We start from the raw sequence: 50,132 nt of genomic DNA, 5'->3' as shown, positions 1-50,132 counted from the left end.
GACCCTTCTTGCGACTCATGACCCCATCCTGGGCCACCACCATGTCAACAGCAGTAGTCAACACTTCCCGATCCTGAACTCGCCCTGTCCGGCGGACTTGCTAAGAACCGCTGGCCTCAACTCACCCTGACAGACAGGGCATCCCGGCCGTCGACAGCTCGGGCGTAGTGGCGAGTCGTGACGCTGGCGTTGGAGTGACCCAGCCGGCGGGCGGCGACCAGGACGCCATGAGAACTTTCTGCCAGACGACGAGCGGATCAGCTACGGCATGGGCCGGCACGGCGGACCCGGCGTAGCTCGGACGCTCGCGCTCGGTCGCGCTGAGGGCGAACTCGTCAAGGTGCTCGACGCTGACGACCAACTCACCGAGGGTGCACTCGCACGAGACATCCGCATCCTTGACGAGCACCACGACGTGGACTGGACGACCGCACGCGTACTCGACCTCATGCCGGACGGGTCCACCATCGGTTGGGAACACAGCGACCCAGCCGGCGGCCCAATCGAACGCGGCACCGTCTACCAGCATTGGCGCCAACACCACTGGCTTCCTGTACACCCCGCCACGCTGTGTGCCCGTCGGCAGCTCCTTCTTGCGCTGGGCGGCTGGATGGCGCTGCCCACCTCCGAGGACACCGGCCTACTCTTCGCACTCAGCATCACCAGCTGCGGCTACTTCATCGCCGAACCCGGCCTTCTCTACCGCAAGTGGCCCGGACAGATCACCGGTCAGGACACCCACACGGACGCACGCCAACGCGCCGAGCGGGAACGGATCATCCGGGCACGGGCAGAGGCACTGCTCACGCTGTTCCCCATCGAGCCGGACGTGTGATCCGACAACAGTGGGACCTGCAGTTACCTTATGCTTCGTCCGCCAGATTCGGGCATACCTTCAGCTCGCCGCCGAGCATCTACGATTCGCTGAAGCTCATCGATCGTCGCTTGCTCCGCCCGAGTAGCGCCGTGCGCCAAGACGCTCCGAGCAAGGGCCACAATGTTTAGCGCCGCGTAGATGAACAAGACGCAGAGGGCAACGAACGCGACCTTCTCAACAGGTGGAGGCACCGATTTCGCAGCGGCACGGTAGGCGACGGAGAGGATGACGACGAATACCTGCACTCCGATGTTGATCATAAATGGCGCAAGGAACGCCTTGGTGCCGCTTGGTGATTTCTCTAGGAGGAGAAGGTAACGATCTGAGAGCAGCGCTATCACCAAGGCAAACCCGGCGAAAACAACGCCAACGAGCGCAGACCCGAGAGTGAGAATGTCGCCGGCCGTGCCGACGCGGGCCTCTAAGGAGGCCGTGTGGATAAGAAGAATGCCACCGGTGCAGCCGAGGATCACGGCGAGCAACCCTTCCAAGCCAACCAACTGGCCGACGGATGTCCGTGCGACGTTCCGCCAGAACCCAAATTCTCCACGTCCGAAGGTCATCGCCGCCGCCAATCCCGAATCATGCTGAGCATGATTCCTAGGACTTGCACCCAGTTCGATGGTAGCTCGTCTGTCCGCTCGTGGGCCGATCTCTCGCGCTGGTCGTACCGAGTGTCATGTCGCCCTCGCCGACCATCCGCCACGACGTAGCCGAAGGCATTGGCTCCCATTGCAAGGAAAGCGCGGACCTGGGCGTCCTCCTCCAGCTCCTGGAGGCCGATGTCAGCGTTGGCCGCCTCCATGATCTCCTTCAGAAGGCGAGCCTTTCGCTGCTGCATCCGATCCCACACTGGCTCGAACTCAGGCAACGCGTCTGGGTTCGGCAGCTTGGCTACCATCATAATCTTCTGGACCGAGTCCACTGACCGAAGCCAACTCAGAAAGTCCTGCTCATCGAGAATGGGTTCGACGGACCACTCTGTGGATGCGGCCTCTCGTGCTTCTTCACCTCTGCGAAGAAGATTTTCGAAGACCTTAGCAACCGTTGTCGGAGCGAAAGAAGGATGCTGCAAGACACCCAGGATTCGACTCCCCCCCCATCAATTGCGAAGGGTGCCCGGGCTGACACGTCCCGACCTTCCACGATGTCTTCCCAACGCATCTCGGTCTGGTTGTAATGATCGGCGGCCCGGTAGTCGGTACGAACCCAACCGATCTGACCGAACAATGCGTCCCCATCGGAAGTAATCTCCCGATTGCCGAGCCTCCACTCTCTCTTGTTGCGACGTCCCGTTACCTCCGGGACCCCGAACTGCAGGACTTCAACAAGATGATCCATGAACAACTCGGGCTGATGCGCGAATAGTGATGGCTCCGGGAGAGGCCGGCGGTTGATGCGGTAAAGCAGGACCACACACGGCCTCTCCGCAAACCATGGCTCGGGCAAGTTCTCCCCGGGAGCATCACTCATCGCCACCCTTTCCACTACGCGCCGTAGGGAGACTCTATTAGCTGCCTCCCGTTCGGCATAGACCCCTGCGAGCAGCAACAGCCGAGCGCGCAGCCGTGGCGACCGCCTGAACAGCTGATGCCCGTGCCGGATGGCGGTGCTGGATGGCGGAGACTGCCGAATTGGCCTCTTATGAATCAAGGCGGCCCGCAAGCGGGCCGCGCCGGCCCGGCCCCGGCCTGCTGGCGATCTCCGGCCGGCATCGGCCGGGCCAGCCGGCCACGTTGACGAACGACAGGACCTTGAAGACCTCAGGGCTCCGCCCCGAACCCCGGCCCTCCTCAGAGATCAGGCGCGGATCCCCTCGTCGGGCACCACAAGGGCTACCAGCCTCCCCGGACGGGGCCAAGGTCGTTCGTCCAGTAGGGCGCTCCACCTTGTCCCCGTCCGGGGAGGCTGGAAGGTCTACAACTGCCCGACGAGGAGATCCGCCAGCTACCGGTGGCGGTACCGCCTAAGCAATCTCGTCCGAGGCTTACTGCTACCCCGCCTGTTCAGGCTGGGCTTCTGTCTCCGCAGTCGTTTGCCGCCCGAGCCGGAGATGGCCAAGTAAACCCCGAGGATGCCGAGGGGTGTACCGAGCAAGGTGTCCCACTTCTCCAAGGTCTTCGGGCTATTGGCGTGCGTCGTCCCCACCACGACGGTCATCAGGACAGAGAGTGCGACCAACGCGCCAACCCTCTCGATGGCCCTGGCCGAGGGGTTCAGACGCTGGGCCAGAAGTAGGAAGCACCCGAAGAGGTAGCGGACCAGGACGAGAGCATCTCCGGCCCGTTCGTCACCAGCCTTTGCAGCTGCCTCGGTCTCATCCAGCCACGCAGCGGGATGTTCGACAAGGCCGGAAACCTCCTCTCGGAGGACGTCAGCGATGCCAACGGAGGCGAAAAGATTGGCACTGGCTGCAAGGTGCTCCCAGACCCCGGAGTCGACCTGCTTCAGGCTGAGCCGGTGTGCCTGGGCCAAGGTCTTCAGAGCAGGGATCATCTGCCCCGCGAACCCGGCACTCATGGCCTCCGACGCCCGAGCCGCCTCAGCCAGCGTCGTCAACGCCGGGGTCATCTGCGCGACGAACCCCGCCCTCATGGCCTCCGACGCCCGAGCCGCCTCAGCCAGCGTCGTCAACGCCGGGGTCATCTGCGCGACGAACCCCGCCCTCATGGCCTCCGACGCCCAAGCCACCTCAGCCAGCGTCCCCTCAGGCTGGCTCACCGGATCGCCACTCAGGGTTTCCGCCACAGCAAACTCCTCGCATGCGTGCCCCTTACGTGCCCGATCAGGCAGTCGATCAGGGGCAACGGCGGTCAACAACAGCCGGAAGCGACGAAGGCCCCTGAACCACGTTTCCGCAGGTCAGAGGCCTCGTCGTTCCCTGGTGGCGGGTAGAGGATTCGAACCTCTGAAGCTTTCGCGACGGATTTACAGTCCGCTCCCATTGGCCGCTCGGGCAACCCGCCAGGGCACCCCACCGCGTCGCAACGCGGCGGCGGAAGCAAGGATAGCGGCTCACCCCGGCACCGGCGCAACCGGGTACGGTCAGGGGGTCGTGCCGCCGGTCGGCGGCCGACGGCAGGGCCCAGACCGCCGGACAGCAGGAGCAGAAGCATGCCAGCGAACCCGTCTTTCGACATCGTGAGCAAGGTCGACCGCCAGGAGGTCGACAACGCCCTCCGGCAGGCGGAGAAGGAGCTCTCGACGCGGTTCGACTTCCGCGGCACCGGCGCGGAGATCTCCTGGTCGGGTGAGGAGGCGATCGGCCTCCAGGCGGAGACCGAGGAGCGGGTACGCGCCGCGCTGGACGTGTTCAAGGAGAAGCTGGTCAAGCGGAACATCTCGCTCAAGTCGCTGGACGCCGGCGACCCGCGCCCGTCCGGCAAGGTCTTCAAGATCGACTGCAAGGTGATCCAGGGCATCGAGACGGACAAGGCCAAGGCGATCAGCAAGAAGATCCGCGACGAGGGCCCCAAGGGCGTCCAGGCCCAGATCCAGGGCGACCAGCTCCGGGTCACCGGCAAGAAGAGGGACGACCTCCAGGCGGTCATCTCGCTGCTCAAGGGCGAGGACTTCGGCGTCGCGCTCCAGTTCACCAACTACAGGTAAGGCACAGCCACCCTTCCAGGTTGGCAGCTGAGACACGCCCAGTTACCTGGGCAAACGTCGTCCCCAGAGGTCGTCGTTGGTCGTGGTTGTCCAGCGCTTGACGGCCTGGCGACGGCCTGAGCACCCTTCGTTCGGCAATGCGTGGCGTGAGGATCCCTACGTTGATTCCAGATAACCCGGCGAGCCGGTATCACGATCTGCTGGCAGAGGTACTTAAGGCCAATCCAAGCGGTCCATTCAGAAGTGCATGGGCCAAGACCTTGGGAACCGACAACGACCATGACCTGGTCATGACGATGGCTGCGGTCGCCAGCCTGCTGCCCGACATCAAGAGCCACGTCGAGGCGTTGCCGTCCGCCATCCGGGGGCGGTATGAGCGCAACTACCTCGCCTGGGCGCGTCCGGTCATCGTCTTCGACGTTGCTGGTCACGGCGCATGGAGGCCGGAGAGCATCATTACCGGGGAGGCGCTTGACGCTCTAGGCATGCTCGGTGACCTCCTGAGCGCGCGCCAGGCTGAAGCCCCTATCGAACGGGTAGCGGTGGAGCGCTTGCTTGCCCGAGTCGAAGACATGATCTCGGAGGTCACCGCAGCCGACGACCTCGACGCTGACTCGCGAGCCTTCATGGTGCAACACCTCAGTCGCGTAGCAGACCGACTGCGCAACATTCGAATCTATGGCAGGGGTGGCGTCGAAGAAGCCCTTGGGCGGGCCTGTCTCGCTACGGTGGCAGTGGAAGACGCAGCGGTGCAGCAAGGTCCAACGTCGCGTTTTGCGCGTTTCGTCAACTCCGAACGTTACGTGGCTTTTCGCACCTTGTTGCAAGACGCGGCCAACATCATCGGGATTGCGGCAGGTGGCTTCGCATTGACGGCAGGCGGCACACAAGCCGCCCTCCCACCGGCCCCCCCTCACAGTAGGTCCCTTGCCCTCCTGATGCACCTACGGGTGTCAAGCTCCGCCGCTCTCCTCCTAGCGGAGCTTGACCCTCCGTCTTGGTCACCTAGAACGCGTGTCAGATGTTGAAGCGGAACTCAGGGCCGGCGTCCCATGACCTGCGGTGATCCAGGCGGAACCTGGTCACGCCCCGTCTTTGGCTCACGTCATTCGTCGCTGGTTGCCGACGTTTCACGCTGTCTTGTGCCCCGTGTGTGCCCCGGACGGCTCAATTTCCTTGAACGGCTTTCGAAGTATGGCGGGCAGGTCGCCCAGGGTAGCGAAAGCCGGCCCGCCCCAGCTGGGGTCGGTGTCGTTGTGTTCCGTGGTCCGGAAGACGGTCATACCGACCGCTGCCGCCCCGGCCAGCTCACCGTCTGCGCCGTCGCCAATAAAGATGCACTCCGTCGGCCCAACGCCCAGGCGCTCAGCAGCGAGGTGGTAGATCGCCGGGTCTGGCTTGGATAGCCCGACATCGCAGGAGAAGACCGCGGTGTCGAATCGGTGGGCGAGCGGACTCTGCGGCCATGCCTCGGCAGTGTCCGAAGTGGCGTTGCTGATGAGGGCCAGCGGATGCCCGTCATCGCGTAGCGCGTCGAGCACGTCCAGGGTGGCGGTCGAGACACCGTCCAGCACCCGGCGCCCGAGGGCTCGCCGATGCTCACCGGCCCGTGTCACCTGTTTGTTAGTTGGTGTGCCGCCGAGGCGTCCGGCGAGGATGCGGACGGTCTCCTCCACGTCCCACTGGACTAGCCGGTTCCGCCAGGTGGCGTGGTACGCGGCCACCAGCTCGGCCGGAGCCACCCCGACCATGACCGCCATCTCGCCGACTACCCGGTCGCGCTCCTCGTCGGCACCCTGGATCAGGGTATGGAAGAGATCGAAGATCATTGGCCGGGACATGCAGGCATCCTACCGGGATCGTCATGGTTACCTCCTCGCCTACCGTCCACGATTGCCCTGGTCAAGAAGCGTGGAGGGAGGGGACTGGAACCCCTAACCCGAGGCGTGACGGAGAAGCCGGCCAAGACGGACGTAACGGTGCTCTGACCTGGCTTGCAACCCTTGGCAAATCTCAACGTCTCGCATGGGTTCTGGCTATCGAGTGTGCCGGATCTGTGCCCGATGATCTTCAATCATGGCGACTCTCCTTAGGCGAGATGCAGAGGACATGGCGTACTCACCTCGTTGACCGCAACCCCTATCGTTGGTTACCAGCGAGGGTCGAAGCCACAGATTAGGGCATAGATCTTGCTCAGGCCGAGAGATGAGAAGGGCGACCCAGTGGCAGTAGAACCAAACACTAAGCGCAGCAATCGTCCACTGTCGCCGTTGCCGCAACGATTCCAGGCGGCCTTTTCCAAGGAGGAAATGAGCGAGGAAGCCCTCCTTCATTTCCTGGTAACGATACAGGCGAACAAAAATAGCCACGAGAAGCAGGTTGGAAGAAACAGTCTTGCATTGCTGCTGGCGGCATGCGTCTTTGAACTACTTGCGCGAGGCATGGTCGCAGAGTTTTCGTTGCTAGGAGTCAAAGTAGAGTCCCTGTTCGTAGCAACAATGCTCATTCCCCTTGTCGCAGCGTACATCTTCGACCGCATTTCCATGCACTTTGTTGAGGCGATAGCCTTGCAGGATGCGTTGGACTGGATAATAGGTCACCGCTTTCCTTCTCTAAGCGATAAAGAGCTGCTCAACGTGGCGACGTCAGGTGATACATGGTCGTCGTCCGGGTCACTTGACTTTACCTTGAATACCAAATGGCTCGACAGAATGAACTACTCGATCGCTCTCACCCACGCCACCGTAGTGATAGTCGGGGCGATTGCCTTCCTCATCTACGCCAACGTCAGGCTATTCTTCTTGCCAGATAACGCCCCCTATCTTCTGGCAGCATCGATCGCCGTAACGTCTTTCTTTATGCTGACGGCAATTGCCAGGTGCGGCTTGTTCATATCTGAGTGGCCTCGTTCTACCGACCAGCGGCCGTTCCGCTCCGACGAGCTGCTCGGGTAAGTACATCTCGCTGCTCTCATCGGTGCGTCCGGCACATTGGGCCAAACCCGGCGGCCTCCTCTCGACTCGTGTCGTCCTGTCTGCTGCCAACCCGCCCTTCGCGGAGCGCCTGGTACCCGACCCGCCGGGGTCAAGCCGGCATTGACGGACGCTCGGGCCGGTGGCGGCAGGGTCGGCTCGGCGAGGCCGTGGTGGGGATGCGGCGCGAGCATCACGGGCAGGCCCCCGCCTGCCGGCAACGCCGGCCCGAGGGGTCGCAGAGGCTCCGGGGTCAAGGGCTGCCCGCAGGGCCGTCGCGCAGCGATGCGAAGCACCCTTGAGGTCGGAGGGGCGGCCCCGCATCCTCCGCGCCGCATCCCCACCACGGCCGGCGGTGACTCGCCCTACGGCGCGGCGGTACGACGACCGCCGCGCCCCGGCCGGCTGCCGGCCCAGAAACCGCGACCACACTCGGCGCTACCGTCTACGGCGGCCCCCCGGGCTTCCCGCCCTCCGCGCCAGCCGCCGGGCGTTCTGCGTGGCCGGAGCGGAGCGGCAGCGGAGTGCAGGCCACGCGCCCTGGCGGCGGCGCGTGCGGCCCGTTCAGGGCCGCCTTGAAGACGTACAGAAACTTTGCACAACATCGCCGGCAGCCGGCTGTCGTACTCCGCCTGATCTGTGACAGGTTGGCTTCAGTTGATGGGTGACCCTCCGCCGAGTGCTGGTCGAGTTGACCATGCTGGCTAGGCACGCTGGTACCGGGATGAGGGCCTGGACGGGTTGGCAGATGTCACACGAAGTCATCCGTGATGGCCAGCTGCGGCTGCCGGGTAAGTGTTGAATCCGGATCTGCCGGACGTTGGGCGAACAAGATAGGCCCATGAGGCACATCTTCCGGGCCAGGCCGCCGGTGCCGACCGAGGAAACCCATCGGAGCACGCCGTTCGAGGTGTTCTTCGACCTGGTGTTCGCGTTCGCCTTCATCCGGGTGGCGACGTTCACGGCACAGGCGCCGACGCCAGTCGCGCTGGTGCATAGCCTTGTGCTCCTGCTGCTGCTGTGGTGGCAGTTCACCAACTACGCTTGGTTGACCAACCAGGTCCGCGCCGACGTGGGCCTGGTCCGCGCCGGAAACTCCGTTGTGATGGCCGCGATGTTCGTGGCCGCCCTGGTCCTCCCCGAGGCGTGGCGCAACGGCACCCAGTCCTTGGCCGCGCCCATGACTCTGGTCCTCGTCTACATCGTCGTCCGGGTGGTGTATCTGGCCCTCACCTGGTACATATCCGCTGGTAACGCGCGGCTACGCGCTTCGCTGCGCTTGCGGGTCATCCCGGTCTTGGTTAGCGTTGCTGCGCTGCTGTTCGGCGCGGTGGTCGGTGGCGCCGCGCAGACGCTGTTGTGGGCCGCGGCGTTCGTCATCGACTGCATCGGCGGCCTGCTCATCGCGGTGATTGTCGGACGTGCTTCCTTGCCCAGCCCCAGCCATTTCGCCGAGCGGCACGGCCTGATAGTGATCATTGCTCTGGGCGAGTCGCTGATCTCGGTGGGCGTCGGGGCCGGATCGGCGGGCGCCCGTTGGCCGGTTCTGATCGCTGCGCTGCTCGCCCTGATCATGGCGCTGGCCCTGTGGTGGCTGTACTTCGAAAACGCCGCCGCACCTGCCGGACAAGCCCTGGCGCGGATCCCCATTCAGGACCGGACGAGGACCGGCAGCATCGCCTACAGCTTGGTTCACTTCCTGCTCATCGCCGGGATCATCTACCTGGCCATCGGCATCGAAGTGGTCCTCGCCCACATGACCCACCACCCACTCCAGCAGCCCGCTGGAGCCCCGCTGGGCTGGACTTCGACCACAGCCCTGTTCGGCGGCCCGGCCCTCTACCTCATCGGTCGGGCACTGTTCCTTCGACTCACCGTCCGGCACACCCCACCCGCCCCGATCGCCGTGGCCGGCACCATCCTCGCGCTGCTGCCCGTCGCCCGCCACCTTCCCGCCCTCGCCGCCCTCGCTCTAGTCACCATCATCTTGATCGCCCTGGTCAGCTATGAACGGATCGGCTGGCAGCCAACCGCCGCGGCGAAATGACTACGTATCCAGGCCCGTCGAGCCCACGAAGAGCGGCAATCTGACCAAGCTTCGTTCCAGTCGGGGTGGTCACGCATCATGTGGCGCTGTTATTTCGGGGATCAAATTGAGCCGGACATCGCCGGCAGCCGGCCGCTCGGCGTTGCCGCTCGGGCTGGAGATTTCAGCGGGCGGCGCTGAGGCGGTCCCGCACCTGAGGCCATTCGGAGTCGATCACGCTGTAGAAGACGCTGTCCCGATACTTGCCGGTGCTGAGCAGTCGGTGGTTCCGCCAGACGCCTTCGCGGACTGCCCCTAGCTTGGCGATTGCGCGCTGCGACCGCTCGTTGCCGAGATCAGTCTTGATCGCCACTCGCCCCGCAGAGTGCTCCTCGAAGGCGTGGCGCATCAGCATGAACTTGGCTTCGGTATTCGCTCCGGTGCCCCAATGGCTCGGGGTAATCCAAGTCCAGCCGATCTCCACCGTCCGATCGCACCCGCCGGGCAGTGGACAAGGTGTTCGGATCGACTCCGGACGGCCTGGCGACGGCCTAGCGGCGATCATGGCCCTGTTTCGGCTGCTAGTGGGCGGCGTCTCTCCAGTTCACCAACTACCGGTAGGAACGCTGGCGGTTGCCGCGCCTCCGGGGGCCTGACCCAGGGCGGGACGAGCGCAGCCGTTTCCTTCCAGCGACGCCACACGGCTCAGTAGATGACGCGGTACCAGTGCGCGGCCTCGCCTGGAATCGGCGCCAACCGCACCCTGGTTCCTCCGGGGTGGTCGAACATGCGGACCCCGTCACCGAGCAGCACCGGGGCGAAGAACATCAGGATCTCGTCGAGCAGCCCGGCCTGGATGCACTGTTTGGCGACGTTCGCGCCGAGGACGTTCACGTACCTGTCCCCGGCAGCCTCCTTGGCCTGCGCGACGGCGCTGTGCAGGTCGCCGACGAACGTGACGCCCGTGGCTGGCTCGGCCGGCGGCCGGTGGGTGAGCACGACCACCGGTCCGTGGTACTGACCGCCGAAGGCCCCCTCGCTGTCGGTGCCGCGGTTCGGGTCGTCGCCGCCGAAGGTGCTGTTGCCAGCCAGGATCGCGCCGACGTTGGCCAAGAGGTGTTCCGCCGTCGGGTTCTCGCCGACGAGGTGCTCGGTCAGCCAGGACATGTCACCGCCCGGGCCGGCGATGTAGCCGTCGAGCGACGCCGTCGCGGAGTACAGCAGCTTTGCCATGGGTCTCCTTCCACCGGTCGGTCCGCTGGACCGCCTGGAGCCGGAAGAGTGCGGGCTTGCATCCGGTACCCGGGTACGGGCTTACCGTCGAGTGGTGAGCGACCGACACCCCACGACGGACGATACGTGGGTTCCCGACGCCTGCCGCCTGCCCACCGCCGAGCAACCCGTCCGCCTCGCCGAGTTCGACCGGTTCTTCGCCGATGTCGTCCGACGGCTCGACCGGCCGTCCGCGCAGCTCCTGCGGCTGCACCTGGTCGGCACCGCGGAGGCCGAGCGCACCGCCCGGGACCTGACCGCCCGCGAAGCGGCGTGCTGCTCGTTCTTCACCTTCGACATCACCCGGACCGGCGCGGACGCGGTGACGCTCGACGTACGGGTGCCAGCCTCGCACGTCGGCGTCCTCGACGGCCTCGCGGAGCGGGTGCGGCCCGTCGGCACATCCGGGTCGGGTGGGTCGTGGTTGCGCAGCGGTCAACTGGCCGGGGCGGCCGGGGTGAACCCGCAGACGCTGCGCTACTACGAACGTCGCGGCCTGCTGGTCGCGCCACGGCGCTCGCCCGGCGGGCATCGGCTGTACCCGGCGGAGTCGGTCACCCGGCTGCGGGTGATCAAGACCGCACAGCGTCTCGGCTTCACCCTCGGCGAGGTCGCCGACCTGCTCCACGCCGGCCGGCGCCATCGGCGCCCGAGCACCGGCGGACTGCCGGCTCAGGCCACCGCGAAGCTGGCCGAGGTGGAACGGCGGCTGGCCGACCTCACGGCCGTCCGGGACTCCCTGCGGGCAGCGATCTCGGCGGGCTGCGACGACCTGGTCGCCTGCGCCGGCAGCTCCTGCTGCCCGCTGCCGTTCGATCACACCTGACCGGACGGAGGCACGGACGACCCGAGGCGGGTCAGGCGGCGACGGGTTCGTCGGTGCGTACCGACGAGGCTTCCGCGCGGGCGATCGGCCCGCCGGGCAGCGCGGCGACCGCGGCCCCGACGGCGACCGCCGCACCGGCGAAGAGGAACGCCCACGGCACACCGCCGACGTGGTCCACGATGAGGCCGGCCACGGCGCCGCCGGCGGCGCTCGCCGCCACCGACATGGTGACCACCCAGGTGTACGCCTCGTTCAGCATGCTGGTCGGCGCGATCCGGCCGACCAGGGTGTTCTCCAGGGTCAGCGCGGGCGCGATGGTGGCACCGCCGACGACCAGCGCGATGCCCAGCGCCAGCGGCGTGGGCATCGCCGCGAACACCACGAAGGTGCCGGCGAGCGCGGCGAGCAGCATGGCGAACTGCCGGGTCATGTTCGGTGACGGCCGGCGAACACCGAACCAGAACCCGCCGGCCGCGCTGCCGATCCCCCAGACCGCCAGCAGGATCCCGGCCAGGCTCTCCGGGTCGTCGGCGGTGTAGTTGCCGGCGTACGCCGGGACGATCACGCCGGCGGCGCCGAACGCGACGCCGAGGCTGGCCACGCAGACCAGCAGGGCCGGAAAGCCGCCGACCCGCAGCGGGCCGAGCCCTCGGGCGTGGTGTTCGCGCGGGTGCGGGCGCCAGTCGCGCATCACCCGGCCGAGGGCCACGGCGGCGGTGCCGACCAGGGTGACCACGGCCGCCCCGATCAGCGCGGCCGCGGCGTCGGCGAACAGCACGAAGCCGGCGACGAGCAGCGGGCCGAGCACGAAGACGATCTCGAACAGCGAGGTCTCCGCGGCCAGCGCGGTGTTGCGCAGGTGGTACCGGTTGGAGCCGGGGCCGGTCAGGTCGTTCCACGCGCCACGGATCGCGGCGGTGAGCGGCGGGTAGGTCGCTCCGGCGACACCGGCGGCCAGGTAGATGGCGGGAAGGGCGTCGTCGCCCGACCGGCTGGCCATCAGCAGCCCGATCAGCGCCATCGGGTGGGCCAGGGCGGTGACCAGCAGAACCGGGCTCGGGCCGACCCGGTCGGCGATCCGGCCGGCCACCGGGCTGAGCGCCGCACCGGCGATGGCGTAGATCCCGCCGGCCACGGCGGCGAGCGCGTACCGCCCGGTCACCTGCTCGACCACCAGCAGCAACGCCAGCGGGGTCATGCCGATCCCGAGCCGCCCGATGATGCCGGTGACCAGCAGCATCGGCGCGCCAGGAATCCGCCAGACACCCAGGTACTGGCGCAGTGCGGCCACCGTGAACCTCCCGAGGATGTAATGAGCGTGAGCCCGTTACGACCCTAACGCCCGCGGTGGGCCTGAGGTACCGGATATCGCGGCCGACACAGCACTCCGCCCGCACCCGGTACGGGTGCGGGCGGAGGCGGTGAATCAGCGGGTCAGCGCTGGAACTGCACAGGCCCCGCGTTGGCGGCCATCTGCTCCAGCCGGGCGACCCGGTCCTCCATCTTGGGGTGGGTGGAGAAGAGCGCGGCCACGGCGCCGCCCCGGAACGGGTTGGCGATCATGAGGTGCGCGGTGCTGGTGAGCTGGCCCTGTGCCGGCAACGGCCGGCGTCGTGCCACCGCGTCGATCTTGCGAAGCGCGCTCGCGAGCGCCAGTGGGTCACGACTCAACTCGGCGCCCGAGGCGTCCGCCTGGAACTCGCGGCTCCGGCTGATCGCCAACTGGATGACGGTGGCCGCGATCGGCCCCAGGATCAGGGTCAGCAGCAGCACGGCCGGGTTCGGCCTGTCCTCGTCGTCGCCACCGCCCAGCGGGATGAAGAAGGCGATGTTCGCCAGGAAGGTGATGATGCCGGCCAGCCCGGCCGCCACGCTGGAGATCAGGATGTCCCGGTTGTAGACGTGTGACAGCTCGTGCCCGATCACACCGCGCAGCTCGCGGTAGTCGAGGATCTCGGTGATGCCCTGGGTCACGCAGACCGCCGCGTGCTGCGGGTTACGACCCGTGGCGAACGCGTTGGGCTGCGCGGTCGGGCTGAGGTAGAGCCGCGGCATCGGCTGCCGGGCCTCGGCAGTCAGTTCCCGCACCATCCGGTACAGCTCGGGGAACTCGGCCTCACTGACCGGTTGCGCCCGCATCGAGCGCAGCGCGAGCTTGTCGGAGTAGAAGTAGGAAATGCCGTTCATGACCAGAGACACGAGGACGGCGATGACCAGGCCGCCACTGCCGCCGAACCCGTAGCCGACCGCCAGGATCAGGGCGGTGAGCAGGCCGAGCAGCGCGGCGGTCTTCAGACGGTTGTGGTGCACGATCACTCCTTCGGTGCACGGATCGCCGGGATCCGCTGACCGGTGTAACAACCCGGTACCCGCCAACCATCCGTCTCAACGCTGAGAGTTGGCTGAGATCCGCCTGCCGGGCCGTCGGAGCGGGCCTGGCGGGTCAGCGGCCGGCCAGGTCGAGCACCAGTTGCGGAGCGACACCGAGCACCACGGCAGCCACCGTGGCCACCGCCAGCACCACGGCCACCACAGCCACCAGCGGTACGGCCACCGCGCCACCCGAGAGCGCCGAAGCCGGTGCCGGCGTCGTCGCCGGCGCCCAGAGCGATGCGGTGACGCGCAGGTAGTAGGCCAGCCCGATCACCGCGTTCACCGCCACCACCAGCGCCAGCCAGGCGGCGCCGCCGTCCAGCAGTGCCCGGACCACGGTCACCTTCGCGAACAGCCCGGCCAGCCCGGGCGGCAGACCGGCCAGGCCGACCAGCGCGAGACCGAGCGCCGCACCCCGCCACGGGTGCCGGCGGGCCGCACCGCGCAGGTCGTCCAGCGTGCCGCCGTCCGCACCCGCCGGGCGCAACGCGGTCACCCCGGCGAACGCGGCCAGCTCCAGGACCACGAAGAAGACGGTGTACGCCACCGCGGCGGCGTACGCGGCGTCCCGTGCCTCGCCGGTACGACCGGCGGCCAGCGCCAACGCGCCCAGCGGGGCGAGGATGTACCCGGCCTGCGCGACCGAGGACCAGGCCAGCAGCCGGACGGTGCGCCGCTGGCGCAGGGCGACCAGGTTGCCGACGGTCATGGTGAGCACCGCGAGCAGGGCCAGCACCGGGCCGGTCTGGTCGGCCGGCAGCGCCCGCTGCACCACGGCGAGCAGCGCCACCACGCCGCCGAGCTTCGACGCCGTGGACAGGTACGCGGCCACCGGCAGCGGCGCGCCGTCGTAGGTGGCCGGCGCCCAGGCGTGGAACGGCACCGCCGCCACCTTGAAGGCCAGCCCCAGCACCAGCAACGCCACCGCGGCGGTGGTCAGCGGCAGGTCCCGCAGCTCCGGCCGTTCGGCGAGCAGCGTGCCGAGCCGGTCCAGGTGCAGCCCGCCGGTCACCGCGTACAGCAGCGCCGCGCCGAGCAGGGTCAGCGTGGTGGCCACCACGCTGACCACGAAGAAGGTGACCGCCGCCTCGGCGCTGGCCAGGCTCCCCCGGCGCAGGCCGACCAGCACGTACAGCGGCAGGGTCAGCGTCTCCAGGGCGACGATCAGGGTGATCAGGTCACCGGCCGCGCCGAGCACCACGCCGCCGGTCATCGAGCAGGCGAGCAGGAAGCAGTACTCCCCCACCGGTGACCGCCCGGCCCGCAGCGCCGGCACGGACAACGCGAGCACGCCCAGGGTGAGCAGCGCCACCACCGCGCCGACCAGGGCGGCCCGGCCGCCGAAGATCCAGGAGCAGTCGGGGCCGACGCAGAACGTCCGCCGCTCCCCACCCGCACCGACCAGGGCCGCACCGACGGCGGTGCCGAGCGCGCCGAGCGCGGCCACCACGACCGTGGCCCGCGGCCGGGCCAGCAGCAGGTCGGTGACCAGCACGAGCACGGCGGTACCGGCGGCCAGGTAGGCCGGCAGCAGCGCCACGCTGTCCACGCTCTGCACCACGTTCATCGGACCGCCTCTGTTCGCCACCGCGGGGGCAGAACCGGCGCACTCCTCGCGCTCACGGGAAGACCACCCCCACCAGGGCATCGACCGGGGCCTCGGCGACACCGAGGACCAGCGCCGGGGCCAGCCCGATGGCCAGCGCGAGCAGCACCAGCGGCGCCCACGCGGTCAGCTCCGCCCCCGCCAGGCCGGGACCGACCCGGCCGACGGCGCTGCTCGGTCGGCCATGGGTGACGCGGCGCAGCAGCCGCAGGAAGTACGCGGCGGTCAGTGCGCCGCCGAGCGCGGCCAGCACCCCGAGGGTGGTCCAGAGCGGGCCGCCCACCTGAATCGCCGCGATCACCGCGAACGCCTCCCCCCAGAAGCCGGCCAGCCCGGGCAGACCGAGCGACGCGACAGCCGCGAACGCGAGCAGACCGGCCAGCCGGGGCGCGGTCTCCCGCAGCCCGGACAGCTCGGACAGGCTGCCCGTGCCGGTACGGTCCTTCACCGCGCCAGCCAGGAAGAACAGCAGGCCGGTGATCACGCCGTGCGCGACGTTGCCGATCAGCGCCGCCTGGATGCCGGTGGTGGTCAGCGTGGCGACACCCAGCAGCACGAAGCCCATGTGCCCGACGCTGGAGTACGCGATCAGCCGCTTGACCTCGTCCTGCGCCAGGCAGACCAGCGAACCGATCAGGATCGCGGCGACGGCCAGCACGCCGAGCACCGGCGCCGCCCAGCGGGCACCCTCCGGCGCCACCCCGACCGCCACCCGGATCAGGCCGTAGGTGCCCATCTTGAGCAGCACCCCGGCCAGCACGACACTGCCCACCGTGGGCGCCTGGGTGTGCGCGTCGGGCAGCCAGGAGTGCAACGGCCAGAGCGGGCTCTTCACCGCGAAAGCGAGCGCGAGCAGGGTGAACGCGGCGAGTTGGGTGCCCCGGGACAACCCGCCGCCACCGGTCAGCGCCACCACGTCGGCGGTGCCCGCGGCGGCGACCACGACGTACACGCCGACCAGCAGCAGCACCGAGCCGAGCAGGGTGTAGAGCGCGAACTTCCGAGCCGCCCGACGCCGGTCCGCGCCGCCCCAGCCGGCGATGATCGCGTACATCGGCAGCAGGACGACCTCGAAGAAGAGGAAGAACAGCACCAGATCGAGGGCGAGGAAGGTGCCCAGGATGCCCACCTCGACCACCAGCAGCAGCGCGACCAGCGCCCGGCCACTGCCGCCGGTCGGCACCCGCCACAGTGTGTACGCGCAGCAGAGCAGCGTGAGCAGCGCGGTCAGCACCACCAGCGGCCAGGAGATGCCGTCGACGCCGAGGTGAAAGCGCAGATCCAGGCCGGGCACCCAGGGCAGGTCCAGCTGGTGCCAGGGCCGCACCGACGGTGCCCCGGCCGACCAGGCGACCCAGTTCCGGCCCCCGAGCACCAGCGACACCGCGGCCAGCAGGGTCAGCGCCGCCACGACCGTGCCGACCAGCCGGGCCGCCCGGTCCCGTGGTGTCGCCGCCACCGCGACCGCCCCGAGCGCCGGCAGCGCCAGGACGGCGATCAGCAGCACCTGCCCGAAACTCATCGGGACCCTCCGATCAGCGCGGCGGCCAGCCCGATCAACAGCGCGCCGGCCAGCACCCCGGCGGCGGCCCGCGGCAGTGCCGCCCGGTGCAGCGCGGCGAGCCCGGCGCCCAGGCCGGACGCCGCCCGACCGCTGCCCTCGACCGCACCGTCCACGACCACCTCGTCGCCGGTGCGCGCGGCCCGGGCCAGCGCCCGGACCGGGCGTACCACCAGGGCGTGCTGGACGTCGTCGAGCCGGAACGCTCGGGCGAAGACCGACCGCAGCGGACCCAGCGCGGCCGCCGGGTCGGCGGCCGGATCCCGGCGCCAGCCCAGCAGCACCAGCCCCGCGCCGACCAGCAGCAGCACGAGCGGCAGCAGCAGCCCCGGCCCGAGGTGGACCAGGGCGTCCTCCGCGCCCGCCACCGGCACGGTGGCGAACCGCAGCCGGTCGGCGAACGCCCCGACGAAGCCGGCCAGGCCGAGCAGCGCGGCGGGCACGGCCAGGAGCAGCACCGGCCAGCGCAGCACCGCCGGCGGGTCGTGCGGCCGGACCAGCGGCAGCCGGGGGGCGCCGAAGAAGGCCCGCAGCAGCAGCCGGCCCGCGTACCAGGCGGTGATCGCGACGCCGGCCAGCCCGGCCAGCCAGACCAGCCAGCCCACCCAGGACGGCGCCGGGCCGGTGCCCTCCCGCGCGGCCGCCTCGGCGACCGTCAGCACGCCGTCCTTGCTCCAGAAGCCGGCCAGCGGCGGCACGCCGGCCAGCGCGCCCAGGCCCACCACCGTGCACCAGAAGGTCACCGGCATGCTGCGGCGCAGCCCACCCATCTCCGACATGAGCGTGCTGCCCACCGCGTGGATCACCGCACCGGCGGCCAGGAACAGCAGCGCCTTGAACGCGGCGTGGGTCAACAGGTGGAACAGCGCCGCCGACGGCGAGCCGACCGCCAGCGCCCCGGTCATGTAGCCCAGTTGGGACACGGTCGACCAGGCCAGCACACGCTTGATGTCGTCCTGCGCGGTGGCGGCGAGCGCGCCGAGCAGCAGGGTGATCGACCCGATCACCCCGAGCACGGTCAGCGTCACCGGCGCGGCCGTGAACAGCGGATAGAGGCGGGTCACCGCGTACACCCCGGCGGCGACCATCGTCGCGGCATGGATCAGCGCGGAGATCGGCGTCGGGCCGGCCATCGCGTCGGGCAGCCAGGTGTGCAACGGGAACTGCGCGCTCTTGCCGGCCACCCCGGCCAGCAGCAGCAGACCGGCGGCGGTCAGGGTCGCGGTGGAGTGGTCGTGGGCGAGCACGTCGGCGATCCGGAAGCTGCCCGTCGACACGCCGAGCAGCGCGATGCCGAGCAGGAACCCGACGTCACCGACCCGGGTCACCAGGAACGCCTTCATCGCGGCGGCGGGCGCACCGGGCAGCCGACGGTCATGGGCGATGAGCAGGTACGAGCAGAGGCCCATCACCTCCCAGCCGACCAGCAGCATGATCAGGTCGCCGGAGACCACCACCAGCAGCATCGCGGCGGTGAAGAGACTGATCTGCGCGGCGTACGGCGGGTAGCGGTGGTCGACGTCGACGTCGTCGTGCGGGCCGCGTCGCAGGTAGCCGATCGAGTAGATCTGCACGGCCAGGGCGACCGCCGTGACCGCCACCGCGACCAGCGCGGCGGCGCCGTCCAGCCGGACGCCGAGGGTCACCGTCAGCCCACCGAGGTCGACCCAGGTGGTCGACGTCTCCTCGGGCCGATCGACCGTGACCAGCAGCGCGACGGCCAGCGCCAGTGCGCCAGCCGCGCCGGTCCCCCCGAACGCGACGGCCACGCGCCGGGCCCGGTCACCGCCGGACGCGCCGGTGGCGGGGTGGCGCGGAGCCGGCGGCAGCAGCAGGCCGAGCAGCCCGGCGGCCAACGGTACGGCGGGCAGCAGCGCGCCCAGCACCCCGGTCACCGGCCCGCCTCCGCGTCCCGGCCGGTGGTGCCGACGGCGGCCGGCTCCGGCGCACCGGCCGTCTGCGGCGACCCGGCGGGCTCGGTCAGCGGCACCTCGTCCACCGCCACGCTGGCGCGCAGCCGGTAGAGCTGGAGGACGATCGCCAGCCCGACCCCGATCTCGGCGGCGGCGAGGACGATGACGAAGAGCGCGAAGACCTGACCGGAGTGCGGCAGCACGGAGCGGGCGGTGGTGTCCGCGGTGACCAGGATCAGGTTCACCGCGTTGAGCATCAGCTCCACCGCCATCAGCACCAGCACCGCGTTGCGCCGGCGCAGCACGCCGTAGACGCCGAGGCCGAACAGCAACGCGGCGGTGACGTACGGGATGACCGGCCTCACCGGCGCCCCCCGGAGTCCGCGTCCACCACGTCCTGGCTCGCCACGCCGTCCGCCGCCGGGCCGGGCCGGCCGATGTCCGGCCGGGACAGCACCACCGCGCCCACCAGCGCCGACAGCAGCAGCACGGAGAGCACCTCGAACGGCAGCACCCACGACCGGAAGATCTGCTCCCCCAGCCGCTCCGCGGTGCCCGCGCCGGGCAGCGCGACCGTGCTCCACCGGTACGCGTGGACCAGCAGGACGGTCAGCCCCAGCCCGGCGCCGCCACCGATCAGCGCGGCCGGCCAGCCGGGCCGGTCCAGGTCGTCCGAGGCGCCGATCGGCGCCCGGGTCAGCATCACCGCGAACAGCAGCAGCACCACCACCGCGCCCACGTAGATCAGCACCTGCACCCAGGCCACCAGCTCGGCGCCGAGCACGAGATAGTCGCCGGCCAGCACGCCCAGGCAGACCACCAGGTAGAGCCCGGCCCGCACCAGGTGTTTCGTGGTCACCACCAGCACACCAGCACCGACCGCCACCGCGCCGAGGGCGAGCAGCAGCAGATCCGCGCCGGTCACCGGGCCGCCCTCCCGGCTCGGGCCGCCGACCGTCGGGCGGTCACGACGCGGCACCCGGGTCGGCGCCGGGCTCGGGGCGCACCGCAGGCGGGGCCGGACGGGCGGCGGCCGCCTTGCGCGCGGCGGCGGTCTCCTCCTTGGCCGGCTCGCCGTTCGGGTCGTGCGCGGGCGGCGGCGGGACGGTGGCCATCCACTGACCGAGGTGGTCCTTGTCGTGCAGCAGGTCCTTGATGTCGTACTCGGCGTACTCGAACTCCGGCGACCAGTAGAGCGCGTCGAACGGGCAGACCTCGATGCAGATGCCGCAGTACATGCAGAGCGAGAAGTCGATGTCGAACTTGTCGAGCACGTTGCGCTGGCGGGGGCGGGCGGCGCCGGGCACCGCCACCTCCTCCTTGTGCGAGTCGATGTAGATGCACCAGTCCGGACACTCACGGGCGCAGAGCATGCAGACCGTGCAGTTCTCCTCGGACAGCGCGATCACGCCGCGCGAACGGGGCGGCAGCTCGGGGGCGACATCCGGGTACTGCTGGGTGGTCGAGCGGCTGGTCATCGTCTTGAGGGTGACCGCCAGCCCCTTCACCAGGCCCGCGCCGGGCAGGCCGCGCTCGCTGGTGCCGCCGGCCGCGCCGCCGTGCTCGCTGGGGTCGCTCATGTCGACCATCCTGCCCTGTGGCCCCGGCGCGCGCGACCACCACCCGTGGGTGTGCGGCGATCGACGCACTGAACGGGGTCTACACCGGGACCGGGCGGTGGACGAAGTTCGTCGACACCGGCGAGCCCCTCCCGATCAACCGGATCAGGCCCCGGGCGCGCTGATGCCGCCGGTCGGCGGGAGCATCTCGACGCCGAGCTGCTGAAGCAGCTGGAACAACTCGTTGCAGCTCCACACCTCGACGATCCGGCCCGCCGCGTCGAAGCGCAGGAACGTCGCCCCGGAGTAACTGACCACCTGCCCGGTCGGCGGCACCGGCCCGAACTGCCCGACGTGCGTGCCGGCCGCCCGCCAGTGCACGGCCACCCGCTCGCCGGCCGCCACCACGTCCACGATCTTGTAGCGCAGGTCCGGGAAGGCCGCCCGCCGCTCCCGGTGCCAGGCCAGCGTCGCCTCCGGCCCGGTGCCGCCCAGCCCCGGGCACTCCTCGGCGATCAGCTCGTACGCGGACTCCTCCCGGCGGGCGTTCCACACGTCGGCGATGAAGCGCCGGGCCGCCGCCTCCACATCCGTCATGCCGGCAGGTTAGCCGCCCCCGACGCCGTCGCCGGTCGCGGCGGGGCGTGCATGACGCCGCCCACGGTCGGGTTGGTCGCCGGCGCGCGGAGCGGACGGGGGATCCGCGAGGATGGGGACGAGACGGCAACCGCACCGGGAGGGCGACGTGGGCGAGGAAACAGGCGGGAAGTATGTCGAGCCGGGCGGCGAGTTCACCCGGGACCAGCGGTACATCGCCACCCGGATCACCGCGGGCGGGCGGGACGGGTACCCGGTGGAGCCGGGCCGGTACCGGCTGGCGGTCAGCCGGGCCTGCCCGTGGGCCAACCGCCTGATCATCGTGCGGCGGCTGCTCGGGCTGGAGGAAGCCATCTCGATGGCGGTGGCCGGCCCCACCCACGACGCCCGCAGCTGGACCTTCGACCTCGACCCCGACGGGCGGGACCCGGTGCTCGGCATCGAGCGCATCCAGGATGCGTACTTCAAGCGCTTCCCCGGCTACGAGCGGGGCATCACCGTGCCGGCGATCGTCGACGTGCCGACCGGGCAGGTCGTGACCAACGACTACGCGCAGATGAGCCTCGACCTGTCCACGCAGTGGGGCGCGTACCACCGCGAGGGCGCGCCACAGCTCTACCCCGGCCACCTGCGGGCGCAGATCGACGAGGTCAACGACGTGGTGTTCCGGGACGTCAACAACGGCGTCTACCGGTGCGGCTTCGCCGGCAGCCAGGAGGCGTACGACAAGGCGTACCACCGGCTGTTCGACCGGCTGGACTGGTTGTCCGGGCGGCTGACCGACCAGCGCTACCTGGTCGGCGACACCATCACCGAGGCGGACGTGCGGCTCTTCACCACGCTGGTCCGCTTCGACCCGGTCTACCACGGCCACTTCAAGTGCAACCGGCAGAAGCTGAGCGAGATGCCGGTGCTCTGGGCGTACGCCCGGGACCTGTTCCAGACCCCCGGGTTCGGCGACACCATCGACTTCGACCACATCAAGCGGCACTACTACGAGGTGCACCGGGACATCAACCCGACCGGGATCGTCCCCCTCGGCCCCGACCTGTCCGACTGGATCACCCCGCACGGCCGGGAAGTTCTCGGCGGCCGCCCCTTCGGCGAGGGCACGCCGCCACCGCCGCCGGCCGAGCCCGTCGATCCCGCGCACACCCCGCTGCGCTGACCGGCCCCGCCTCAGCTGACGGGCCCAGCCTCAGCTGTTAACAAGGGGCCCCTGCTCTACCGCAGGCGTTAACAAGGTGCCCTTCCTTCGCTGTCAGAGGGCGATGCGGACGGCGGCCGTGAGGACCAGCTGCGCGAGGGAGGCCGGCACCAGCACCAGCCAGCAGAGCCGCTGGAGCTGGTCCTCGCGCAGCCGTGGGTAGGACACCCGGAGCCAGATGATCACGAACGCCACGGCGAAGACCTTGAGCAGGGTCCAGAGCCAGCCCAGCTGGTCGTCGGCGAACGGGCCCTGCCAGCCGCCGAGGAACAGCACCGTGGTCAGCGCCGCGATCACCACGATGCCGACGTACTCGGCGAGCAGGAAGAACGCGAAGCGGAGACCCGTGTACTCGGTCATGTACCCGAAGACCAGCTCCGAGTCCGCCACCGGCATGTCGAACGGGGGCCGGCGGATCTCGGCCAGACCGGCGACGAAGAAGATGATCATCGCGGGCGCCTGCCAGAGCAACCACCACGGCTGCCACGCCTCGACGATGCCGGAGAGGCTGAGCGTGCCCGCCGCCATCGCCACCGAGGCGGCGGCCAGCACCAGCGGCAGCTCGTAGCCGAGCAGCTGGGCGGCCCCACGCAGCCCGCCGAGCAGGCTGTACTTGTTGGCCGACGCCCAGGCCGACATGAGCACCGCCACCACCCCGACGCCGACCACGGCCAGCACGAAGAACAGGCCGATGTCCAGCGGCTGCCCGACCAGGTCGTTCGGGCCGAGCGGGATGACCAGCAGCACCAGCAGATAGGGCACCAGGGCCACCGCCGGCGCCAGCCGGAACACGGCCCGGTCCGCCTCACGCGGGGTGATGTCCTCCTTCTGCACGAACTTGACCCCGTCGGCCACGAGCTGCGCCCAGCCGTGGAAGCCGCCCGCGTACATCGGGCCCAGCCGGCCCTGCATGTGCGCCATCACCTTGTGCTCGGCCTGCCCCACCAGCAACGGCAGGGTGAGGAACGCGACCAGCACGCCGCCCACCCGCAGCACCAGCTCCACCCAGAGCGGCATCAGGCCGCACCCCCGTCGTCGTCGGTCCGGTCGCCACGCGCCGGCGGGTCCGCGACCGGGCCGCCCGGGCTCGCGCCGGCCGCGGGTTGGTCGGGCGCGGCCGGGCCGTCGGCGGTGCCGGCGGGCCGGGGAGTACGCGCCGGACGGGCCCCCTGGGCAGGCCGCGCCGGCCGCTCACCGGCCGGTCTGGCCGGGGTGCCGCCGCGCGGGCCCTCCCCCGCCCCGCCCGCTCCGGCAGGGGTGGGCGTGGTGCCCCACTCGCCCGGAGCGGGCACGCCCGGCGGGCGGATGGGCCGGCGGCCACCGCCGGCCTCGGACTCGCCCGGTTCCTTCGCGCCCGGCCACGGCTTGGCCACCCGGGAGGCGAGCACGAACTCCTTGCGCAGCGGGTGGCCCTCGAACTCGGGCGGCAGCAGCAGCGGTCGCAGCTCGCCGTGGCCGGCGAAGCCGATGCCGAACATCTCGTGCGTCTCCCGCTCGTGCCAGGCGGCACCCGGGTAGACGTCGACCACCGAAGCCACCGTGGCCGCGCTGCGGGGCAGTCGGGTGCGCAGCAGCACGCCGTGCCGCAGCCGGGTCGACCAGAGGTGCGCCACCACGTCGAAGCCCTCGGCCAGCTCGTCCACCGCGGAGAGCCAGTCGAAGAAGTCGCAGGCCAGCTCGGCGTCGTCGCGGGCGGCGCAGAGCGCGTCCCGCCAGCTCGCCGGCGGCACGTCGACGGTGGCCCGGGCGTACCGCTGCCCGCCGGAGACCGACGGGGTCGCCTCGACCGGCGCGAGCAGCGCGACCAGCCGAGCGCCGACCTCTTCGGGAGTCATGCCGTTGATCCTAGGGCCTGTGTGGAGGTCCCCGTTCGCGCCGAGGTGGAGTCCTGGCACCGACGATCTGCCGGCTTTGCGGGCGGCCCGGTGCTCGGCGGTGAAAGATGGGAGGCGTGCGCGCTGTCACTGTGAAACCCGGAGTCGCCAACTCGCTGAGCCTCGTCGAGGATCAGCCCGAGCCGGCGCCCGAGGAGGGCGCCGTCCTGGTCGAGTCGCTGGCGGTGGGGATCTGCGGCACCGACCACGAGATCATCGCCGGCGAGTACGGCGAGGCGCCGCCCGGCGCGGACCGCCTGATCATCGGGCACGAGTCGTTGGGCCGGGTGCTGGAAGATCCGACCGGCACCGTGCAACCCGGCGACCTGGTGGCCGGGATCGTCCGGCACCCCGACCCGGTGCCCTGCCCCAACTGCGCGGTGGGCGAGTGGGACATGTGCCGCAACGGGCAGTACACCGAGCACGGCATCAAGGCGCTGCCGGGGTTCGCCCGCGATCGTTGGCGCATCGAGCCCCAGTTCGCGGTCCGGCTCGACCCGGCGCTGGCCCGGGTCGGCGTGCTGCTCGAACCGACCAGCGTGGTGGCCAAGGCGTGGGACCACATCGAGCGGATCGGCCACCGGGCCGAGTGGCAGCCACAGACGGTTCTGGTGACCGGCGCGGGGCCGATCGGGCTGCTGGCGGCGCTGCTCGCCACCCAACGCGGGCTCGCCGTACACGTGCTGGACCGGGCGACCTCGGGGCCGAAGCCGGAGCTGGTCGCCGCGCTCGGCGCCTCGTACCACACGGTGCCGGTCAACGACCTGCCCTTCGAACCGGACGTGGTGGTCGAGTGCACCGGCGCCCCGACGGTGGTCATCGACGTGATGTGCAAGGCGGCACCGACCGGGATCGTCTGCCTGGCCGGGGTGTCCAGCGGCGGCCGGAGCATCGACTTCGACGCCGGCGCGCTCAACCGGGCGCTGGTGCTGGAGAACAACGTGGTCTTCGGCTCGGTGAACGCCAACCGGCGGCACTGGAGCATGGCCGCTCAGGCGCTCAGCCGCGCCGACCAGTCCTGGCTGGAGTCGCTGCTCACCCGGCGGGTGCCGGTCGAGCGGTACGCCGAGGCGTACGCCGCCGAGCAGGGCGACATCAAGGTGGTGCTGGAGTTCGGCTCCTGAACGGCGGGCCGACCGGTCAGATGCCGGGCAGCCGGCCGTTGCGGAACAGGTCCACGAAGAGCTGGTGGTCCTGCCGGGCGCGCACCCCGTACGCGTGCGCGAACTCCACCAGGTGGGTGACGAAGCCCGGCTCGTCGCGCTCCACCGCGGCCACGATCGCCTCCTCGGTGGAGTAGTCCACCAGGTCGTGGCTGGACTCGTCGTCGGCGACCGAGTGCATCCGCGCCACCGCCCGGCCGAGGTCGGCGAGCACCCCGGTCAGCTCCTCCGGCTCGTTGACGTCGGACCAGTCCAGGTCGGCGGCGTACGGGGAGACCTCGGCGACGAGCTGGCCGGCCCCGTCCAGCTCGGTGAAGCCGAGCCACGGGTCGGCGTGCGCCTGCAACGCCCGCTGCGACTCGGCGGTCCGGTGACCCTGGTGCTGGAAGTAGCCGCGGACCGACTCGTCGGAGACGTACCGGGCCACCGCCGGCACCTGCGCCTGCTTCATGTAGATGACGACGTCGTTCTCCAGTGCCTGGGTGTGGCCCTCCAACAGCAGGTTGTACGACGGCAGCCCGGCCGAGCCGATGCCCACCCCCTTGCGCAGCACCACGTCCTTGATCCTCGCCGCCACCGGGCGCAGGCGGGCCGAGGCGGCGGGCAGCGTGCCCAGGTACACCTCGAAGGCGGCGAGGACCTTGTCGCGGGTGTCCCCGTCGATCTCGAAGACCCCGTCGCCGACGGAGAAGCGCCGCTCGTAGTTGTCGACGGTGGTCTGCTCGGCGAGCAGGTCGACCCGGGTGTTGAGCCGGGCCTGCTGGAGCACCCGGCGCAGGACCCCGTCGGCGTTGTCCAGGGTGATCGAGCCGATGGCGTCGTCCCCGCCGGCGGCGATCGCCCGCAGCTCGGTCAGGTACGACCGGGCGAAGCCGGCCACCAGCTCGCCGATCACCGTGTCGGAGAGCGCCTTGCTGTAGCCGAGCAGCGCGACGCTGGCCGCGAACCGCCGCAGGTCCCAGGTGAACGGTCCGACGTACGCCTCGTCGAAGTCGTTGACGTTGAACACCAGCTGCCCGGAGGCGTTCATGTACGTGCCGAAGTTCTCAGCGTGCAGGTCACCGTGGATCCACACCCGGCCGGTCCGCTCGTCCAGGAACCGGTCGTCGGCGAAGTCGCCGAGCTGGTCGGCGTAGAACAGGGCGGCGCTGCCCCGGTAGAAGGCGAAGGGTGACGCGGCCATCTTGCGGAACTTGCGGCGGAAGGCGGCCGGGTCGATCGCCATCGACGCGCCGAACTCCTCGGTCAGCACGTCGACGATGTGGGCTGACCGCCGGTCCACGGAGCTGCTCATGGTGCGCAGGCTAGCTCGCCCGGACCACCCGGGGCGTCGGGCAACCGACTGGTCCGCTCGGCCGAGGGGCTGATGCGGCTGCGGGCGTCAGCCGGCGGCGGGCGGGCGTACCGGCGGGGCGGTGAGCGAGTCGACGGAGCGCGGGGCGGCGCCGTCGCGGGGGCCGGCGTCCACCGGCGCGGCGAGCAGATCCGGGCGGGACACCCCACCGAGGCCGGACTGCTCGGCGGCGATCTTCTCCTGGAGGCGCAGGATGCCGTGCAGCAGCGCCTCCGGCCGGGGCGGGCAGCCGGGCACGTAGACGTCGACCGGGATGAGCTGGTCGACGCCCTTGGTCACCGAGTACGAGTCCCAGTAGGGGCCGCCGCAGTTGGAGCAGGCGCCGAACGAGATGACGTACTTCGGCTCCGGCATCTGGTCGTAGAGTCGTTTGATCGCAGGCGCCATCTTGTCGGTCACCGTGCCGGAGACCACCATCAGGTCGGCCTGCCGGGGGCCGTGGGCGAACGGGATCACGCCGAGCCGGATGAAGTCGTGCCGACCCATGCTGGTGGCGATGAACTCGATCGCGCAGCAGGCCAGGCCGAAGTTGAAGACCCAGAGCGAGTAGCGGCGGCCCCAGTTCAGCACGAACCGGATCGGCTCGCCGAGCACTGCCGGCAGCTGCACGAGCGTCCCCTTCCTGTCCCCCACCGGACAGTCAACCACAGCGACCGACGCCGACCCGGTGGCCGGCTGGCCCGGGCCAGGCCCCCGCGACGCGTATCCGCACCCGCCTGGATCCGCCAGGATCGATGAGAGCCGTGGCACAGTCAGCTTTCCGGCGGTCGCAACCTTCCCCGGCGTCGCGGTGTGTCACCTCTGTCGGGGGTGCCCGACGCCGCGTCCGCCACGGGGGAGAGCGAGTGAGTGTGACGAGAGACGTTCGGGCGGGTGAGCCGCCGCCGGACCAACTGCACGACGCCGGGCCCGAGCGGGCCGAGCTGAGCTTCGACGACTTCTACCACGCGCACTACCGCGGCCTGGTGATTCAGCTCGCCGCCTACACCGGGGACCGCGGCCAGGCGCAGGACCTGGTCCAGGAGGCCTTCTGCAAGGCGTTCGCGCGGTGGGACCGGGTGGCCGCCTACGACGACCCGCTGGCCTGGGTCCGCAGGGTCGCCTGGAACCTCGGCCACAACCGGTGGCGACGGCTGCGCACCGCGCAGGCCTACCTGCTGCGGCAGCGGGAGACGCACGTGGCCGGGCCGACGCCTGACCGGGTGGCGGTCGACGCGGCGCTGGCGAAGCTGCCGCCCCGGCAACGCCGGGCGGTGGTGCTGCACTATCTCGCGGACCTGACGGTGGCCGAGATCGCGGCACAGGAGCGGGTCGCCGAGGGCACGGTCAAGTCCTGGCTGCACCGGAGCCGGGCGGCGCTGGCCGGGTATCTGCGTGACACCACCGAGGGGGTGAAAAATGTCTGAGCTGGAGCGCGTCGATCTCGCCGCGGAGTTCAGCGGGTACCGCAGCACGATGCTGGCCGAGATCGAGGTACCGGGGCCGGCGGAGGTCCGGCGGACGGTACGCCGGCGACGGCGCCGCCACCTCGCCACGGCCGGAGCGGTGGCGGTGGCGCTGCTGGGCGGCCCGGCCGTCGGGTACGCGGCCCTGGACCGCCCCGATTCGCCACCCGGGCCGGTGGACCCCACCCCCAGCGTGACCGCGAGTCGCACGCCGAGCGCCTCGCCGAGCCCCACCGGCACGCCCTCGGCGACCACCGTCAACCCGACCCGGCCCACGGCTGCGGACGGGCGGATCAGCCGCGCCCAACTGCTCGCCGCACGGGTCGACCTGCCGGCCTGGCGATCGGGGCCACCCGACTGCCCGGTGAGCGGAGTCCGGTTGGTCGGCGACCCGGGCACCGCCAAGGAGGGAACGAACGCCCTCGAGGCGATCGATTACGCCGACGTCGACGGCGACGGTGCGACCGAGACCGTGGCCATGCTGCTGTGCTCGTTCGGCAGCGGTGGACCGCAGCAGGTCGTCGCGTTCGATCGGGACGAGGCAGGCAGGATCGTCACGATCGGCCGGGTGGTGGCCACCAGCCGCGAGAAGCCACAGTGGTTGACCGGGCTGGACGGGCGCTCCGACGGCACCGTCCGAGTGGAGGTGGCCGACCTGCACCCGGGCGGTGGCTGGCCGGGCGAGTGGTCGCAGCGGCAGTGGCGCGGATACCGCTGGACGGGCGAGCGGTTCTCGCAGGTCGAGGGGCCGACGTCGTTCGGACCCAACCCGTACTCCACCGACCTGGCGGTGACCGCGCAGGATCTCGTCCTGGCCGACGACCCCACCGACGGTTCCCTGGTCGGCGCGGTGCAGGTGCGGATCCGCAACCTCGGGGACCGGCGCGCCGACGAGGTCCTCCTCGAGCTGGATCTGCCGGCATCCCTCGCGCCGGACGGCCCCGCCTGGGACGACTGCGGGCCGGACGCCGGGGAGTACCGGCCCCCGCTGCGGTGCCGACTGGGTCCGATCAAGCCGAACGGCGAGCTGACGGTGCGCCTCGGCGTGCGACTGTCCCCGGGCGCCGAGCTGCCACCGGGCACGGCGCCGGTGCGCGGCACGGCAGCCGGCCCCGGCGGGCACTACCTGATCGACCCGGTCATCGCGAACAACGAGGACACCATCGCCTATCGGTGAGCGTCGGTGGGGGTGACGGCGGGGCCGCCACCCCCACCGGTCACCAGGCCGGCCGTTGCAGCAGGCCGACGAACTCCACCAGCAGCCGCTCGCGCAGCGCCGGCGGCGCGGCGTCGAGCAGCGTGTTCACCAGCGCCATCCGCTCCGGCAGCGGCGCGGCGGTCGACCCGCCATCCGGGCCCGAACCCTCGACGGGTTCGGCGCCCAGGCCCAGTCCGGCGGCCAGGCCCGCCACCAGCTCCGGGGTCAACGCGTCCGGAGTGAGGGCGCCGGCCAGGGCGGCCAGATCCGCGGGCAGCCGGACCGGGCCGGCCGCCCGGGCCGCGGCCACCGCGTCGGCCAGATCCGGCCCGAACTCGGCAACCCGCGGCGCGACCGCGGCGGTCACCGTGAGGTGCACGCTGGCCGGCAAGCCGGCGTACGACAGCTGGGGCTGGGTGTACCAGCCGCGTGCCGTCAGCTCGTCGACCAGGACGAACAGGTCCGGGCCGCCCTCGGTGGCGGTGAAGCAGACCACGGTCGACTCCGGCTCGGCCATCAGCCGCAACCCGTCGACCCCGCGCACGGCGGCGGCCAGTCCGACCACCGCGTCCCGGGTGCGTTCGGCCAGTGCCAGGTATCCGACGTCGCCGAGGTGCCGCAGGGTCGCGTACGCGGCGGCGATCGGCCCGCCCGAGCGGGTGGACGCGATCACCGGATTGATCATGGTGTAGCCGGGCCAGTCCGCGTACGCGAAGTACTGCGGGGCGCGCAACGTGGCATCCCGGTGCAGCAGCACCGACACCCCCTTCGGCGCGTACGCGTACTTGTGCAGGTCCACCGAGATGGAGGTGACCCCGGGTACGGCGAAGTCGAACGGCGGCACCGGCTCACCGAGCCGGCGCAGGTACGGCAGGGTCCAGCCGCCGAAACAGGCGTCCACGTGGCAGCGCACCCCGGCGCGGGCCGCCGCAGCGGCGATCTCCGCGACCGGGTCCACCACCCCGTGCGCGTACGACGGCGCGGAGCAGGCCACCAGCACCGTCTCCGGGCGGATAGCCGCGGCCATCGCGGCCGGGTCGGGGCGCAGCGTGTCCGGGGAGACCGGCACCACGTCGAGCGCCACCCGCAGGTAGTGCGCCGCCTTGGCGAACGCCGCGTGCGCGCTCGCCGGCACCACGATCCTCGGTGCGACCTGCTCCGGGTGGGCGTCCCGGGCCGCCTTGACCGCGAGGATCAGTGACTCGGTGCCGCCGCTGGTGACGCTGCCGACGACGTCCGGCGCGGTCGTGCCCGGTCCACCGCCGAGCACCCGGCCGGCTGCGGCGACCAGCGCGTTCTCCATGGCCAGCAGGGACGGGAACGCGGTCGGGTCCAGCCCGTTGACGTGCGCGCTCTCGCGGTGCGCGGCGGCCGCCAACTCGTCCAGCCCCGGCACCGCCGGGTCGTACACGTACGCGAACAGCCGCCCGCCGTGCGTGGGCCGATCGCCCGCCCGCAACTGCCGAACCTCCGCCAGCACGACATCCGCCGCAACCCCGTCGGCGGACAGCGCCCCGGCCCCAATCCTGTCTTCGTCGATCATGGACTCGCGGTGCCCTTCTTGTGGTGGTCAGCGGCTTTCATCCCCCACCACAACTCCATGGTCGACGCGTCGGTCGTGCGTGGCCGCGGCGAGGAGGGCGGGGGTGAGGGTGTAGCGGCGGAGCAGGAGGACCGGAGGGCCTACCAGGAGGGCCGGTAGGACGGTGAAGCCGAGCAGGACGCCGAGGCGGGCGAGGTCGGACTGCGCGGCCGCCGTGCCGGTGTCGGAGGAGACGTAGCCGGACAGCTGGAGCACCAGACCGTAGATGCCCGGGCCGAGTGCCAGGCCGAAGGTCTCCCCGGCGGTCCAGACGCCGGTGAACACGCCCGCCTGCCGCCGGCCGGTGCGCGCCGTGTCGTACGCGATGCAGTCCGGCAGCATGGCCAGTGCGAACACCTGCTGCCCGGCGTACCCGACGCCGATCACCGCGACCAGCAGGTAGACCGCGACCGGCGGCAGCACCGGCGCGGCGACCAGGGCGAGCGCCCCGGCGGCGAGGATCAGCGCGGCGGCGACCAGGCCGGCCCGCTTGCCCAACCGGGCGCCGACCCGGGTCCAGATCGGCATCACCAGCAGCGCCGGTCCGACGAAGCAGACGAAGAGCAACGTCGGCCCGCTCTGCTCGTCGCGCAGGATCTGCCCGGCGAAGTAGTTGACCCCGGCCAGGATGGTCGCCACCCCGGCGGACTGCACCACGAAGCAGATCAGCAGCGCCCGGAACGGCCGGTTGGCACCGGCGACGGCGAGCTGGGCGCGCAGTGTCGGCTCACTGCCGCCCACCGTGCCGGTCGGCGCCGACCGGGTGCCGAGAAACGCGCCGAGAGCGCCGAGAGCGATCAGGACCGCCACGAACAGCCCCATCCACCGGTGCCCGGGCACACCGTCGCCGCCAGCGGTCACCACCAGCGGGGCGACCGCGCCGGAGACCAGGATGGCCAGCGCCAGCACGGCGATCCGCCAGGTCATCAACCGGGTGCGTTCGGTGTAGTCATCGGTCAGCTCGGCCGGCATCGCCACGTACGGCACCTGGAAGAAGGCGAACGCGGTGGCGGTGGCCAGGAAGGCGAACGCCACGTACGCCGCGGCGGCGGGACCACGGTCGAACGGCGCGGCGAAGATGGCCGCGAAGAGCACGGCGAGCGCGAGACCGGCGACGAGCAGGTACGGCCGGCGGGCACCCCAGCGTGACCGGGTGCGGTCGGAGATCCGCCCGGCGACCGGGTTGACCAGCACGTCCCATGCCTTGGGCAGCAGCACCAGCAGGGCCGCCACCCCGGCGGCCACGCCCAGCGTGTCGGTCAGGTACGGCAGCAGCAGCAGCCCGGGCACGGTGCCGAACGCGCCGGTGGCCAGGGAGCCGAGCGCGTATCCGGCGTGCACCGACCGGGGCAGTTGGCCGGCGGCTGGCGAGCCGGCATCACCCGGCGGCGGGTTCATGGGGCCGAATGTTACTCACGTTATGGCGGAGGTCACATCCCCTCCTCCGGCGACCAACCCGCCATCGCGATGTCCACACCCTCGCCGCGCAGCGGCGCCCCCTCGGCCCGCAGCCGGGCGCGCGCCTCCCGCTCGTGCCCCGGGGGCAGCCGGCCGCTGGAGGTGACCACCCGGTGCCAGGGCACCGAGCCGCCGTGCCGGGCCATGATGCTGCCCACCAGCCGGGCCGAGGCACGGCCGGAGCGCTCGGCGAGCGCGTCGGCGACCCCGCCGTACGACATCACCCGGCCCTCCGGAATCCGCTCGACCAGGTCGAGGACCGCCTCGACGTACTCGTCAGGTGTCACAGTCGGCCACGATATGGGAACGCAACCGGGCGGCGCCGCACCGACCACGCAGAATGGGCGGGTGCGCGACGCAGTCACGGCGGCCCGACGGGTCGTCGTCAAGATCGGGTCCTCCTCGTTGACCACAGCCACCGACGGGCTGGCCGACGAGCGGGTCGACGCGCTGGTCGACACCCTCGGGCGCCTCGCCACCGAGGGGCGCGAGGTGGTGCTCGTCTCCTCGGGCGCGATCGCCGCCGGCCTGGCCCCACTCGGGCTGACCCGACGCCCGCGCGACCTGGCCACCCAGCAGGCCGCCGCCAGCGTCGGGCAGGGCCTGCTGATCGGCCGGTACGCGGCCGCCTTCGCCCGGCACGGGCTGACCGTCGGGCAGGTGCTGCTCACCGTCGACGACGTGACCCGGCGGGCGCACTACCGCAACGCGTACCGCACCCTGCGCAAGCTGCTCGACCTGCGCGCGGTGCCGATCGTCAACGAGAACGACACGGTGGCCACCGAGGAGATCCGGTTCGGCGACAACGACCGGCTGGCCGCCCTGGTGGCCGCGCTCGTGCACGCCGACCTGCTGGTGCTCCTCTCCGACGTGGACGCGCTCTGGACCGGTGACCCGACCCGACCCCGCTCCACCCGGATCAGCGAGGTCCGCGACGAGAACGACCTCGCCGGGATCACCATCGGCGGGGCCGGGCGGTCCGGGGTCGGCACCGGCGGCATGGTGACCAAGGTCGAGGCGGCCCGGATCGCCACCGGCTTCGGCATCCCGGTGGTGCTCACCGGCGCCGACCTGGCCGCCCCGGCGCTGGCCGGAGAGCCGGTCGGCACGCTGTTCCACCCGCAGCGACAGCGCCCGGCGGCCCGACTGTTCTGGCTGGCCCACGCCACCTCGCCACGAGGGCGGCTGCACCTCGACCCCGGCGCGGTGGCCGCCGTCGTCGGGCGGCGCAAGTCGCTGCTGCCGGCCGGCATCACCGCCGTCGACGGGACGTTCACCGCCGGGGACCCGGTCGACCTGGTGGACGCCGGCGGCGCCCCGGTCGCGCGCGGGCTGGTCAACTACGACGCGGTGGAGCTGCCCGGGCTGCTCGGTCGCTCCACCTCCGAACTCGCCGCGGCGCTCGGCCCGGCGTACGAGCGGGAGGTCGTCCACCGCGACGACCTCGTCCTGCTGTAAGCAAGGGCACCTTGTTAACGCCTGGCGTTGTACAAGGGAGCCTTCCCAACGCGAGGAGTGACCGATGAGCGTGACCGAGCAGGCCCGGCGGGCCCGGGCGGCGGCGGAGACGCTGGCCGTGGCGACGCGTACCGCCAAGGACGCCACGCTGGCCGCGATGGCCGACGCGCTGGTGGCGCGTACACCGGAGATCCTGGCCGCGAACGCGACGGACCTGGCGGCCGGCCGGGACGCCGGGCTGAGCGCGGCCGTCCTGGACCGACTCGCCCTCGACGCGGGCCGGGTGGCCGGCATCGCCGACGCGCTGCGCCAGATGGCTGCGCTGCCCGACCCGGTCGGCGAGGTGGTCCGCGGCTCGACCCTGCCCAACGGGCTGGAGCTGCGCCAGATCCGGGTGCCGTTCGGGGTGGTCGGCATCATCTACGAGGCGCGCCCCAACGTGACCGTGGACGCCGCCGGGATCTGCCTGAAGTCCGGCAACGCGGCGCTGCTGCGCGGGTCGTCGTCGGCCGCGCATTCCAACGCCGCGCTCGTCGCGGTGCTGCGTGACGCGGTCGCCGGGGCCGGGCTGCCGGCCGACGCGGTGCAACTGCTCGACGCCAGCTCCCGCGAGTCGGTCAAGGAGCTGATGCGCGCCCGGGGGCTGGTCGACGTGCTGATCCCGCGCGGCGGAGCGTCGCTGATCCGCACCGTGGTCGAGGAGTCGACCGTCCCGGTGATCGAGACCGGGGTCGGCAACTGCCACGTCTACGTGGACGCCGCCGCCGACGTGGCGCAGGCCGTGGCGGTGACGCTGAACGCCAAGACGCAGCGCCTCTCCACCTGCAACACCGCCGAGTCGCTGCTGGTGCACGCGGGCGTCGCCGACGCGTTCCTGCCGCCGATGCTGGCCGCGTTCGCCGAGGCCGGGGTGACCGTGCACGGCTCGCCCGAGGTCACCCGATACTCCGCCGCCGTGGTCCCGGCCACCGAGGAGGACCACGCCACCGAGTACCTCTCGGCGGACATCTCCGTCGCGGTCGTCGACTCGCTCGACGCGGCGGTCGCGCACATCCGGCGGTACGGCACCGGGCACACCGAGGCGATTCTCACCGACTCGGCGAGTGCGGCGCGGGAGTTCGTCGCCCGGGTGGACGCGGCGGCGGTGATGGTGAACGCCTCGACCCGGTTCACGGACGGGGGCGAGTTCGGTTTCGGCGCGGAGATCGGCATCTCGACGCAGAAGCTGCACGCCCGGGGCCCGATGGGCCTGCCCGAGCTGACCAGCACCAAGTACGTGGTCACCGGGGCCGGGCACCTGCGCTAGCCCGCGCCGGGCCGGCCGCGCCTCAGCGGAGCGCCGTCGGGCCGGCCGCGCCTCAGCTGTGCGCGGCTCGCCGGCCGGGCCTCAACTGAGCGTCTCCGGCCGGCACGCCCGGATGGCGGACAGCGTGGAGTGCACGTCGAACTGGTGCCCGTCGTCGCTCTCCCAGCCGCCGTCACTGCGCTGCGTCTCGGTCAGGCGGCGCAGGGCCCGCACCATGATCCAGTCCTGCGGGTCGATGCCGACCCGGCGCAGCGTGGCCGCCAGCCAGGCCACGTCCCCCGGGGACATCTTCGGCATCCGCTCGGCGAGCACCACCTGGATCCGCGCCGACTCCTGGAACATGTCCTGCCGCTGCAGCACGGCCGCGCTCAGCCAGCCGGCGGCGAGGAATGACGGCCAGCTGCCGTCCGGGCGCAGCCGCGCCGCGAGTGAGTGGGCGGCCGCCTGCACCACCCCCGCGTACACCCCACCGACCCGGTGATCGAGCGGACCCGCGGCACGGGCGTCCAGGCCGGCCACGGTGAGCCAGAAGCCGGCGTTGGCGGTGAGGAACAGCCCTGCCTCCGGGTCGCCGGGGCGGGCCCACTCCGGAGCCGAGCCGGCCAGCGTCGGATCCTCGTCCCAGCCGCCGTCGGCCTGCTGGCGCGAGGCCAACCAGTCCAGTGCCCGGCGGGCGGCGGGACGACCGAGCGCGCCCAGGTCGTCCAGCTCGGCGAGCCGGAAGCAGGTGGCGTCGATCGAGGCGATCTCGCCGCCCCAGGTCGCCGGCCAGCCGCCGTCGGGTGCCTGGCCGACTTCAGCCGTCTCCAGCAGCTCGTCGGACACCGACGTGCCGTTGCGCAGCCAGGAGAGGCGGGCACGCTCCACCGCGTCCCCGTGCGCCACGACGAACCCGATCGCGGCATCCAAGTCGACCACGGCGGGAACGCTACCTGCGCAGACGCGTCACCGCCTCGGGGAATCGGCCAGCCGGGGATGGCTGCGTCGCTGCCGGCTCCGGACCCCTTGGAGGCGTCTGCGTCGATTCGCTGGCGCATCCCGGCCCGCAGGCGCGGCCACCCGGGCGGGAGCCGGGGCAGCGGTGTCCGCAGCCCCGGCTCCGGCCGGTCAGTACGCGGGCAGCGCCGGGTCGATCTGCTTGATCCAGGAGAGCACGCCGCCCTGCACGTGCACGGCGTCGCGGAACCCGGCCGCCTTGAGCGAGGCGAGCGCCTCCGCCGAGCGGACGCCGGACTTGCAGTGCAGCACGATCTGCCGGTCCTGCGGCAGCTGGGCCAGCGCCTCACCGGAGATGATGTCGCCCTTGGGGATCAGGGTGGCGCCGGGGATCCGGACGATCTCGTACTCGGCCGGCTCCCGGACGTCGACCAGGAAGATGTCCTTGCCGGCGTCCTGCCACTCCTTGAGCTCCAGCGCGGTGATGGTCGAGTCGACCGTCGCCTCCTGGGCCTCCTCGGAGACCGCGCCGCAGAAGTCCTCGTAGTCCTCCAGCAGGTCGGTGACCGTCGGGTTCTCGCCGCAGAGCGCACAGTTCGGGTCCTTGCGGACCTTGATCTTGCGGTATTCCATCTCCAGCGCGTCGTAGACCATCAGCCGGCCGACCAGCGGCTCGCCGATGCCGGTGAGCAGCTTGATCGCCTCGTTCACCTGGATCGAGCCGATCGACGCGCAGAGAACGCCGAGCACGCCTCCCTCGGCGCAGGACGGAACCATGCCGGGCGGCGGCGGCTCCGGGTAGAGGCACCGGTAGCAGGGGCCGTGCTCGGCCCAGAACACCGACGCCTGGCCGTCGAAGCGGTAGATCGACCCCCAGACGTACGGCTTGCCGAGCAGAACCGCAGCGTCGTTGACCATGTACCGGGTGGCGAAGTTGTCGGTGCCGTCGACGATCAGGTCGTACTGGGCGAAGATCTCGCGGACGTTCTCCCGGTCCAGCGCGGTGTTGTGGATCTCCACGTTGACCAACGGGTTGATCTCGCGGATCGACGAGGCGGCGGACTCGGCCTTGGACCGGCCGACGTCGGACACGCCGTGGATGATCTGGCGCTGGAGGTTGGACTCGTCGACGGTGTCGAAGTCGATGATGCCGAGCGTGCCGACCCCGGCCGCGGCGAGGTACAGCAGGGCCGGTGAGCCGAGGCCACCGGCGCCGACACAGAGCACCCGGGCGTTCTTCAACCGCTTCTGCCCGGCCACCCCGACGTCCGGAATGATCAGGTGGCGGGAGTAGCGGCGGATCTCGTCAACTGTCAGCTCGGCGGCGGGCTCGACGAGCGGGGGCAACGACACGGTGGACTCCCCGGGATCGGCGGTGTGAACCGCGCCATTGTTGCTCGCCGGCCCCCTGTTCGGCCATGAGGGAGGACACGTGGCCCGCGATGCGGGAGGGGAATAGCCGACGACCGGGTCGATCAGGGGACGATGTCCCCCGCGTAGCGACGACCGTCGAGGTAGGGCCAGGCGTTGGCGACGCAGCCCTCCAGGCCGTACGTCTGCTGCTGCATCACCGGCGCCGGCTGGCCCGGGCCCGGACAGGCCTCGTGCTCCTCGCCGAACTCGTGGCCGACCTCGTGGTTGATCACATAGGTCTGGTAGGTCTCCAGCGGGGCGCCGTAGTCGGGGACCGCCTCCAGCCAGCGGGCCAGGTTGATGATGACCTGGCCGGGGAGCCGGCAGGAGGTGTAGCGCTCGGTGGTCAGCCCGCCCTCGGCGCACATCCGCTCAGACGTGACCGGGGTGGCGAGGTAGATGGTGAAGTCGGCGGCACCGGCGTCGGCCACCCGCTGCACCCGCAGCTCGCCGGAGGCGATCCAGCTACGCGGGTCGGCCAGCACCTCGTCCACCCTGGCGGCGAAGGCGCCGGCGTCCTGGCCGGTGCCGCGTTCGACCGCGACCCGGTAACGGCGCAGCGGCCCGTCCTCGCCGTGCACCACGGTCCCGCCGTCGGCCGCGATGAACCGTCCCGCGCCGACCGACGGGTAGCTGGTGGGTGCCGGGTGCGCGCCCACACCACCGCCATTACCCATCCGGCCGTGGGTGACGGGTGGCGCCTCGGCGGACGTCTCGCCGCCCCGGGTCACCGTCACTCCGGCGGCGACGGCGAGCAGAAGCAGGCCGAGCAGCACGCTGCGACGGCGTCGTCGGTACATCCGAACCAACACGGGCCGCCCGTCCCGGGCCCGGTACGCCGACCGGCCGGACGGGCCGGACGGCCGGGGCGGGCCGTAAGGGGACGACGGCGTCATGACGTCGAGCCTGCCAGATTAATCGGGCATCTCCTCGTCTTTGCCGCTATTGATGCAAAGCGCCTGATCGCGACGGTGATTCGACCGTGTCGAACCGGCGGTCAGAGCGCCGGGCCGGCGTAGCGGCGACCCTCGACGTACGGCCACGGATTGACCCTGCACCCGTTGAGGAAGAGGGTCTGCTGCATCATCACCGGGGCCGGCCGGCCGGCGCCCGGGCAGCGCTCGTGCCGGTGCCCGAGCTGGTGGCCCACCTCGTGGTTGACCACGTACGTCCGATAGACCGCCAGCGGCACGCGGGCCGCGACGAAGTGCGGCACGGACAGCCGCCACCGGTCCAGGTTGATGATCACCTTGCCGGGCGCCCGGCAGGAGGTGTACGGCCGGCCGCCGACCCGGATGTCCACCCCACCATCGGCGCACATCCGGCCCGCCGTGCGGGCGGTGGCCAGGTAGACGGTGAAGTCACGGGCCGCGTCCCCGGGCACCTGCTGCAACCTCAGCCGCCCGCTGTCGACCCAGCTGCCCGGCCCGGCGAGTGCCGTCTGGACCGCCTGCCCGAACGCGACCGGATCCTCTGCACTGCCCGACTCGACCGCCACCCGGTACCGCCGCAGCTCACCCGCGCGGCCCAGCACCGGCCCGGTGCGATCGTCGTAGCCGAACCGGCCCGTGCCGGCCGTCGGCACAGCCCCGGACAGCCGCAGCACCGGAGGTGGGCTCGACGGGGCGACAGGCGACCCGGACGGCGACGGGTCGGCCGACGGCGGCAGCGGTGCGGCCAGCAGCGGCGGCGATCCGGTGATTTCATCGGCGGCCAGCCGGTCGGCGCCAGGATGCCCGCCCGGCCCCTCGGCGATCACGGTCACCACCGCGCCGATGGCCAGCACGACCGCCACCAGCTGAGCGAGCAGTGCGAGTCGTCGCCGACGGCGACCAGGGTGGTGGGAGGACGTGCGCATCCGGCTCAGCCTGCCAGATCAGGCCGCCTGGCGGTCTCCTCCGTTTCGGCGAGTAGGCCGACCACCGCCCGAGCGACCAGTCGAGGCACTTCCAGCTGCGCCACGTGGCCGACGCCGTCGAGCATCAGCAGCCGGCTGTCCGGGATGGCCCGGGCGGTCTGCGGCGCGACCCGCACGTCGACCAGCCGGTCCTGCCGACCGCCCACCACCAGGGTCGGCGCGCGCACCGCCCGGGCGAGCCGCCACAGCGAGCCCGGCCCCGGCAGGTACGCCCGCAGGAAGCTGGAGACCAGCCCACGGAACGTCCGGACGTACGCGGCGGCGTAGTGCTCCGCCTCGTAGCGCACCCGGATCTCCTCCAGGGCCTCGGCCCGACGCTGCGCGCAGATCCGGCTGAGGTCGGCGACGCAGGCCTCCAACACCTGCTGGGCCATCACCTCCGGGGCGAGCTGGGTGAGCCGCCGGGCGACCAACCGTTCGCCCCCGGGAATGGCCAGCACCGGCAGCAGGCGTCCCTGCAACGAGCGACGGAAATCCAGGAACGGCAGCGCCGGAGAGATCAGTGTGAGGGTGCGGACCAGGTCGGGCCGGAGCCCGGCCACCTGGACCACGACCGCACCGCCCAGCGAGTTGCCGAACAGGTGCACCGGACCCCGACCGGAGTGCTCGATCCAGCGGACGACCAGATCGGCGAAGGCCGGCACGGTGTAGCGGCGGCCCGGCTCGCTGCGGCCGAAGCCGGGCAGGTCGATGGCCTGGCCGTCCAGGCGATCAGCGAGCAGGCCGGCCAGGTCGGTCCAGTTCTGCGACGAGCCACCCAACCCGTGCACGTACAACGCCGGCTCCGCGCCGGCGGCGGTGGCCGGGGTGTCCCGCACGTACGTGAACGAGCCGTCGAGACGGACCGCCCGGCCTGGCCACGGCGGCGGAACCCGGTCCTCGGGGAGGAGATGGTCCGGCCAGAGAGTGGCGGGCTTCATCGTTCCAGTCTGCCCCGGACCACTCAGGACAGCAGCGCCTCCAGCCGACGATTCACCGCTGCCAGCGTCGCCCGGACCACGGCCTGTCGTGGATCACCGGCGACCAGGGCCGAGCCGGCGAGCTGCTCGACCCAGCCCTCGCAGACCAGCAACACCACCACGGTGGCCACCTCGCAGTTGCCGAACGGCACCACCGCCGCGTGCTCCACGAAGCAGCGCCCCCGCTCGGCGTTCTCCGCGCCGCGCAGCAACTCGTCCACCGCGGCGGCCGCGGCCACCGCGCAGAGCCGTAGGACGTAGCCGTCCACCGCCGGGCCGGTGGCGTAACCGGCGGCGCTGTCGCCGCCGGCCAGCAGCCGGACCTCCACGTTGGCGTCCAGGCCGAAGGTGCTGACCTGCACCTGGTCGATCACCACCCGCGGCCCCGGCGTGCCGCCCGTGTCCAGCGGCCGGGACGGCGCGGACTCCGTGGTGGTCACCTGACCACCGGAGTACGACGTGCCGAGCGTCGCCGGACTGCCGGTGGCCGCACCGGCGGGCGCGGCCGAGACCGAACCCGGCTCCTCCACCGTGGCGCGACCCCGGTGCGGGGCGCTCGCCCGGCGGCGGCGCGAGCCGTCCGCTTCCACCTGCTGCTCAGAGCCTGCTGGCGTGGCCTCGCCCGGGCCGCCCGGCGGTCGACCGGCCGCTGGCGACCCGGTGGCCCGCACCTCGCCGGTACGCGGTTCCGCACCGACGTCCCGCGGCTCGGCGGACCGGGGCTCCGGAGCACGCCGCTCGGCGGACCGGGACTCGACGGACCGGGACTCGGCCGCCCGGCGGCGGGCCGGCGGGGCCGGCGACGTGGGCGGGCCGGGCAGGTTCTGCGGGGCGGCGGCCAGCCCCATCCGCTCCTGCAGCAGCCGGGCCACCTGTCGGCTCACCTCGGCCGGGTCGGCACCGTCGGCCAGGTCGAGGCGGAGGCTGTGCGCTCCCGCCGGGGTACGCCGCAGGGCCGCGTCCCGCACGCCGGCGACCTCCCGAACGGCGTCCAGGATGGCGTTGACGTCGAACCCCTCGGGGCGCTCCCGTAGGGGCGCGGGTTCGTCGTCACGGCGTAGGTGGGTGGCGATCCGGGCGAGTTCCGGGGTTTCGGCGGGTGGCTCCACGGCTGGCGGCTCCGGCACGACGGGCACGTCCGGTTCCGCAGGGACGCGCTGCGGCAGCACCGCCGACGCCTGGTCCGGCAGCCGGGCGCCGTCGGCCGGGTCGGCCGGCGACGCAGGATCGGGAGCGGATCGGCGAGCCGCGTAGGGAGGAGCGCTCGTCGGGGCGGGCGCGGGTGAGGGCCGGTCGCCGCGCCCGGACCCGCTCGTGGCGGGGGCCGGGACGGCACCGGTCGAGGTCGGCGCGTTCGCGGGTGACGGGCCGGTCGCCGCCGGAGCTGCGTGGGGCGGCTCGGGGGTCTCCGGTCGGAGCCGGAACGGCGCGGTCGATCGGGTTTCCGGCCGCAGCGGGCCGGACGACTCCCCCGCGTCGCTCGCACGGGGCGTGCTCGCCGACCGGCCGGCCGGCCAGGACGGGCGCTCGGCCGGGGCCGCCGGGAGGCGTCCCTCGGACCAGTCGGCCCGCTCGGTTCGCGGCGCGCTCGCCGGAGTTGCCGGCGACCCGCCGGCCCAGTGGGGTCGCTCCGCAGCGAGCGCCGGCCCGGCCGGTGCCGGCGGTGCGTCGGCCGGCGCCGGAGGTGGTCCGGCCGGCGTCGGGGAGGCCTCGGCCGGCGGCGCGTCGGTCGGCACCGGACCGGCCCAGGACGGCCGGTCGGCCGGGGGCGCGCTGGTGGGCGCTGGTTCGCCGGCCCACGACGGACGCGCCGGCGGAGCACTGGCCGGAGCCGGGTCCGGCCCACCGGCCCAGGAGGGCCGCGCCGGCGGGGCGCTGGCCGGTGCCGGATCCGATCCACCCGCCCAGGACGGACGCGATGGCGGGGCGCTGGTCGGCACCGGATCGGATCCACCGGCCCAGGAGGGCCGGACGGCCGGCGGAGCGCCGGTCGGGGCCGGACCGGCCCAGGACGGACGCGATGGCGGGGCGCTGGTGGGCGCCGGGTCCGATCCGCCGGCCCAGGAGGGTCGGTCGGCCCGCGGGGCACTGGTCGGCTCGACCCGGGGTGCACTGGTCGGCGCGGAACTGGCCCAGGACGGCCGGTCGGCCGGTGGGCCGCTGGTCGGGGCGGGGCCGCCGGCCCAGGAAGGGCGCTCCGCCGGCTCGGCCCGGGACGACCCTGGCGGCGTGCTGGTGGGGCTCACCGCCGGTCGTCCACCGGCCCACGAGGGGCCCTCGGCCGGCACGGCCGTGCCACGCTCGGCGGCCGGTGCGGCGGGGCCACGCTCCGCTGCCGGCTCGGGCGCGGCGGCGGGCTCAGGTGCGGTGGGGGCGACCTCGTAACCGCGGGGTGGATCGGCGCGTACCGGCTCGTACGGGCGGGTCGGCTCGACGCGTGCCGGCTCGTACGGCACGTTGGGCTCGGCGACCCAGCCCGGCGCGGGCTCGTCCGGGGCCGTGCGGGGGGCCGGTTCGCCATCCTGCCGTGACCAGGGCGGCGCCCAGCCGCTGCCCCAGCTCGGGCGGTTCCAGCTCGGCCCGGACCAGTCCGGCTCGATGGCCGGCGACTCCCCGGCCCGGGTCGCGTCTCCGGCCCCGGAGCCGTCGGCGGCGCGACCCGACTCGGAGTCGTCGGCGTGCCCGGCGGCCCGGTCGGGGGTGCGTCCCGGCTCAGTCGACGCGTCCGGCGCGAGCGGGTCGCGCCAGCCGCGCGGCGCGACTGGCGGTTCGTCGGCGGCCGGCCGCTCGGCGGTGGGTGCGCGGAAACCGGGCGGGACCTCGAAGCCCGAGGCGGCGGTGCCGACGGGTGGCACCTGGACGCCGGGCGGCGCGGAGGTGGGCAGACCCGGGTCGGCCCAGCGGGCGCTGCGGCCCGCGGCGGGGTCGACGGTGGAGTGTCGGGCCGGGCCGCTGTCAGGCTCGCCCGGACCCTGCTCCTGCGGCGGCACCGGGCGTTGGGCGGGCACCACCAGCCGGTCGCCGGCCGGGTCGCGCCGGTCCTCGGCGGTCGACCCGGGCGGCGCGCTCACCGGCGCCGGGCGGCCAGCCGGTGGCTCGGCACCGGGGTGGTGGACGCCGTTGGCCTCGGCGCCCGCGTGGCGGACGCCGTTGGCGTGGCCGTTGACCCGGGCTGGCGGCCCGGAGGCACCGGGCAACCCGGCCAGGGGTGCCGGCAGGTCGCCGTGCCGGGTGGAGGACGTACGCCAACCGGACGCGGGGTCGGGCTGCCAGCGCGCCGCCGGTTCCCGGGCATCCTCGTGCTCGGCGGCCCGGGACCACCCGCCCGCCGGGGGCGCCCACCCGCCGCCGGAACGGCCCGGGTCGTCGTGCTGACCCGCTCCGTCACCGTGCTCTCCCGGGGTGGCGGCTCCGGGTTGCCCTGTTTCACTCACCGCGCGCTCCTTGGTCGCCCTCGCTGAGGCTACCGTGTGGTGACAGTGGCGATAAGTTACAGCGGCGGGCCATTTCCACGACGGGGGTCACGGGCCTCGCCCGGTCTGGGGGGAAAATGCCGGCTCGTACAGAGAACTCGGAGGATCCCATGACCGCTGTGGGGAACGGTGCACAGACCGCCGGCCGGCCCACCCGCCTGCCCCGCTCGGCGCGCCGTAAGCAGCTGCTCGCGGCGGCGCAGGAGGTGTTCGTCGCGCAGGGCTACCACGCCGCGGCCATGGACGACATCGCCGAGCGGGCCGGCGTCTCCAAGCCGGTGCTCTACCAACACTTTCCCGGAAAGATGGACCTCTACCTGGCACTGCTGGACACGCACTGCGACGCCATCGTCGCCAAGGTGCACGACGCGATGCGCGGCACCAGCGACAACAAGGAGCGGGTCAGCGCGTCGGTGCGGGCGTACTTCGACTTCGTCGACCACGAAAGCGAGGCGTTCCGTCTCGTCTTCGAGTCCGACCTGCGCAACGACCCGGCGGTGCGGCAGCGGGTCGAGCGGGTCGAGCAGGGCTGCATCGCGGCGATAACCGACACCATCATCTCGGACACCGGGGTGAGCCGCGCACACGCCGAGCTGCTGGCCTCCGGGCTGGTCGGTGCTGCGGAGACGGCCGCGCAGTTCTGGCTGGCCGGCGGTCGACAGGTGCCGAAGGCCGAGGCCGAGGCGTTGGTGGCGGCGTTGTCCTGGCGGGGCATCGCGAGCTTCCCGCTGCAAGGTGAGTCAGCCTGACCGCCGCCCCCGTGATCGGATAGCCTTCGCAGGGCGGTTCTTTCGCCCCAGTTGAGGAGGCACAGTGGAGGTCAAGATCGGCGTGCAGTACGCGCCGCGCGAGCTGGTTCTGGACAGCGCGCAGTCGCCGGCCGAGATCGAGCAGATCGTGACCGACGCCTTCGCCGGCAACGGCGGCACGCTCTCCCTGACCGACGAGAAGGGCCGGCGGGTCATCGTTCCGGTCGAGAAGGTCGCCTACGTCGAGATCGCCGAGGCGTCGCCCCGGGCGGTCGGTTTCACCGTCCGCTGACCGGTCCGGCCATCGCGGCAGGTCGGCGTCGGCCCACCTGCCGCGGGCCGGCACCGCACCCGGCGGTCAGTTGTTCAGCCCGACGGCGGCCATCCGCGCGGTGTGCGCGGCGGTGAGCCGCCGGAACAGCCCCGGCACATCGACCCGGTCGCCCTGCGCGATCAGCGCGGTGAGCGCGGCCCGCTCGGCGGCGACGCGGCCGGCCTGGGAGAGCGCCTCGCCGACCAGCCGCCGGGCCCACATGGAGAGCCGGCCGGCCACCCGGGGGTCGGCGGCGACGGCAACCCGGATCTCCCCGGCGGCGAACTCCGCATACCGGGAGTCGTGCAGCACGTCCAGCACCAGCGCCCGGTCGGGCTCATCCAACGCGTCGGCGATCTCCCGGAGGAAGTCGTCGGTGATGGCGTCACCGACGTACGCCTTGGTCACCACCTCCGCCCAGTCCCGTGGCTCGGTCGAGTCGTGGTACGCCTGCAAAGGCTCCAGGTAGGGCGCCATCGCGTCCTCCGGCGGCACGCCCAGCGCGGTGAGCCGGTCGGCGAGCCGGCGGTAGTTGGCGATCTCGGCTGCGGCCATCTCGCTCAGCGCGGCGCGGCGGTGCAGGTCGGGCGCGAGCCGGGCGTCGCCGGCCATTCGCTCGAAGGCGAGCAGCTCCCCGAAGGCGACCAGGCCCAGCAGGTCGGCGACGGCGGGACCGGGGGTGGTCGGCGCGGACACGAGCGCAGGCTACCGTCCGGCGCCCGCCACGGGTGCCCCGCACGTGGCACGACGCGTCTCACATGGGTGTGGCGCAGATCACACTTGCTGCCCCCGCGTGGGCCCTCCCCAGTCGGGAATCGGGACGGGGGTATGCCTGTTCAGGTAGCATAGAGCAGTTGCCGTGGGCGCCGATCTGATCGAAGCTCAGCCTGCGGCGCGCGTGCGGCCCGGTCCGGCTCGGCAGTCTGCCCCCGACCGTGTGGCCCGCGTCATACCGAACGCGCCCTGAGGACATGACGGGGCGCACCCACGAGAGGGCACCCCCACATCCACATGAGCGAATTGACTCAAGATCTGATGGACGGCCAGGAACTGGCCCCCACCGCTCCGGTTCGACCGGAGGCCCCCACCTTCGCCGCACTCGGCGCCCGCGACGAGACCGTCGAGGCGCTGGCCGCGGCCGGCATCACCCGCGCCTTCGCGATCCAGGAGTACGCGATCCCGATCGCGCTGCGCGGCGTCGACCTGATCGGTCAGGCGCCCACCGGCACCGGCAAGACCCTCGGTTTCGGCGTACCGCTGCTGGAGCGGGTCTTCGCACCGGGCGAGGGCAGCGACGGCGTCCCGCAGGCGCTGGTCGTCGTCCCCACCCGCGAGCTGGGCATCCAGGTCGCCAAGGACCTGGCCGCCGCCGGCCGGACGCGGGGCGTCCGGGTGCTGCCGATCTACGGCGGCGTGGCGTACGAGCCGCAGATCGAGGCGCTGCGCAAGGGCGTCGAGATCCTGGTCGGCACGCCCGGCCGACTGATGGACCTGCAGAAGCAGAAGCACCTGCGCCTGGACCGGGTGCACGCGCTGGTGCTCGACGAGGCCGACCGCATGCTCGACCTGGGCTTCCTCGACGATGTCGAGAAGATCCTCGCGATGCTGCCGGAGGACCGGCAGACCATGCTCTTCTCGGCCACCATGCCGGACCCGATCGTCACCCTGTCCCGGCGCTTCCTGCGCCAGCCGATGACGATCCACGCCGGGCACACCGCCGAGACCGGGCCGTCGCCGCAGACCCAGCAGCTTGTCTACCGCACCCACTCGATGAACAAGGTGGAGGTGGTGGCGCGCATCCTCCAGGCGGAGGGTCGCGGGCTGACCATGATCTTCACGCGCACCAAGCGGGCCGCCGACCGGGTCGCCGAGGACCTCGACTTCCGCGGGTTCGCGGTCGCCGCGGTGCACGGTGACCTCGGCCAGGGTGCCCGCGAGCGCGCGCTGCGAGCGTTCCGGGCCGGCAAGATCGACATCCTGGTCGCCACCGACGTGGCGGCCCGCGGGCTCGACGTCACCGGCGTCACCCACGTCATCAACTACGACTGCCCGGAAGACCAGGACACCTACACCCACCGGATCGGCCGGACCGGCCGGGCCGGGGCGACCGGTGTCGCGGTGACCTTCGTCGACTGGGACGACATGCCCCGCTGGCGGATCATCGACAAGACCCTCGGTCTGGAGATGCCGGAGCCGCCGGAGACGTACCACACGTCCCCGCACCTCTACACCGACCTGCACATCTCCACCGAGGTGACCGGCACGCTGCCCACCGCCGAGCGGACCCGGGCCGGTCTGTCCGCCGAGATCGAGGAAGACCTGGGCGGGACGACGCGCTCGCGGCGCGGCGACAGCGGTGGCCGGGGCCCGCGACGGGGCGAGAGCCGCGGCGACGGCCGGGGCGAGCGCCGCGGTCGCGGCGACGGCCGCCGGGACCGCACCGACGCCGGGACGCCGGCCGCCGAGGCGCCCGCGGAGAACGCGGCAATCGACGAAGAGGGCACCCGCACCCCCCGCCGCCGGCGTCGCCGCCGGGCCGGCGAGGCGGTCGTGGGCGAGCCGACGCCGACCGCGGTGATCTCCGCCGACGCGACCCCGGCCGAGCCGGTGGCCGCGACTGACGGTGAGCCGTCGAAGCCGCGTCGCCGCCGGCGCCGCCGTGGTGGCGGTTCCGGCGCGGGTACGCCGGCCGAGGCGACCGCGGACTGACGCACAGCCACACCCGACATCCCCCGCACCGCCCCGCGCGGTACGGGGGATGTTCCCTTCCCACCCCACCCGCAGAAGATGGAACGATGCCGGAATCACTGGACGCCGCCCTGGCTCAGGTCAGGGCACTACTGCTCGATCCCGCGCTGACCCGGGCGGTCGCCGCCGGGCGTCGTCGCGGCCGCCGTCCGACGGTGGTCCGGGCCGAGCTGCGGCCGGTGACCCTCAAGGCCGGGCCCCGTCTCCAGATCGCCACCTCCGACGGCGCCCGCCCGTACACCCGGAACGTCACCCCCGGCCCGGAGACCGCCGCGGCGGTCGACGAACTGCTGGCCGAGCCGTTCGGCAACTGGCACGTGGAGACGGCAGACGCGACCCTCCAGCTACGGGTGACGAAGTCCGGCGAGGCGCAGGTGCACCGGGCGGCCGCGACGGCCCGGCCGGTTGCGACACCCGGCGGGAACGACCGGGCGAAGGAGTACCTGCTGGACCCGGGCGATGAGATCTTCACCGAGATCGGCGGCTCTGCGGCCAAGCGCCGCCAGGTGGACGCGTTCCTGCGGGCCCTGGCGGCCACCCTGCCCGACGAGTTGACCGGTCCGCTGCGGGTGGTCGACCTGGGCTGCGGCAATGCGTACCTGACCTTCGCCGCGTACCGCTACCTGTCCGGCCGGGGGCTCGACGTCGAGCTGATCGGTGTGGATGTCCGGGAGGACCAGCGGCGGCGCAACACCGAGCTGGCACGGCGACTGGGCTGGGCCGACCGGGTCAGCTTCGTGGCCGGCACGATCGCCGACGCTGTCGTCGACCCCGCCCCGGACCTGGTGCTCGCGCTGCACGCGTGCGACACCGCCACCGATGAGGCGCTGGCCCGCGCGGTGCGCTGGGAGGCCCGCTGGGTGCTGGCCGCGCCCTGCTGCCACCACGACCTGGCGAAACAGCTACGCGCCCACCCCGCCCCGGCCCCGTACGAGCTGCTGACCCGACAGGGCATCCTGCGGGAGCGTTTCGCCGACGTGCTCACCGACGCGCTGCGGGCCGGATTGTTGCGGGTGCACGGGTACCGGGCCGAGGTGGTGGAGTTCGTGGACTCCCAGCACACCCCGCGCAACCTGCTGATCCGGGCCCGCCGTACCGGCACCGGGGCCACCGGGCCACAGCTCGCGGAGTACCGCGAGCTGGTGGACCAGTGGCGGGTCACACCCCGGCTGGCGACCCTGCTGGCCGCGGACGAGCCGCCCGCCGCCTAGCGACGGCGGGCGGTCGCGCGTCGGCTAGCGACGACGGTCGCCGTTGTTGCCGCGGTCCCGCGCGCCGGTGCGCTCCCCGGACCCACGGTCGAAGGCCGACACCCGATCGCTGCCCGCCCGCTGGGCGGCCCACTCGCTGTCGGGCGGCCCGGCCGGAAAGGGCACCACGTTGCTCGCGCTCTCGGCGTTGCCGGCCGCGGCGAAGGCGTTCCAGGAGATGTCGACCAGCAGCTTCTTCATCTCCGCGTGCCGGACGGCGGCGTTGTGCTGCAACGCCATCCGGACGCCCAACACCACCCCCACCAGCGTGGTGGTGATCGCGCCGGTGGCGGCGAGCACGTGGACGCCCGCCGCCGCGTCGGCGCGGAGCACCAGAACCAGCAACCAGATCCAGAACGCGGCGGCGAAGACGCCGGCCTTGGCGACGAAGAAGAGGCTCACCGCACCGGGCTGGTACGGCTGGGGGCGGCTCGGATCGGCCATGGTGCTCCTCGGCGGTGGTCCGGTCGAACGCGGCAGGCGAGCGCGCGCCATGCCGGAACGGGCACCGAGCTTAGTGGAAGAACGACGGTGATCGCTTGGTGCGTGTTCCGGCCGGTCCATATTCTGGATGAGAAAAAGTCCCGTCCACGGGACAGTTTGTGCGGTCAGTCAATTGTTTCCGACCCTCGGCGTACTACCCTCAGAAGGCGCATGCCCCAGTGCTTCGGCCGGGAGGGGAAGACCCGCAGGGATGGGTTCCGCAGACGTTTCGCCACAGATGGCCTTCGCCCGCTTCGTCCGGCGCGCCATCGATGACGCTCGCGAGGAACGCGGGTGGACCGTCACCGACCTTGCCTCGCACACGGGCGTGGGCCGTTCGACCGTCTTCCGTTGGCTGGCCGGTGACTGGCAGGACTACCCCGAGCTGGCCAAGGTCCGCGGCTTCTGTTCCGCGCTGAATCTGCCGGTCGCGGCCGCGTTCCGGGCGCTCGGGCTGCCCGACGCCGGCCCGGCGCCCCGCCGCCGCAACGACGAGGGCCCGGTCGAGGCGGACGTCCGCGCCATCCTCGACCGGCTGGCCGACCCCACCGTTCCCGCCGAGGAGAAGCACCACATCCGCGACCTGCTCCGCTACCTGGCCCGCCGCCCCATCCGCCGCGCCGGCTGACCCACCCCGCCCACCCCACCCCGAAC

Annotated in this window: 47 protein-coding genes and 1 tRNA gene; 17 read left to right on the top strand and 31 right to left on the bottom strand. The window is 72.2% G+C overall.

Annotated elements, in window-relative coordinates; genetic code table 11:
• The first annotated feature begins 238 nt into the window (after positions 1–238).
• A complete protein-coding gene (locus KBX63_RS31345; RefSeq protein ID WP_374102288.1) occupies positions 239–835 on the top strand; it encodes a glycosyltransferase family 2 protein in 597 nt (198 codons plus the stop codon).
• Positions 836–858: 23 nt separating this feature from the next.
• Here the strand turns inward: KBX63_RS31345 and KBX63_RS31340 are convergent, their stop codons facing one another.
• From KBX63_RS31340 to KBX63_RS31325, 4 genes are all read right to left on the bottom strand, one after another.
• Complete coding sequence (locus KBX63_RS31340; protein ID WP_210917498.1) at positions 859–1,440, bottom strand: hypothetical protein; 582 nt, start codon at positions 1,438–1,440, stop codon at positions 859–861.
• The gene (locus tag KBX63_RS31335) at positions 1,437–1,778 is read right to left on the bottom strand and encodes a hypothetical protein (RefSeq protein ID WP_210917496.1); all 342 of its coding nucleotides are present in this window, start codon (positions 1,776–1,778) and stop codon (positions 1,437–1,439) included. The genes KBX63_RS31340 and KBX63_RS31335 overlap by 4 nt, the downstream gene beginning before the upstream one ends.
• 1,046 nt (positions 1,779–2,824) lie before the next feature.
• Positions 2,825–3,625 carry a hypothetical protein gene (locus KBX63_RS31330; RefSeq protein ID WP_210917495.1) on the bottom strand — a complete coding sequence of 267 codons (801 nt, stop codon included), beginning with the start codon at positions 3,623–3,625 and terminating at the stop codon, positions 2,825–2,827.
• A 134-nt stretch (positions 3,626–3,759) separates the two neighbouring features.
• Positions 3,760–3,843: transfer RNA gene (locus KBX63_RS31325), tRNA-Tyr, on the bottom strand.
• A 148-nt stretch (positions 3,844–3,991) separates the two neighbouring features.
• Here KBX63_RS31325 and KBX63_RS31320 point away from each other — a divergent pair.
• Together KBX63_RS31320 and KBX63_RS31315 are read left to right on the top strand one after the other, a co-directional pair.
• Positions 3,992–4,486, top strand: coding sequence for a YajQ family cyclic di-GMP-binding protein (locus KBX63_RS31320; RefSeq protein WP_074314642.1), 495 nt, complete (start codon positions 3,992–3,994; stop codon positions 4,484–4,486).
• Positions 4,487–4,647: 161 nt separating this feature from the next.
• A complete protein-coding gene (locus tag KBX63_RS31315) occupies positions 4,648–5,514 on the top strand; it encodes a hypothetical protein (protein ID WP_210917494.1) in 867 nt (288 codons plus the stop codon).
• A gap of 102 nt (positions 5,515–5,616) precedes the next feature.
• Here KBX63_RS31315 and KBX63_RS31310 read toward each other — a convergent pair whose 3' ends face one another.
• Positions 5,617–6,327: an HAD family hydrolase gene (locus KBX63_RS31310; protein WP_210917493.1), complete on the bottom strand. Its 711-nt coding sequence runs from the start codon at positions 6,325–6,327 to the stop codon at positions 5,617–5,619.
• 468 nt (positions 6,328–6,795) lie between these two features.
• On the opposite strand from KBX63_RS31310, the gene KBX63_RS31305 reads away from it, so the two are divergent.
• Together KBX63_RS31305 and KBX63_RS31300 are read left to right on the top strand one after the other, a co-directional pair.
• A complete protein-coding gene (locus KBX63_RS31305; RefSeq protein WP_210917492.1) occupies positions 6,796–7,440 on the top strand; it encodes a hypothetical protein in 645 nt (214 codons plus the stop codon).
• An 889-nt stretch (positions 7,441–8,329) separates the two neighbouring features.
• Positions 8,330–9,505 carry a low temperature requirement protein A gene (locus tag KBX63_RS31300; RefSeq protein WP_210917490.1) on the top strand — a complete coding sequence of 392 codons (1,176 nt, stop codon included), beginning with the start codon at positions 8,330–8,332 and terminating at the stop codon, positions 9,503–9,505.
• A 163-nt stretch (positions 9,506–9,668) separates the two neighbouring features.
• Here KBX63_RS31300 and KBX63_RS31295 read toward each other — a convergent pair whose 3' ends face one another.
• Both KBX63_RS31295 and KBX63_RS31290 read right to left on the bottom strand, forming a co-directional pair.
• The gene (locus tag KBX63_RS31295) at positions 9,669–9,968 is read right to left on the bottom strand and encodes a GNAT family protein (RefSeq protein WP_307871904.1); all 300 of its coding nucleotides are present in this window, start codon (positions 9,966–9,968) and stop codon (positions 9,669–9,671) included.
• Between the two features lie 221 nt (positions 9,969–10,189).
• Positions 10,190–10,717, bottom strand: a complete 528-nt coding sequence (locus KBX63_RS31290; protein ID WP_210917489.1) for a dihydrofolate reductase family protein — start codon at positions 10,715–10,717, stop codon at positions 10,190–10,192.
• A 94-nt stretch (positions 10,718–10,811) separates the two neighbouring features.
• Between KBX63_RS31290 and KBX63_RS35715 the strand changes: the two genes are divergently transcribed.
• Positions 10,812–11,582, top strand: a complete 771-nt coding sequence (locus tag KBX63_RS35715) for a MerR family transcriptional regulator (protein ID WP_307871903.1) — start codon at positions 10,812–10,814, stop codon at positions 11,580–11,582.
• Positions 11,583–11,613: 31 nt separating this feature from the next.
• Here the strand turns inward: KBX63_RS35715 and KBX63_RS31275 are convergent, their stop codons facing one another.
• The 9 genes from KBX63_RS31275 to KBX63_RS31235 all read right to left on the bottom strand — a co-directional run bounded on the left by KBX63_RS31275 (position 11,614) and on the right by KBX63_RS31235 (position 21,191).
• On the bottom strand, positions 11,614–12,873 hold the full coding sequence (locus KBX63_RS31275) for an MFS transporter (RefSeq protein ID WP_210917488.1): 1,260 nt from the start codon (positions 12,871–12,873) through the stop codon (positions 11,614–11,616).
• Positions 12,874–13,016: 143 nt separating this feature from the next.
• Positions 13,017–13,892, bottom strand: coding sequence for a zinc metalloprotease HtpX (gene htpX / locus KBX63_RS31270; protein WP_210917487.1), 876 nt, complete (start codon positions 13,890–13,892; stop codon positions 13,017–13,019).
• Positions 13,893–14,025: 133 nt separating this feature from the next.
• Positions 14,026–15,522 (bottom strand): NADH-quinone oxidoreductase subunit N, encoded by a 1,497-nt coding sequence (locus KBX63_RS31265; RefSeq protein WP_210917486.1) that lies wholly within the window; start codon positions 15,520–15,522, stop codon positions 14,026–14,028.
• A gap of 52 nt (positions 15,523–15,574) precedes the next feature.
• Complete coding sequence (locus KBX63_RS31260) at positions 15,575–17,083, bottom strand: NuoM family protein (protein WP_210917484.1); 1,509 nt, start codon at positions 17,081–17,083, stop codon at positions 15,575–15,577.
• Positions 17,080–19,017 carry an NADH-quinone oxidoreductase subunit L gene (locus KBX63_RS31255; RefSeq protein WP_210917482.1) on the bottom strand — a complete coding sequence of 646 codons (1,938 nt, stop codon included), beginning with the start codon at positions 19,015–19,017 and terminating at the stop codon, positions 17,080–17,082. The genes KBX63_RS31260 and KBX63_RS31255 overlap by 4 nt, the downstream gene beginning before the upstream one ends.
• Positions 19,014–19,400, bottom strand: coding sequence for an NADH-quinone oxidoreductase subunit NuoK (gene nuoK / locus KBX63_RS31250; protein ID WP_307871902.1), 387 nt, complete (start codon positions 19,398–19,400; stop codon positions 19,014–19,016). The genes KBX63_RS31255 and nuoK overlap by 4 nt, the downstream gene beginning before the upstream one ends.
• A complete protein-coding gene (locus KBX63_RS31245) occupies positions 19,397–19,960 on the bottom strand; it encodes an NADH-quinone oxidoreductase subunit J (protein WP_210917480.1) in 564 nt (187 codons plus the stop codon). Before KBX63_RS31245 ends, nuoK begins: the two co-directional genes overlap by 4 nt.
• 40 nt (positions 19,961–20,000) lie before the next feature.
• Positions 20,001–20,624: an NADH-quinone oxidoreductase subunit I gene (locus tag KBX63_RS31240; protein WP_210917478.1), complete on the bottom strand. Its 624-nt coding sequence runs from the start codon at positions 20,622–20,624 to the stop codon at positions 20,001–20,003.
• A gap of 135 nt (positions 20,625–20,759) precedes the next feature.
• Positions 20,760–21,191 (bottom strand): ester cyclase, encoded by a 432-nt coding sequence (locus tag KBX63_RS31235; protein WP_210917477.1) that lies wholly within the window; start codon positions 21,189–21,191, stop codon positions 20,760–20,762.
• A gap of 112 nt (positions 21,192–21,303) precedes the next feature.
• Between KBX63_RS31235 and KBX63_RS31230 the strand changes: the two genes are divergently transcribed.
• A complete protein-coding gene (locus KBX63_RS31230; protein ID WP_210917476.1) occupies positions 21,304–22,359 on the top strand; it encodes a glutathione S-transferase family protein in 1,056 nt (351 codons plus the stop codon).
• Between the two features lie 93 nt (positions 22,360–22,452).
• Here the strand turns inward: KBX63_RS31230 and KBX63_RS31225 are convergent, their stop codons facing one another.
• Positions 22,453–23,415: a complex I subunit 1 family protein gene (locus KBX63_RS31225; RefSeq protein WP_210917475.1), complete on the bottom strand. Its 963-nt coding sequence runs from the start codon at positions 23,413–23,415 to the stop codon at positions 22,453–22,455.
• Positions 23,415–24,233 (bottom strand): NADH-quinone oxidoreductase subunit C, encoded by an 819-nt coding sequence (locus KBX63_RS31220; protein WP_210917473.1) that lies wholly within the window; start codon positions 24,231–24,233, stop codon positions 23,415–23,417. The genes KBX63_RS31225 and KBX63_RS31220 overlap by 1 nt, the downstream gene beginning before the upstream one ends.
• A gap of 116 nt (positions 24,234–24,349) precedes the next feature.
• Here KBX63_RS31220 and KBX63_RS31215 point away from each other — a divergent pair, with 116 nt between their 5' ends.
• Positions 24,350–25,396 carry a glucose 1-dehydrogenase gene (locus tag KBX63_RS31215; protein WP_210917470.1) on the top strand — a complete coding sequence of 349 codons (1,047 nt, stop codon included), beginning with the start codon at positions 24,350–24,352 and terminating at the stop codon, positions 25,394–25,396.
• Between the two features lie 16 nt (positions 25,397–25,412).
• Here KBX63_RS31215 and KBX63_RS31210 read toward each other — a convergent pair whose 3' ends face one another.
• Together KBX63_RS31210 and KBX63_RS31205 are read right to left on the bottom strand one after the other, a co-directional pair.
• Positions 25,413–26,729: a DUF2252 domain-containing protein gene (locus KBX63_RS31210; protein ID WP_210917469.1), complete on the bottom strand. Its 1,317-nt coding sequence runs from the start codon at positions 26,727–26,729 to the stop codon at positions 25,413–25,415.
• Between the two features lie 87 nt (positions 26,730–26,816).
• Positions 26,817–27,398: an NADH-quinone oxidoreductase subunit B gene (locus tag KBX63_RS31205; RefSeq protein WP_210917468.1), complete on the bottom strand. Its 582-nt coding sequence runs from the start codon at positions 27,396–27,398 to the stop codon at positions 26,817–26,819.
• 236 nt (positions 27,399–27,634) lie between these two features.
• On the opposite strand from KBX63_RS31205, the gene KBX63_RS31200 reads away from it, so the two are divergent.
• Positions 27,635–28,195 carry a SigE family RNA polymerase sigma factor gene (locus KBX63_RS31200; RefSeq protein WP_374102287.1) on the top strand — a complete coding sequence of 187 codons (561 nt, stop codon included), beginning with the start codon at positions 27,635–27,637 and terminating at the stop codon, positions 28,193–28,195.
• Positions 28,188–29,411: a hypothetical protein gene (locus KBX63_RS31195; protein ID WP_210917466.1), complete on the top strand. Its 1,224-nt coding sequence runs from the start codon at positions 28,188–28,190 to the stop codon at positions 29,409–29,411. The genes KBX63_RS31200 and KBX63_RS31195 overlap by 8 nt, the downstream gene beginning before the upstream one ends.
• A 40-nt stretch (positions 29,412–29,451) precedes the next feature.
• Here the strand turns inward: KBX63_RS31195 and KBX63_RS31190 are convergent, their stop codons facing one another.
• Genes KBX63_RS31190 through KBX63_RS31180 form a run of 3 tightly spaced genes read right to left on the bottom strand, consistent with a single transcriptional unit; the run spans position 29,452 to position 32,759 of the window.
• A complete protein-coding gene (locus KBX63_RS31190) occupies positions 29,452–30,975 on the bottom strand; it encodes an aminotransferase class V-fold PLP-dependent enzyme (protein WP_210917465.1) in 1,524 nt (507 codons plus the stop codon).
• 27 nt (positions 30,976–31,002) lie between these two features.
• Complete coding sequence (locus KBX63_RS31185; protein ID WP_210917463.1) at positions 31,003–32,412, bottom strand: MFS transporter; 1,410 nt, start codon at positions 32,410–32,412, stop codon at positions 31,003–31,005.
• A gap of 32 nt (positions 32,413–32,444) precedes the next feature.
• A complete protein-coding gene (locus KBX63_RS31180) occupies positions 32,445–32,759 on the bottom strand; it encodes an MGMT family protein (RefSeq protein WP_210917461.1) in 315 nt (104 codons plus the stop codon).
• A gap of 13 nt (positions 32,760–32,772) precedes the next feature.
• Between KBX63_RS31180 and proB the strand changes: the two genes are divergently transcribed.
• Together proB and KBX63_RS31170 are read left to right on the top strand one after the other, a co-directional pair.
• On the top strand, positions 32,773–33,930 hold the full coding sequence (proB, locus tag KBX63_RS31175; RefSeq protein WP_210917460.1) for a glutamate 5-kinase: 1,158 nt from the start codon (positions 32,773–32,775) through the stop codon (positions 33,928–33,930).
• Between the two features lie 64 nt (positions 33,931–33,994).
• The gene (locus tag KBX63_RS31170; RefSeq protein ID WP_210917459.1) at positions 33,995–35,236 is read left to right on the top strand and encodes a glutamate-5-semialdehyde dehydrogenase; all 1,242 of its coding nucleotides are present in this window, start codon (positions 33,995–33,997) and stop codon (positions 35,234–35,236) included.
• 81 nt (positions 35,237–35,317) lie between these two features.
• Here the strand turns inward: KBX63_RS31170 and KBX63_RS31165 are convergent, their stop codons facing one another.
• The 6 genes from KBX63_RS31165 to KBX63_RS36565 form a co-directional block, all read right to left on the bottom strand.
• On the bottom strand, positions 35,318–36,154 hold the full coding sequence (locus tag KBX63_RS31165) for a prenyltransferase/squalene oxidase repeat-containing protein (RefSeq protein WP_210917458.1): 837 nt from the start codon (positions 36,152–36,154) through the stop codon (positions 35,318–35,320).
• Positions 36,155–36,343: 189 nt separating this feature from the next.
• Positions 36,344–37,525 (bottom strand): adenylyltransferase/sulfurtransferase MoeZ, encoded by a 1,182-nt coding sequence (moeZ, locus tag KBX63_RS31160; protein ID WP_210917456.1) that lies wholly within the window; start codon positions 37,523–37,525, stop codon positions 36,344–36,346.
• 122 nt (positions 37,526–37,647) lie between these two features.
• Positions 37,648–38,481, bottom strand: a complete 834-nt coding sequence (locus KBX63_RS31155) for a DUF3152 domain-containing protein (RefSeq protein ID WP_210917454.1) — start codon at positions 38,479–38,481, stop codon at positions 37,648–37,650.
• Positions 38,482–38,582: 101 nt separating this feature from the next.
• A complete protein-coding gene (locus tag KBX63_RS31150) occupies positions 38,583–39,443 on the bottom strand; it encodes a DUF3152 domain-containing protein (protein WP_210917452.1) in 861 nt (286 codons plus the stop codon).
• 5 nt (positions 39,444–39,448) lie between these two features.
• The gene (locus tag KBX63_RS31145; RefSeq protein ID WP_210917451.1) at positions 39,449–40,423 is read right to left on the bottom strand and encodes an alpha/beta fold hydrolase; all 975 of its coding nucleotides are present in this window, start codon (positions 40,421–40,423) and stop codon (positions 39,449–39,451) included.
• Positions 40,424–40,446: 23 nt separating this feature from the next.
• On the bottom strand, positions 40,447–43,896 hold the full coding sequence (locus KBX63_RS36565; protein ID WP_307871901.1) for a hypothetical protein: 3,450 nt from the start codon (positions 43,894–43,896) through the stop codon (positions 40,447–40,449).
• Positions 43,897–44,045: 149 nt separating this feature from the next.
• On the opposite strand from KBX63_RS36565, the gene KBX63_RS31135 reads away from it, so the two are divergent.
• Together KBX63_RS31135 and KBX63_RS31130 are read left to right on the top strand one after the other, a co-directional pair.
• Positions 44,046–44,684, top strand: a complete 639-nt coding sequence (locus tag KBX63_RS31135) for a TetR/AcrR family transcriptional regulator (protein WP_074314694.1) — start codon at positions 44,046–44,048, stop codon at positions 44,682–44,684.
• A gap of 64 nt (positions 44,685–44,748) precedes the next feature.
• Complete coding sequence (locus KBX63_RS31130) at positions 44,749–44,976, top strand: DUF3107 domain-containing protein (RefSeq protein ID WP_030329796.1); 228 nt, start codon at positions 44,749–44,751, stop codon at positions 44,974–44,976.
• Positions 44,977–45,042: 66 nt separating this feature from the next.
• On the opposite strand, the gene KBX63_RS31125 is transcribed toward KBX63_RS31130, so the two are convergent.
• Positions 45,043–45,693 (bottom strand): ferritin-like fold-containing protein, encoded by a 651-nt coding sequence (locus KBX63_RS31125; RefSeq protein ID WP_210917450.1) that lies wholly within the window; start codon positions 45,691–45,693, stop codon positions 45,043–45,045.
• 315 nt (positions 45,694–46,008) lie between these two features.
• Between KBX63_RS31125 and KBX63_RS31120 the strand changes: the two genes are divergently transcribed.
• Positions 46,009–47,706: a DEAD/DEAH box helicase gene (locus tag KBX63_RS31120; protein WP_210917449.1), complete on the top strand. Its 1,698-nt coding sequence runs from the start codon at positions 46,009–46,011 to the stop codon at positions 47,704–47,706.
• Positions 47,707–47,792: 86 nt separating this feature from the next.
• Positions 47,793–48,956: an SAM-dependent methyltransferase gene (locus KBX63_RS31115; RefSeq protein ID WP_210917448.1), complete on the top strand. Its 1,164-nt coding sequence runs from the start codon at positions 47,793–47,795 to the stop codon at positions 48,954–48,956.
• Between the two features lie 24 nt (positions 48,957–48,980).
• Here KBX63_RS31115 and KBX63_RS31110 read toward each other — a convergent pair whose 3' ends face one another.
• Entirely contained in the window at positions 48,981–49,439 is a 459-nt protein-coding gene (locus KBX63_RS31110) for a hypothetical protein (protein WP_210917446.1), read from the bottom strand.
• Positions 49,440–49,689: 250 nt separating this feature from the next.
• Between KBX63_RS31110 and KBX63_RS31105 the strand changes: the two genes are divergently transcribed.
• Positions 49,690–50,106 (top strand): helix-turn-helix domain-containing protein, encoded by a 417-nt coding sequence (locus KBX63_RS31105; RefSeq protein ID WP_210917444.1) that lies wholly within the window; start codon positions 49,690–49,692, stop codon positions 50,104–50,106.
• The last annotated feature ends 26 nt before the right edge of the window (positions 50,107–50,132 follow it).

Source organism: Micromonospora sp. U21 (genome assembly GCF_018070045.1).
Lineage (GTDB): Bacteria > Actinomycetota > Actinomycetes > Mycobacteriales > Micromonosporaceae > Micromonospora.
This window is presented reverse-complemented; position numbering and strand designations above follow the sequence as displayed.

Bases quoted from the DNA above. Each gene is read 5' to 3' on its own strand.
- KBX63_RS31155 (WP_210917454.1), bottom strand. From the start codon at position 38,481: ATGACGCCGTCGTCCCCTTACGGCCCGCCCCGGCCGTCCGGCCCGTCC.
- KBX63_RS31265 (WP_210917486.1), bottom strand. From the start codon at position 15,522: ATGAACGTGGTGCAGAGCGTGGACAGCGTGGCGCTGCTGCCGGCCTAC.
- KBX63_RS31105 (WP_210917444.1), top strand. From the start codon at position 49,690: ATGGGTTCCGCAGACGTTTCGCCACAGATGGCCTTCGCCCGCTTCGTC.
- KBX63_RS31305 (WP_210917492.1), top strand. From the start codon at position 6,796: ATGAGCGAGGAAGCCCTCCTTCATTTCCTGGTAACGATACAGGCGAAC.
- KBX63_RS31335 (WP_210917496.1), bottom strand. From the start codon at position 1,778: ATGGTAGCCAAGCTGCCGAACCCAGACGCGTTGCCTGAGTTCGAGCCA.
- KBX63_RS31145 (WP_210917451.1), bottom strand. From the start codon at position 40,423: ATGAAGCCCGCCACTCTCTGGCCGGACCATCTCCTCCCCGAGGACCGG.
- KBX63_RS31260 (WP_210917484.1), bottom strand. From the start codon at position 17,083: ATGAGTTTCGGGCAGGTGCTGCTGATCGCCGTCCTGGCGCTGCCGGCG.
- KBX63_RS31210 (WP_210917469.1), bottom strand. From the start codon at position 26,729: ATGAGCAGCTCCGTGGACCGGCGGTCAGCCCACATCGTCGACGTGCTG.
- proB (WP_210917460.1), top strand. From the start codon at position 32,773: ATGGGAACGCAACCGGGCGGCGCCGCACCGACCACGCAGAATGGGCGG.
- KBX63_RS31230 (WP_210917476.1), top strand. From the start codon at position 21,304: ATGGGGACGAGACGGCAACCGCACCGGGAGGGCGACGTGGGCGAGGAA.
- KBX63_RS31290 (WP_210917489.1), bottom strand. From the start codon at position 10,717: ATGGCAAAGCTGCTGTACTCCGCGACGGCGTCGCTCGACGGCTACATC.
- KBX63_RS31220 (WP_210917473.1), bottom strand. From the start codon at position 24,233: ATGACTCCCGAAGAGGTCGGCGCTCGGCTGGTCGCGCTGCTCGCGCCG.
- KBX63_RS31120 (WP_210917449.1), top strand. From the start codon at position 46,009: ATGAGCGAATTGACTCAAGATCTGATGGACGGCCAGGAACTGGCCCCC.
- KBX63_RS31310 (WP_210917493.1), bottom strand. From the start codon at position 6,327: ATGTCCCGGCCAATGATCTTCGATCTCTTCCATACCCTGATCCAGGGT.
- KBX63_RS31185 (WP_210917463.1), bottom strand. From the start codon at position 32,412: ATGAACCCGCCGCCGGGTGATGCCGGCTCGCCAGCCGCCGGCCAACTG.
- KBX63_RS31170 (WP_210917459.1), top strand. From the start codon at position 33,995: ATGAGCGTGACCGAGCAGGCCCGGCGGGCCCGGGCGGCGGCGGAGACG.
- KBX63_RS31190 (WP_210917465.1), bottom strand. From the start codon at position 30,975: ATGATCGACGAAGACAGGATTGGGGCCGGGGCGCTGTCCGCCGACGGG.
- KBX63_RS31150 (WP_210917452.1), bottom strand. From the start codon at position 39,443: ATGCGCACGTCCTCCCACCACCCTGGTCGCCGTCGGCGACGACTCGCA.
- KBX63_RS31235 (WP_210917477.1), bottom strand. From the start codon at position 21,191: ATGACGGATGTGGAGGCGGCGGCCCGGCGCTTCATCGCCGACGTGTGG.
- KBX63_RS31110 (WP_210917446.1), bottom strand. From the start codon at position 49,439: ATGGCCGATCCGAGCCGCCCCCAGCCGTACCAGCCCGGTGCGGTGAGC.
- KBX63_RS31195 (WP_210917466.1), top strand. From the start codon at position 28,188: ATGTCTGAGCTGGAGCGCGTCGATCTCGCCGCGGAGTTCAGCGGGTAC.
- KBX63_RS31320 (WP_074314642.1), top strand. From the start codon at position 3,992: ATGCCAGCGAACCCGTCTTTCGACATCGTGAGCAAGGTCGACCGCCAG.
- KBX63_RS31135 (WP_074314694.1), top strand. From the start codon at position 44,046: ATGACCGCTGTGGGGAACGGTGCACAGACCGCCGGCCGGCCCACCCGC.
- KBX63_RS31340 (WP_210917498.1), bottom strand. From the start codon at position 1,440: ATGACCTTCGGACGTGGAGAATTTGGGTTCTGGCGGAACGTCGCACGG.
- KBX63_RS31225 (WP_210917475.1), bottom strand. From the start codon at position 23,415: ATGCCGCTCTGGGTGGAGCTGGTGCTGCGGGTGGGCGGCGTGCTGGTC.
- KBX63_RS31240 (WP_210917478.1), bottom strand. From the start codon at position 20,624: ATGGTCGACATGAGCGACCCCAGCGAGCACGGCGGCGCGGCCGGCGGC.
- KBX63_RS31115 (WP_210917448.1), top strand. From the start codon at position 47,793: ATGCCGGAATCACTGGACGCCGCCCTGGCTCAGGTCAGGGCACTACTG.